Source organism: Selenomonas sp. WCT3 (genome assembly GCA_900100835.1).
GTDB lineage: Bacteria > Bacillota > Negativicutes > Selenomonadales > Selenomonadaceae > Selenomonas_A > Selenomonas_A ruminantium_E.
The window spans coordinates 1-57,671 of sequence record FNCM01000004.1 but is presented as its reverse complement, the minus strand read 5'-3'; the positions used below and the strand labels follow the sequence as shown (position 1 = coordinate 57,671).

Here is a 57,671-nt window from a genome sequence, read left to right as displayed (position 1 = left end):
TCATCCTGCACCTTTTAATTGAACCGGCCAACCTCGAAACCGTAAAAGCAGCCCTAACTGACCTTACAGCGGGCCGCGCTGCTCTTACCACCGGAGACGAAAGCCTTATCGCCATCCCTGCCGATTCGTAAAAAAATGACCAGTCAAATCGCCAAAGATTTGACTGGTCATTTTGCGTTTCTGTGATTACAACATTTTGTCCTGGGCTGCCGCTTGAGCCTTGGATACCATGGCGCCATACATGGCACTGGCCTCCGGGCTGATGCTGACCGAGAAGGCTTCCCCAAAGACGTGCTCAGCCGCTACATCTTTGATTTTATCCTCTACCGTGCGCAGCTGCTCACTAAGATTACTGATTTTCTCCACATTAGCTTCCCCGCCCATGCGATTAAGCTCAGCAATCTGAGAGCGATAATTGAATTTCTGCGCCCGCAGCGTTTCAATAGCCCCATCATCCCCTGATGGATTTGCAACACCTGCTTTGCCCATGAGATAGGGCGATATCCGATCCGTGGGATTATAGAGCACATTGGGAATCGATACGATTTCCATACATACTCACCTCATTCCTTATTGGTTTCACTTTTATTATACCGAAAAATAAACCAGCAGGAAATAGGGCTTTCATCCCCCAAATCAAATAATTGTTTCGCCGTGATAAAGTTCCCCGCCGATGTCCGGTTTGACGCCATAGCCAATGGCCCATTCGCATTTGTATTTGATAGCCTGGGCGTGGATACTCTCCATGCGGTCCTGGGTTCGCACCACTTTTCCCGGCACCCCCACCACCAGCGAATTTGGCGGAATTACTTCATTTTCACGGACCAGCGCCCCAGCGGCAATGATTGACCCGCGGCCAATTTTCGCCCCGGTCAGCACCGTGGCATTCATGCCAATGAGTACATGGTCCTCTATTTCGCAGCCATGAACCACAGCCCCATGACCGATGGTCACGTAATCCCCAATCAGGCAGGGATGGTCATCGGCCACGTGGAGGCAGGCAAGATCCTGTACATTGGAACATTCCCCCACCGAGATGTAGTTCACATCCCCGCGGGCCACCACCCCAGGCCAAAGGCTGGCGTATTTTGCCACCCGCACATCCCCTGCCACAAATACCTGGGGCGCCACAAAGGCCTCCTGATGAATCTGCGGCGAGATTCCCTGAAATTCATTTCCTGCCAACGTATACATAAACATCGCTCCTTTGCGACCTCGCCCGGACAGCAAAATTGCATAGAAAAAGAGCCCCGCCCTCATCCACGAACCGCGAAGCCCTTATGCAAGGAATTTTTCACACCAAGCACAATCCTTGCTGTCGTACTTGCGAAAATTTTTCCTGAGTGGGATGCATCTCATTTGTCTGCCTATCCCTTGGCTAATATAATAGCACTTCAAAATTTCAAAAGCAAGCCTTTTTCGCCCCATTCTGGCGCCTTTTGCTTTATTTTTTTATCCTGGCAGAAAAAGGAGGATTTCGCGATTTTGTTGCGAATATTAGTTAGTGATTTTGTCAATTATAGGGCGTCTCCGCTGACAACTGGAGACGCCCTTTTTGGTTTTTTCGCCGTTAAAAAATCCTGCCCCGGACATTTCCCGTAAACAGTTCGATCTCATGCATGAACTCTTTCCAAGCCTCGGGCATGTCTTCACCTCGCATCGTATAGCTGCCACTGTCTTCAGTGCCATCGTGCCAGACCAGCTTCCACTCTACCTGCGGCAGGAAATCATCCGCAATCGTATCCGACTGAATGCCGAACCTAGCCGCTTGAGCTGCAATTCGTTCCAACAACAGCGGCACATTGCGCGCCGAATCAAAAGCATGGCGCTCTGTCCCCACGCCCTGTTTATGACGCGTGAATACCAAAATATGCTTGCCACGGTTGATGATGAGTTTCTCCGTAAGGGCCAGCTGCTTTTGCTTCGGCAAATAGATATTGCCGCCCTGATTTTCCATCGTATCCTGAAGGATCAACGATACCTGCTCCAGCTGTTTTACCCGATGGAGTTCTACCCCGGGAATGTCGTTCATCAAATCGATAAAAGCTGCCCAGCTTCCCGGATAGGCCTGATCCCCCACAATGCGGCGCATACCAACTTTCGAATCTTTAAATGCCAACCGCCAAAGGTGATGCACTTCCGGTGGCGTCTCCGGCTGATAGCTTGCCCGCCAGGAAGGCAGATGAAGCTTTTCCAGTCGGCGCAGCCAACGGCGGCCGCCTTCCAGCACCTGCATCGGTGCTTTTTCCTCTTCACTGCCCTTGCTCACGCGATAATACAGCTGACGATCTTTGAACACCAGTTCAACCTTCAGCGAGTATTCCTCCATCAAAAAAGTCAGTTTCTCCAGCAATCTTTCGCTTGCCTCCTATCACAATACAGACCGGTTCAATCAATCCATATGAATTCTCCTACTACATCATACGCACCCAAACTCAAATCGTCAAGCAACTGACGGCAAATGACAAAAACTGCCTGCCCTTGACTAGTCAAATTGACCGGTCAAGGGCAGGCAGACCATTTCTGCGGCAAAATCATAAACGGTTCATCGAAAAACAGGACTCGTCCCATTCATCGGCTTTGCTATTCATTTCCTCTTGAAAAAGCGCTTCTTCTTCCTGCAACGACTCGACTTCTTCTCTGAGCTGAACCAGTTTCGCATAAAGTAATGCATAACTTGACAACAAATCTTGTTCCATAAAGCAGCCCCGCTTTCGGATTGTTTGCGATTGCTAATTCTTAATTCCAATCATATTATAATATAGCTGCTGTCCCTAAATCAAGAATCTATTGCTTAGTTTCCTTTTCCCCACCAAATTTTTTTCCCGGACGCGGATGGAATAGATGCCAATCGTAGCGAAGAGCCCCTGCCCGCAAAAGGATAACGAGGACAAAACACAGCCACGACATGCCTAGGATTCCGATATAAGGATAAAGCAAGCACGACACCAAAGCCCCTGCCAAAGACGCTGTGGCATAAATATCCTTATACAGGACCACCGGCATGCGCCGCGCCATGACGTCCCGCAAAACACCACCGCCCACCGCGGTAATGACCCCCAGCAATACTGGCAGAACATAGGGATTGCCGTACTCACGGCCCAATCCAGTCAGCATGCCCGTAATCGTAAAGGACGCCAAACCGATGGTGTCACAAATATTGTAGAGCAGCAAAAACCGCTGCAAATTGCGATGGGATATGGGCCATCTGGTATAGCCCCAGGAAATAAACAGCGCCGTAATAATCGCCAGCATAAAATCCGTAATATCACATAAGGCCATCGGCGGCGTTATGCCAGCCAGCACGTCGCGAACCATGCCACCACCCACGGCGGTGAGCAGGGCCAATACGATTACGCCGAACACATCCATTCGCTTGTCAATGGCTACCATCGCCCCCGATACAGCAAAGGCGACGGTGCCCATAATATCAAAAACCACCCAGGTCAAACTATCCATAGCAAAAACTCCTTTATCCCTCTGTCCCTATCGTACAATAGCCAGAAAAAACCGTCAACCACAAACAAATCTTATATTGTCCACGTTAAAAATATTGACTTCATCAACTATTATGCTATAATCGGACGTAGAAAATGCTTTTTATCCAAAAGGAGTGACTCCTATGATTCCCAAAAATTTTTCCAGCCAAAACAAACAGGCCGCCTTGGCCCTTGCCACCTGCCTGCTCGCTTCTGGCAGCTTTCTGACCAGTGCCCATGCCCAGAAAACTGCACCAGCCGTCGGCATGCCAAATCCCATGGTGGAATACGCCACCGTCCAGGAGGCAGCCAAAGCCGCTGGTTTTACCCCACTGTACCTGCCCGAAATCTCCGGCTATCATGTCACCAATGCTTTTGTTATCAGCAAAAATACAGTGGATATCCGCTATGCCCGTGACGGGGAAACGAACAAAACACTGACCCTGCGTACCTCGCCGGCCAAGCGCCAGCAAACCAAGGACATCAGCGGTATCTACGGCGTAAAATGGATACAGCGGAATATCGACGACACGACGGTATTCTTGGCGAAAGTTCCGGCCGAATCGGCAGCTTACCACGAAGGTTATGCCGCCTATTGGCAACAGGACGGCATGCTGTTCTCCGCCTACGCCCAAAATATTTCTGAACCGGAATTTACCCATCTGCTCAAAGACGGGCTGCTTGACCTGTCCCATATTTATTTTTAACCGGTCAAAATCCCCCCGCCATATCCAATGACTGGAATAATACACAAAGAGGGGACTGTTGCATGCAACAGTCCCCTCTTTGTGTCCTCAACCGCTATCAGCCCCGGAAGACATACAGGAACACGCCTAATAAAATCAGGCCTAATCCCAGCGATATCCCGCAGAGTTTCACCTCAACGGGCGAAAGATCCGTCCATTCTGCATTCTGCTGGATAAGTTCCGGATGCTCTTCATAACCGCGGACTTCCAAATCTGCAGCCCTGTTTTTGATGGCAAGATCACTCATGATATTTCATCCTTTCTATTTACGAAGCAACCACCGGCGGCAGGATGCCATGGTAGAACAGATACGAAATGCCAAGGCCTACCCAGAGGATAAAGCCGAATAGCGCAAGGGCATAGACACCGACGATGCGGCCAAGTCCTTCGGCCCAAAGCTTGCGCACATTGGTAATGAGGCCAATGGAAAAGAAGCAAAGGCCAAAGAAGATACTGCGCAAGAGGTTTGCCTGTCCGGCACCAGCCCCAGCGGCTTTTACGATATCGGGATTCGTGATTCCCCAGAGGAACACACCACCAAATACCACGAGAAAACCAATCAGGAATTTCGGGAAACGGTCGCCAATCTCGCGGAAGGAAACCTGGTAGGATTTGCCTTCGCTGCGTTTGGTACCGATCTGATAGACAGACCAGACAACAGCCAGCACGAAGGCCCAAATACCGATAAACACATCGATGAACACCTTCGCCGTAGTGGCCGCCATCAGCGTCCAGCCCTCCTGATAGTTCACGCCATACTCAGCCAAGGCTTTAGCGCGGATCAGCGAATCGGTGATGGCCCCAGAGGCAATGGCACCGCCATCACTCTTGACGGCCAGGCCCATCCAGGCGCCAGCCACCAGCGGATCATCCGCAAAGAACGTGGTGGCAATCCACGGCAGGATCAATAGCTCCACCGCTACGAATACGATAATGACCGAGGAAAGCACCGTCGGCACGATTGCTCTGGCCCGAATGGCACTGCCCGTGGCAATCGCTGCGGCCACACCGCAGATGGAAATCCCCGAAGCCATCGGTGCCGCCCATTCCGGCGTAAACTTGAAGAACTTGCGGGCAATGATATAGACCACCGGCCAATAAATCAGATAAGCCTCCACCACCGCGCAGATGCCGCGGAAGATGACCGTGCTTGCCAGTCCCATTGCCCCGACGGTCTTGATGGCAATCGTCATACCCAGAATGACAATACCCGTTTTGATGTACCACTCCGGCTTGGCAGCCGTAGACAAAAAGGCCGCAGCCTTCGGAAAAAAATTTCCAATGATAAGCCCCAACACCAAGGCAATGACAAAGCCCAGCTCACCGAGCCCCAACGACCAGCCGATGCCAAACTTCTCCAGATTGTTCGGCGTAGCTGCCAGATACGCAAAGTTTCCCGCAGTATTAGCAGCCACTGTTACCCAGTAGAGAATCGTAAAACCGGCCACAAAGCGCTTGACCGAACTTCCCATGAAGTACGCTCCCGCCGTCGTGAGGATGAGCAGGAACAAATATGTCGCCAGCATCGAGCCAAAGCCCCCGAGGAAAGCAAAATCCTTGGAATTCGGGGCCACGGCCTTGCCGATATCCGACCAGACATTGTACTTGGCGACCCATCCCAAAAGGTCAACACCTGCGGCCTGTCCTGCCCCCAAGGCAACGATCAAAAGCCCCAGCCATACGGCCCACCAATCTTCACTCTGGAAAAAGCCCGGCTTCTGTACGAGCAGTTCATGTGGTTCTGCCGTCATACCAATCAGCTCCTTTCTTACCAATTAACCCTGACAAATAATAACGATAAGTGCGAATAGAAACAAAAAAGAGGTTCCAAGGACATAGCCAGCCCAAAGCTGTATGTCCTTGGAACCTCCAATTTTTTGGTCAGTTCCTATCGTTGTTGATACTATATCACATTATACATACATAGTCAATATGTATAATATGAATATTTTGTTCTCATTTATGTGAGAAGTTTGCGGATTCAAATTCGCGGCAACGCCTCGCCCCCACTCCCCAAAACTATAAACTCCGCTGGCCCCATACCGAGCCAGCGGAGTTGCTTTTCCTCTTAAATTACATAGAACCAAGCCGCATCGGGGTCTGCTTCTACTTCCTGTATCTCCCGGCGCCCCTGATTGTAGCGAAGCTCCTGATTCTTGACACTGACCTTCGTATCCGGTGCAATGGACTTCGTCAAAAATACATTGCCGCCGATAACCGAACCGCGGCCAATGACTGTATCGCCGCCGAGGATCGATGCTCCCGAGTAGATTGTCACATGATCCTCGATGGTCGGATGACGCTTCTTGTTGAACAGCTTGCGTCCCCCCGAAGTCGACAGCGCTCCCAGCGTCACCCCCTGGTAAACCTTGACGTGTTCGCCGATTTCCGTGGTCTCGCCGATGACGATGCCCGTGCCATGGTCGATCATGAAGTATTTGCCAATCTTTGCCCCTGGGTTGATATCGATGCCTGTCTTGCTGTGGGCCAGCTCCGTCATGATGCGCGGTATCACCGGCACGCCGAGCTCATAAAGCACATGGGCAAAACGGAAAATCGTGATGGCATAGAGCCCCGGATAGGCAAAGATGATTTCATCGGCACTTTCGGCCGCAGGATCGCCATCGAAGACCGCCTCCACATCAGTGGCCAGATATTCGCGGATTTCCGGGATGCGGCGCAGGAATGCCAGCGTGATTTTCTGGGCCTCCAGCCGCGTCGCCTCCAGTTTTTCCTCATCGGGATGTTCCCCATAGCGCAGGGCAATGGCAATCTGCTTGTTGAGGCGGAAAGCAATATCCTCGATGACCATCGAAAGGTTGTTGCGGATGTCGTAAATGCGGTAGCTCTTATCTTTCGTAAATCCGGGATAGGCCACCCGTACGAGTTCCTGGATCAGTTCATAGATAACCTTGGTATCGGGCTGGTTGAACACGTCCAGCTTGTCAATATGCCGCTTCTTATCATAGTCGGCAATGATTTCCCGGGTAATGTCATGTATCTCCGTTGAAATAAGTTCCTTCATATCAGTACCTCTTCTGGTAATATCGTTTTCTATACAAAAAAAGTTCCAAAACCTGACCAAAACAGGATTCGGAACCCTTTGATTTGTCCATGCATTGGATTCTTGTTTCATGGTAGCATACAGACGTATATCTGTCAATCAAAACCGTTTCACAGCCTCCTCATGACTCAGCCAGCTTCGCCAGCGCCTGCCCAAAATCCGCCAGCAGATCCTCCGCATCCTCCAGACCAACGCTTATGCGTACCAGGTCGCTGGTGACACCGGCATAGTCCTTTTCCGCCTCACTGGCATGGGCAAAAATCGTCGAAGCCGGATGGACGACCAGCGTGCGGGCATCGCCGATATTGGAGACATTGAGGGCATACTGCAGTGCGTTGATGAATCGATAGGCTCGTTCCTTGCTGCCAAGCCGCACCGTCAAAAGCGTGCCGAAATGACCGCCAAACTGCTTGGCCGCAATCTCATGCCAGGGACTATCGGCAAGGCCTGGATAATTGACCGTAAGCCCCTGTGCCTGCAAAAAGCTGGCCAGTTCCCGCGCATTCGTACAGGCTCTATCCAAGCGCAAAGCCAGCGTATCGAGGCCGATGCCCGTCAGATAGGCATTGAAGGGTGCCATGCAGCCGCCATAGTCGGTGACCATGCGCATGCGCAGCCGCACGCTGAAACTCATGGGGCCGAACTGGAACTGGCGGAACTTCGGAAACCGCGCCGGATCCCACTTGAAACGGCCGCCGCTGATGACAATGCCCCCCACGGAATTGCCATTGCCATTCAGGGCTTTCGAGGTCGAATGGATCACCACATCGGCGCCTAAGGAAAGCGGCTGGCAAAGATAGGGCGTCGTGACGGTGTTGTCCACAAACAGCGGAATATCATAGCTGTGTGCCAGCTTTGCCAGCGCCTCGATATCCACCACATTGAGTTTTGGATTGCCGATGGTCTCCACATAGAGGAGCCGCGTGCGCTCCGTGATAAGCTCCGCAAAATCTTCCGGCGCATCCCCCTTGGCATAGTGCACCCTAATACCAAATTCCGCAAGATCCCGGAAAATCGAACTCGTGCCGCCATAAAGGCCCCCCGAGGCCACAATCTCATCCCCCTGAGAAACGACATTGAGTACTGCCTGAGAAACCGCCGCCATACCCGAAGCACAGGCCACAGCGCCGACACCGCCCTCCAGGGAGCGGATGCGCATCTCAAAGCTGGCAATGGTCGGATTGCCCACCCGGGTGTAGACAAAACCGGGCTTACGCCCGGCAAAGATCTTTTCCATATCTTCGGCCGTTTCCTGATAAAAGGCCGTACTCTGGTAAAGGGGCTGCGTCACCGCTCCTGTGGCCTTATCGGGGCCAAAAGAATCGTGCAGCAGCCGGGTCGTGAATCTCATAACTCCCGCCCACCTTTTTGCACGACGAGGTCATAGGTGCCATCGGCGGCCTGGCTGACCGACAGGACCTTATGCCCTTCATCTTTCAGGCTGCGCGGCACGTTCTGGATGGGCTCGCCTTCATTGAGATGAACGCCCAGAATCTGCCCATCGTCCAAATCTTCGAGGGCCATCTTGACCTTCACGAACGTAATCGGACAAACGACATCGGTGATGTCAATCGTATCATCAATCTTCCATGCTTCACTCATAATACTTCCTCCACTGCCTGCTCAAACTTCTCCCAACCCACGCGGTCCAGGCAATTGGCAAACCGCTCACTGGGCTTCGCGTTGTCCTCAAAGAATTTCAAGGCGACATCGACAATCTCGTAGAGTTTCTCTTCATCAAAAATAATCGGCAGGAAATGACGGCCGACGGCAATGCGGTTGCCATAGAGCCCGCCAAACGAAACGACAAAGCCATTCTCGCCCGTCCAGGCATCGGTGGGGCAGCTCTTGATGCACTTGCCGCAGTAAACGCATTTCTCTAAAGCCAGCGTCAATTTCTTGCCCCCCTTATCCACTTCGATGGCTTTCTCGGGACACACAGCCCCACAAACACCACAGTAGATACAAGCATCCGATTTCCACTCAGGACGCACGCCGCCCTTGATGCCCATATCGTTTTCCTCGGCTTTCAAGCAGTTGTTGTGGCAGCCCGTGAAACCGAACTTAAATTTATGGGGCAGCTCGCGGCCGCCATAGCGCTTATCAAATTCATTGGCCAGCTTGACCGTATCGATGAGACCGGAGGGGCAGACAGCCGCTCCCTGGCAGGCCGTAATCGTGCGCACCCGCGGGCCGCAGACGCCTACCTCCACGCCGCCTGCTTTCAGGGCTTTCTTGACGTCATCAATATCCTGCACGTTGATGAAAGGGATTTCGATGCCCTGCCGGCTCGTCAGATGCACATAGCCCTGACCGAACTTCTCCGCCACCTGCTGCACGGTGGCCAGCTGGGCCGCCGTAAAGTGACCGCCCACGGACTTGAGGCGCATGGAAAAACAATCCTTCTGTCTCTGCCGCATGAAGCCGCCCTTTTTGAGCTCTTTATAATCCACTGCCATCGTAATTCCTCCTAAATATCACACATATCATCAGCGAATCCGCAAATCTTCCTTCGTCACCACTTTATCGCGGCTGACCTGGAAACTGTTGAGCACCGGCTCACCGCCATTTAGGGATAAAATAAAATAGCTTGCCTGGGTATCGAAGGCCAGCCGCTTGTCCTCCTCACTAGGGCGGGAGGGACTGGCCGGATGGCTGTGCCAATTGCCCAGGAGCACGAGGCCCTGCTCGCGCAGTTCCTTGACCGCCGCAAACTGCTCCTTGGGGTCCAGGGAAAAATGCTCCTCGCTTTGGTCGGTATTCGTCAGATAAAAGACCTTCTCCACTTTCTTGACATCGCCTTCAATCCGGCCGCCCAACAGCCCGCAATCCTCAATGGGAGCTGTGGCGCGGGCATGGCGCACCATTTCCAGATAATCTGTTAATTTCAGGTCAATCACCATCGCACTCCCTCCTTAATGATTGCGCAGGTCGCAGGCCGGCTGCTCATAATCCACCAGTTCCGTGATGGTCGGATGGTCACTGCAGACCGCGCAATCGTGGTTGCGGGGAATCTTGACCTTGCGGAAGGTCATGGTCAGCGCATCATAAGTCAGCAGATAACCATTGAGCAAATCGCCGACACCGAGGATATACTTGAGGGCCTCCGTTGCCTGCAAGGTGCCGATGATACCGCCCATGACGCCGAGCACGCCTGCCTGGCGGCAGGTGGGTACCGCGTCCTTCGGCGGCATCGTCGGGAATACGCAGCGGTAGCAAGGCCCCTGTCCCGGCACATAGGTCATAAGCTGTCCCTGGAACCGGATGATTCCCGCATGGGAGTAAGCCTTCTGTTCCATGACACAGGCATCGTTGATCAGGAACTTCGCCGGGAAATTATCCGTGCCATCGATGATGAAATCGTAATCCTGATCCCGGATGATGTCGCGGATATTGGCCGAAGTCACCAGTTCATTATAGGTATGGACCGTTACATCGGGATTCATCTCAGCGATGGTCTCCTTGCCCGACTGGATTTTGGGCTTGCCCACATCCTTCGTCTGATGGATGATCTGGCGCTGCAGATTGGAAAGGTCAACCACATCGAAATCCACCAGGCCAATCTGGCCAACGCCGGCGGCAGCCAGATACATGGCCGCCGGGGCACCAAGGCCGCCAGTGCCGATGACCAGCACCTTGCCCCCCAGCAGTTTTTCCTGGCCCTTGCCGCCCACCTGCTGCAGGATGATATGGCGGGAATAGCGCTCAATCTGTTCATTCGTCAAGCTGACACTCATCTTGCACCGCCTCCCATGAAGTACAGGAATTCCACCGTATCGCCATCTCCCACAAAGGTATTGTCAAAACCCGAATGGTCGACAAACTCGCCATTCAGCTGCACCGTTACATATTCCGGCTGGTCAGCCTTTGCCACCACCAGCAGTTCTCTTACATTGATGGATTTCTCGATTTCCAAAGCTTCGCCATTAACCGTCAGTTTCATTTTCTCTACCTCCACGTACTAGAAAAAGCCTATGAGAAACGCCGAGTTATCCATAAATACAACCTGTGAAAAGATTCCACCGTTATATTCCATGCCCTGAGCGTTTCCCATAGGCTTCCGTTTATCGAATGACCTACGGTGACACCGTTCAATCATATTAAACCGATATGTTTTTCAAATCGATAGTGATATCTTACAACAACGCCTACGAAATGTCAACTATTTTTTATTTTTTGTAAAGCCAGGTCTCGCCCTGCATCAATCCGCTCATCACACAAGCACCAGCTGCCCCGGCGGCCAGCACCGCCGCCAGCCTTGCCGGCGTGATGCCGCCGATGGCATAGACAGGAAGTGCTGACGCCTGGCAGGCCGCCTGCAAGAAATCCAAGCCCCGTCCCGGAAGGCCCTGCTTGCAGTCTGTTTCATAGATATGCCCCGCCACCAGATAGGAGCAGCCAAGGCGCTGGGCCTCCTCAACCTCATCTAGGGAATGGCAGGAAGTGCCAAGGACTTGCCAGCCTGACCGCACCTTAGCGGAGAGCTGCCGTAGCTTGGGAAGTGGCAGGTGCAGGCCGTCCGCCCGCAGCCTTGCAGCCACCTCCGCCTGGCCATGCAGGATTACTGGCACGCCGTACTGCCGGCCAATTCCCCTGACGTCACGAGCCAGCTGTTCATACTCGACCGCAGCCAAATCCTTTTCCCGCAGGACGATGGCCCTAGGGCCCTGGGCGGCAATCCACGCCAACCGCGCATAAAAATCCTCGGTACATAACTTACGGTTCGTAATGGCGATGACTTTTGACAAGTCAACATTTGACCGGTCAAATCCTGACTTGTCAATTATGGACTGGTCAATCTTTTGCTTAAACATAGAGATAGTCATTGAGCACCGGCTGCAAGCCCTCGGCGGCCATATCGGCATACATGGCCTCAAGACTGCGGGTATCGCAGATTTCAAACTGCTCATCACCGGTTCCCTCTTCATCCTTGCCTGTATATTTTTCCTCATGGTCCCCAATGCCCGTGGACACCCCCGCAGAAATCTTCGTCGCGCAGATCTTGGCAATGCCGTTGCGGAAGGCGGCACTCTCCCGGGAGGATACCGTTATGCCGGCAAAGGGCAGGAAGATGCGATAGGCGCAGAGGATCTGGCAGAGCTGCCGCTCGCCGACATCCAGCGGATTGATCTTATCGTTGTTGATGATGGGCCGCAGGCGCGGACAGGAAAGGGAAAACTCCGCCTGGGGATACTTGCGCTGCAGATAATAGACATGCAGTGCCGTAGCCAGTGCATCCTTGCGGAAATCCGACAGTCCCAAAAGCGCCGAAAAACCGACGCCGCGCATGCCGCCGCGCAAGGCGCGTTCCTGGGCCTCAAAGCGGTAAGGCCAGACGCGCTTATGGCCCAGAAGATGCAGCGTCTCATATTTCTTGAGGTCATAGGTCTCCTGAAACACCGTGACATAATCGGCCCCGCATTCGTGAAGGTATCTGTAATCCTCGGTGTTGACGGGATAGATTTCCAGGCCCACGTTCTTGAAATACTTGCGCGCCAGCTTGCAGGCCTCACCAATATAGGAAACATTGGATTTGGTCTTGCTCTCCCCAGTGAGCAGCAGGATTTCCTCCATGCCCGATGAAGCGATGACCTGCATCTCATGCTCGATCTGCCCTGCATCGAGCTGCAAGCGCTTGATGTCATTGTAGCAGTTGAAGCCGCAGTAGACGCAGTAATTCTCACAGTAGTTGGCGATGTAGAGCGGCGTGAACAGATAGACCGTGTTGCCGAAATGACGGCTTGTTTCCAGCCGTGCCCGCGCGGCCATCTCCTCGAGGAAGGGCTGCGCCGCTGGCGACAGCAAGGCCTTGAAATCCTCCACCGTGCAGCTGTCATGATTGAGCGCCCGCCGCACATCAGCGGCCGTATAGGAAGCGTAATCGTAGGCCTCCATCGCCGCGATGACCCGCGCCCTTACTGGCGAATCGATCTGCTCCATATCGGGGAAGTATTCCAGCGGGTCCTTACGGCTGGCTGGATCTTGTTCCAGCTGATGCTTCTTGGCCAGTGCCCCTTCGCTTAGTTTTTCCGAGTCGACAAAAAACTGATTTTCCATGACGCGCCTCCTCAGTCGTGCAAAAAGCCAGTAAGGGGGTCCGAGGCAGCAGCCCCGCGGGTCAGCACGCGGCCCAGGCCCGCCAGATATGCCTTGCGGCCAGCGGCGATGGCGTCCTTGAAGGCTGCGGCCATCAGCGGCAGATTGCCTGCCGTGGCCAGCGCCGTATTGGCCATGATAGCGGCCGCCCCCATCTCCATGGCTGCACAGGCCTCGGAGGGCTTGCCGATGCCGGCATCGACGATGATCGGCAAGTCGATCTCATCGATGAGGATCTGGATGAACTCTTTCGTGGCCAGCCCCTTATTGGAACCGATTGGCGCCGCCAGCGGCATCACGGCCGCCGCCCCTGCCTCCACCAGGTCCCGGGCCACATTGAGGTCCGGATACATATAGGGCATGACCACAAAGCCTTCTTTGGCCAGCCGTTCCGTCGCCTTTATAGTCTCGGCATTGTCGGGCAGCAGGTACTTCGAATCCCGCATGATCTCGATCTTGACGAAGTTCCCGCAGCCAAGCTCCCGGGCCAAATGCGCGATGCGCACGGCCTCATCGGCGTTGCGCGCCCCCGAGGTATTGGGCAAAAGGGTCACGCCTTTTGGGATATAGTCAAGGATATTTTCCTGCTCCTTCGTATTGGCCCGGCGCACGGCCAGTGTCACGATTTCCGCCCCGGCATCCCGCACGGCAGCCTCGATGAGCTGCAGCGAGTATTTGCCCGAGCCCAGGATGAAGCGGGAGTGGAACCTATGCCCGCCAATCACCAAACAATCTTCCTGTTTTTCCATCTGTCATTACTCCTCTCCAAGCGATTTCCGAACCGATAACAACTCAGCCACCACCCATAAAGCAGACGATTTCCACCACATCGCCATCCTGCAAGACCGTCCGTTCATAGTCCTGCTTCGGCAGGATGATCTCATTGTACTCCACGGCAATCGCCCGGCTGTCATAGCCCGCCTCCTGGAGGTAATCACAGAGGCTTTTGCCTGCTGCCGCTTTATCCTCACCATTTATCCTGACCATCTGCATCCTCCTGTAAAACCTGCACGAAAAAGGGAACCTGCCTGATTGGCAAGTTCCCTTCGGTTTACACGTATCATTCACCGCTCATCCCTACGTTGGCATTATCCAAATCAGGTTATGGGTCGGAGTCGTAACCTCCCTCTCAGCCTGCTGTGATGTTCCCATCGGCAAGCTCCCCTTGCTGTGCAATTGTCTTTGACTATTATACGTCAGCTTACGCAAAATTGCAAATTACTCAGATGACGTAGTCAAAATAGAACTGCAAGCGGCGGTATTGGTTCAGGAAGAAATAACGGTTAGCAAACGCAGCTTTTACGCGAGGTTCCACGTGGCTCGAGGCCAGTTCCCGATAGACCGACAGCATTTCCTTCAGCTCCTTGGCCTTATAGACCTTGATGCCAAAGCCGCGGCCATTGATCAGTGGCCGCCCCGAATACTCATAGTCCGCCAGCGGCAGGATAGATTCGATCCTGCCCTGCCGCACCGAAACCGCTACCTGGTCGCGCAGGATAAGGATGTCAAAATCGGCCGGATACTCGTAGCTGATGCCCCGGCGGGGAATCTCATCCCCCACCTGATAGGGCTTCTTGACGGCTGCGGCTACCTTCGTGACGTTGTAGCTTTCGATATCGTAGTAGAATTCATCGAAGACATCGCCCCGGGCGCGGATGCCGCCGTTCACAAAGGCGAAGCCTGCCCCCTCGTCGGCCTTTTCGGCGGCGACGACGATACCGCCGCCGGCCACATCATAGCCATCCACCAACACGAACCGGCCCGTTGCCTGATGCTCCTGGAACACATCAAAGGCAATGGCCTCCTTGAGGCTCAGGATGACTTCTGCCACATCGTTCAGCCGCAGTTCCTTGGCTCCCTCGCGGCTGTCGAGATTGGCCGCATCGATGGTCTTGACGATGTCAGCCACCTCGGCCTCCACCTCCTGGGTGGCAAGCTTTAATTTGTAGGTACTGCCCTTGCGCAGAGGATTGCGCCCCATCCAGAATATCGAGGCCCGCAGGCGGTTGGACACGTGGGGGGCCTTGGCCCCAGGCGTCGTGATGATCTCACCGCGCTGGTTGAAGAACTCATCCCGGACGATGATGCCCGTGGATTCCCCGGCCAAGGCGCGCTCCTTCTTGTCCCGCTCCTGCCAGTAGGCAATGGACTGGATGACCGTGCGGCGCCCCGATGGGTAGATGGCGATCTCATCGCCCACGGCGAGCTTGCCGGCTTCGATGCGCCCGGCAATGATGCGGCGGTCGTCGAATTTGAACACATCCTGTATGGGCAGGCGCAGATCCTTGTCGATAATTTCTTTGCTGGCCTCGAGCAAATCGAGAGAATCCAGCAGCACCGGGCCATCATACCAGGGCATATTGACCGACTTAGTAGCGATGTTGTCGCCCTGATAACCCGATACCGGCAAATAGCGCAGGGGCTTTACCCCCAGCGGTTCCAGGAACTCCTTCATATCGTCAGCAACCTTGTGAAATACTTCCTCGGAGTAGTCCACCAAATCCATCTTGTTGACAACCACATAGACCTTCTCGATGCCCAGCAGGGACAGCATATAGCCATGGCGCTTGGACTGCTCCTGCACCCCCTGTTTGGCATCAACAATCAAGAGAGCCGCATTGGCATTGGCTGCCCCCGAAATCATATTCTTGAGGAACTCCTTATGGCCCGGTGCGTCGATGATGACGTACTCGCGCTTTTTCGTCGCAAACTGGATCTGGGTCGTATCAATCGTGATGCCCTGTTTCTGCTCTTCCTCAAAGGCATCGAGGAGATAGGCATACTCAAAGGGCTTGCCCGTTTCCCTGGCGATGCGCTTGACCTTGTCCACTGCGCCCTGGGGCAGGGAATCCGTATCGTAGAGCAGACGGCCGATGACCGTCGATTTGCCATGATCCACATGACCGACTACCACGATATGCAGACCTTCTTGTTTCAATTTCTCATCCATTACATATACCCCTCTTTACGCAGTTTCTGCATCGCATAAGCATCTTCCTGGTCCTGCTTGCGCCCGGCACGCTCACCAGTCTTCGTATGTTTCAATTCTTCAATGATCTTGTCAAGGGTATCAGCCTCCGACTCAATCTGTCCTGTGCAGCAGGCACAGCCCAGGCTGCGGTAACGCTTGCCGTTCTTGGCAAAATACAGGTCGATGATGGGAATATTCTCCCGGCGGATGTATTCCCAGATGTCAAGCTCACTCCAAGCAAGAATCGGATGGACGCGGATGTGGTTGCCCTTGGGGAAATCCGTCTTGAACTGATTCCAAAGCTCCGGCGGCTGGTTGGTGTAGTCCCAGCCATCATCCTGGGTGCGCTCGGAGAAAACCCGCTCCTTGGAGCGGGAGCCCTCCTCGTCGCGGCGCACCCCGACGATAAGACCGTCAAAGCCGTGCTGCTTCACCACCTGACGGAGGCCTTCGGTCTTGAGGGCCTTGCAGCAGGCCAGGCGCCCCTTGTCGGGGCCAATGCCCGCATTTATGGCATCCCAATTCGTATGCACGATGAGGTCAAGGCCGAGTTCCTTGGCGACGCGGTCGCGGTAGGCAATCATCTCGGGAATCTTGTGTTTCGTATCCACATGGATGAAGGGAAAGGGGACATGGCCGTAAAAGGCTTTCTTAGCCAACCACAGCAGCACCGTCGAGTCCTTGCCGATTGACCAGAGCATGCCCAGCTTGCCCAGTTTCTTATACGCCTCCCGGAGGATGTAGATGCTCTCCGCCTCCAGTTGATCCAAATGATCCATTGCCATTGTTATCGTCTCCTAACCTCAATACGCATTTGCTTTATTCTTTGCTACGATGATCTCCTGCTCGCTGCCATCGGGAAGCCTTAGCTGCCAGGTAAGCGACACCGCCGTATCATGGGCATAAAGCCGGCCGCCGGCACCGCCGAGATCAGCACTCAGATAGTAGAAAATCGCATCCCGCGGGCACTCCTTGACGCAGGCCGTGCAGCCCCAGCAGTCCCGCACATCGCGAATGGCAGCTTTGCCTGCCTTCACCTGCAGCAGATTGCCAGGGCAGACTTCCGTGCAGAGACCGCAGCCGATGCACTTCTCCGGTTCAATGCTGATGCTCATACCATTCCCCCCGCTTGACTAAATCCCGATAGATAATCTTCACCTTGCCAGCCTCCAGCCGTGAATTGACATATTTTTCCAGTGCCGGATCTTTGCCCGGATAGTCAAGATTCTCGGCAAAGGAGTGCCAGCGCGTCTCCCGGCGGGCCTTCAGATGCTCGATGAGCACGCGGCAGATGAGCAGCCGCTCCTGCAGTTCAAAGAGCTGCACCAGCTCATAGCCATCCGCCGCCCGCAAATCCTCACTGAGCCTTGTCAGCCGTCCGATGTGTTTGGCCGCCAGGTCCAACTGCCTTTCCGTATAGCGATAGCCAGTGGTAATGCCCCCTGCATACTCATCCATGACCTGCTGCATAGCCTCCTCAAGCCCCGCCGCCGTAAACAGCGGACTAGCTGCTGGTGGCTTCAGCAGTGCCGAGACCCGCGCCATAATCCTCTGGCGGACTGCCGGGGGAAGTGCTGGCTGCCTCTGCCCTTTCGCATAGGCGGCGGCACTTTCCGCGGCAATCTTTCCCTCCACAAAGGCCCCGGTCACATATTTCTGCGGGCAGCCGCCAGCCACGTCACCAGCTGCGAACAGCCCCGGCAGCGTCGTCGCCCGCGCCGCATCGATCCAATAGCCGCTAGCCGTATGGCCGCCCACCACATAGGGCTCGGAGCCCTCCACTTCCACATTGGCGCTGGCAGGGCCTAGCCCCGTCTCGCGCCACTTCATGGTCTGAGCCGGCGCCATGTTGAGGTAGGCCCGCTCCAGCGAAGCCTGCTGCTCCTCGGTGATGCCCTCGGTTTCCAGATAGCAAGGGCCGCGTCCGGCCAGATTCTCGCTGACCACGGCATACAAACGCTCAGATGTCGTATTGCCGTATCTATGCTGATAGCGCTCCCCCGCTGCATTGACCTGAGCCGCGCCAACGCCCTGGGCAAGGGTTCCCGTCGGCGCAATAGTATCCTTGCAACGCAGAGCGATAAACCGCATCTCAAAGGTCGTCATCTCCGCGCCAGCCCGCAGGCCCATGGCATAGCCAGCCCCGGTATTGAAGGGACTGTACCACATCTTGTGGCGGGAACTGCCCGGATGATTGGGCCGGTAGAGCCCGGCCGCACCGCCCGTGGCACAGATGACGGCCTTGGCTTGCAGGAAATACAACTTCTCCTGCCGCACGCCGACGCCCCAGGCGCCTGTCACCGAGCCATCATCAGCCTGCAGATAGTCGACGACACTTACCTGTTCCAGCACTTCTACATTTTGGCTCTTGCGCACCGCCGCCGCCAGCAGCAGCTTAATATTTTCGCCGTTTATCTTGAGATTGCGCCAGCCCCGGGAGACATACTGGCCCCGCTCATCCTTCAGGATGACCAGCCCCAGTTCTTCCATGCGGTGGGTCACCTCATTTAGCCCGCGCGACATCGTCAACAGCAAATCATCGCGCACAATGCCCGCTGCATCTTTCGCCGCGTAATCGGCGTAGTCCTCAGGACTATGCCCCGGCGTGATATAGGCATTCAGGGCATTGACCCCAGCGGCCAGACAGCCGCTGCGCTTGATACCGGCCTTATCCACCAACAGCACCCTGAGCTCCGGGTGCTCTGCTGCCAAGGTAATGGCCGCATAGCAGCCAGCGGCACCGCCGCCCACAATCAGCACATCGGCTGTCTTATCCAAAACTTCCATTCGTCTTTCACATCCTGTATCAAATAACCACCGACTCTTCCTGTTTCGCCCGGTTTTCAATGATCTGGGTCTTCCCGCCGGCGAAACTGTAGACGCGGTGAATCAAAACCAGCGCCCGGTCCCCCTCCTGCAAGGGTTTCTTTTCGAGGCTGCGCCAGCCATATAAGAGCTGGCCTTTGACCTCCACCACCACTTGCAGGCTGCTGCCCCGGAAATAGGTGGCCCTGACCGTGCCCTGTTCCGCCGCCAGGGGCATCAGGATTTCCTCCTCCTCGGCAGCAATCTCCAAGAATTCCGGCCGCAGGATGCCCTCATGGCTGCCTGCGCCATTCGTAAATCCCTTGAACACCGTATAGTCGGGAACATGCACCGACTCACCGATGAAATCCGCCACAAAGGGCGTCTCGGGATGCTGATAGATGGCAGCTGGCGAACCAGCCTGCTCCACATGGCCGTGATTCGTGATGATGATATCATCGGCCACCTCCACCGCCTCATCCTGGTCATGGGTGACAAAGATACTGGTGATGCCCAGCTGATGGATGGTGGCCCGCAGCCATTGTCTCAGTTCCTTGCGCACCTTCGCATCGATAGCCGCAAAAGGTTCATCCAATAACAGAAGCTCCGGCTCTGGGGCCAAGGCCCGTGCAAAGGCTACCCGCTGCCGCTGGCCCCCTGAAAGCTGCTGCGGATAACGGGTGGCAAATTCTTTAAGCCCAATAAGCTCCACAAGCTTATCCACCCGCGCGGCAATTTCCTTTGGCGGCACCTTCTGTACCTTGAGCCCAAAGGCGATATTTTCCCATACCGTCATATGGCGGAACAATGCGTAGTTCTGGAACACAAAACCAATGCCGCGCTTCCCCGCCGGCAGGTCGTTGACCCGCTTGCCCGCAATGAAGATATCCCCGCTGTCGGGATGCTCGAGGCCTGCAATCATGCGCAGGATGGTGGTCTTGCCACTGCCCGACGGTCCCAAGAGGCCGATAAGTTTTCCCTTTTCCACCGTCAGATTCACGTCATCTGAGGCCTTGAACGTGCCAAAATTCTTATGGATATGTTTAAGTTCTACTTCAATTGCCATTTCTTAGCCCCCGTTTCGCCCGCCATTCCACCAGATTCCGCAGGATCAGGATGATGACGGCCAGAATCACCAGAATCGATGCCACGGCAAAGGCCGCCGTGAAATTGTATTCGTTATAGAGGATTTCGATATGCAGCGGCAGGGTATTCGTCTTGCCCCGGATATGTCCCGAAACTACCGACACCGCACCGAATTCCCCCAGGGCCCTGGCGGTACAAAGTATCACGCCATAAAGCAACGCCCACTTGATATTCGGCAGGGTCACCCGCCGGAAAATCGTCCAGCCGCTGGCCCCCATCGTCGCCGCAGCCTCCTCCTCGCTGCGCCCCTGGGCCTCCATGACCGGCACCAGCTCCCGGGTGATGAACGGAAAGGTCACGAACACCGTGGCGAGGATGATGCCCGGCACCGCGAAGATGATCGCGATGTGCTCAGCCCGCAGGAAGGGATAGAGGGGACTCATGCGGCCAAACAGGATGACAAATAGCAAACCGGCCACCACCGGAGAAATGGCAAAAGGCAGATCCAGCAGCGAACTCCAAAAAGCCTTGCCGCGGAAATCGTATTTCGTGAGCAGCCAGGCCGAAGCCAGGCCAAATACCGTATTGCCAATCACCGCCGCCACCGTTGCCTCTAAGGTCAGATACAGCGCCTTGCGCGCAAAGGGCTCGTCGAGAGCGGCCAGATAAGCCTGCCAGCCCTTGGCCAACGCCTCGCTGGCCACCAGGACCAGCGGCAGCACCAGCATAACCAGCAGGAAGGCAGCAGCCAGTCCGATAAGCCCCCATTGACTGAATTTATGCGGTTTCACTGCCAACTTTCACACCCCCTGTTTCTGCACGCGATAGCGCTGATACCCATTGATGACCAATAAGATGGCAAAGGACAAGAGCAGCAGCACCAGCGCAATGGCCGCCGCTGCCTGATAGTCGAACTGCTCCAGCTTAGCCATGATCAAGAGCGGTGCGATTTCCGTCTCATAGGGAAGATTGCCCGCAATGAAAACCACGCTGCCGTACTCGCCGACCCCCCGGGCAAAGGCCAAAGAAAAACCCGTGAGCAGCGGCGATACCAGCTCAGGAAAAATTACACGGCGAAAGGTCAGCCAATCGCCTGCCCCCAGCAAGGAAGCCGCCTCCTCCACCTGTGGGTCGAGGTCCCGCAGCACCGGCTGGACGCTGCGGGCCACAAAGGGCAGGCCCACAAAGACCATCGCCAGCGTAATGCCCAGCGGCGAAAAGGCCGAGGGAATCCCCAGTGCATAAAAGTACTGGCCCAGCCAGCCGTTTTCGGCATAAAGCGTCGTAAGCGCAATACCCGCCACCGCCGTGGGCAGGGCAAAGGGCAAATCGATAAGGCCATCGAGAAGCCCCTTGCCGAAGAACTCATAGCGGACGAGCACCCAGGCCAACAGCAGCCCAAAGACACCATTTATCACCGCCGCCGCCAGTGCCGTCAGCAAGCTGATATAATATGCATGGAAAACGCGGTAATCCAGTACCACTGCCAAGAACTTCTCCCAGCCCATGCCTGCGGTGTACAGGACAAAAGCTGCCAGCGGAATCAGTAAGATAAGCGATAGATAAAAGAATGTGATGCCGCAGGTAAAGCGATATCCTGGAATGACTTTCTTAGTGCTGAAACTGCTCACTTTCCTGCCTCCTTCACCTTGTCATTTTTTCTCATAAATCTGGTCAAACGTACCACCATCAGCGAAATGCTCCTTCTGGGCTTTAGTCCAGCCGCCAAAAGCCTCATCAATCGTCACGAGCTTGAGGGGCAGGAATACCTTGGCATACTTAGCGGCAACCTCTTTATCACGGGGACGGTAGAAATTCTTAGCGGCGATTTCCTGTCCCTCTTTGCTGTAGAGGAAGTTGATATAAGCCTCGGCCAGCTTGCGCGTGCCCTTGCGCTCCACCACTTCATCGACCACGGCCACCGACGGCTCCGCCAGGATGCTGATGGACGGCACTACGATCTCATAATCGTTCGGTGCATCCTTCACCGACAACAGGGCTTCATTTTCCCAGGCAATCAATACATCCCCCTGACCACGCTGTACAAAGGAAGTCGTTGCACCACGGGCACCAGAATCCAGTGCCACCACATGGCTGAACATTACCTTGAGGAACTCCTTTATCTTGGCCTCATCGCCATTGTTATGCTCCTTGGCATATTCCCAGGCTGCCAGATAGTTCCAGCGGGCACCGCCTGACGTCTTCGGATTCGGCGTCACGATCTGCACATCATCCCGCACCAGGTCGTTCCAGTCGTGGATATTCTTCGGATTGCCCTTGCGTACCAGAAAGACGATAGTCGAGGTATAGGGTGCCGAGTTATCGGGGAATTTCTTGATCCAATCCTTGTCAATGAGGCCTGCCTGGGCAATCTCATCTACATCGTAGGCCAAGGCCAGCGTGACCACATCCGCCTCGAGACCATCGCGGACCGACCGGGCCTGCTTGCCCGAACCGCCATGGGACTGGGAGAAGGTCACATCCTCACCGGATTCCTTTTTCCACTCCTCCTTGAACTTCTCATTGAACTCTGCGAAGAGCTCACGGGTCGGATCATAGGAGACATTGAGGAACTCCTTGCCCGCACTGCCATTATCAGCCGCTATATCTCCACCGCAGCCAGTCAACGCTCCAATCGTAAACAAAACTCCAGCTGCTAGTCCAAACCATTTTCTCGCCTTCATTGCCAACACTCCTTCTCCTTGTACTGCTTCTTGTTCAACAAAATATATAAAAAAGCCTATGGCCCCACGACAGATACAGCAATACTGACCTGCTATGCGGTTCCATAGGCTTTCGTTTTCGAATGACCTGCGGTAATCCGTTCAATCACATAGATTTATTTTAAATTCCTTCACCGTCTAATCCGGTAAAGCGTTGCTTTTCCGTTCGCTCCATCTGAACGATATCGCCTCGTTTTACTACGATGACCAGTCGTCCATATTGCAAGCGGCCAAATTCCTGCCGAACATGCTCGGAAATATGCTGCCGCTGCTTTTCAGACCAAGTTTGCAGTTGCGAAGGGATGCCAAAACTATCCATCCGCAGCTTTTCATTCCACTCCACTTGGACCAAAATTCCATCCTGCGCCACTAAAACAACTTCGCCATAACTGATAGTCTGTAAGATTCTCAGGATTTCAGCCATAACATCCTGGGGTACCTCGCCCCGCTTCAATTTTCTTCCTGCCATCCATTCACCCTCTTAAAATATACTTATCAGATATGTTTAATTTATAATGTATGATATACCTTTTCTTTCCATTCGTCAAGCATTTTTAGAAAAAATAATGTAATACTGTAAACAAAAAACTCTGTTTCATGGAACAGGTGGCGATCCACTGCCCCATAAAACAGAGTTTTGATTGGTTATGGTCAAATCTTAAACTTCTCTACCGATGCCTCCAAATCCTGGGCCATCTCCGTAAGCTTACGGCTCGAGCTGGCGATTTCATTCATCGTCGCCGTCTGTTCCTCCGTTGCCGCCGATACCGTCTCAGCTTCACCTGCAACACTACGGCTCATGGCACTAATCTTGCTGATAGCTCCGGATATCGTATTGGTACTGGTGGAAAGGGTCACAACAATTCGTTCCATTTCTCGCGTCTCTTCCACTACTTTCTCCACCATATCCGCAATATCCTTGAAGGTCATGCCGGCACCATTTACGGCACCAACGCCATTTTGTACCTGACTGACGCCATCCTGCATAACCGATACCGCACTTCTCGATTTCGACTGAATGGAACCGATAATGCCAGCAATCTCACGGGCTGACTCGCTTGACTGCTCAGCTAGCTTGCGGACTTCATCGGCAACTACCGCAAAGCCGCGGCCATGCTCACCAGCCCGGGCTGCCTCGATGGCGGCATTGAGCGCCAACAGATTCGTCTGCTCGGCAATCTCCGAAATCGCATCAACAATGGTGCCAATCTTATCCGATTCCCGCCCCAGTTCCTCAATAACCTGGGCCGATTCACTAACCGACTGCTCAATAAGTTCCATCTGCTGAACCGCACTGGCAACTTTCTTTTCCCCGGAATCCGCCTGGGATTTGGCCGAGCCAACTACCGTTCCAGCATGATCCAGCGCCTTTTCGAACTTCTCCATATTCATGGCCAGATTGTTGATATGCTCGCTGGCATTCTCGACCTCCGTGAACTGCTCACTGCAGGAACCGGCCACGTTGACAATCGAATCGGCTACCTGCCCGCTGACCTCAGCCGACTGCTCGGAGCTGTTCGTCAGCTGCTGCGATGAAGAGGCGACCTGCTTGCTGGACTCTGACACCTGACGCATCATATCATGGACCTGCTGCTGTAATTTCTGCAGAGCCTGGCTCATCTCACCAATCTCATCGCTGCGATGCATTACTTCCGTGAGGGATTCATCCTTGCGGAAATCGCCGGTCGCGAGAATTCCCAACCGATTGGTGACCAAATGAATAGGTCCAACCACTGTTCCAGCGGCATACATCCCCAGGCCAATAAAGACCGCCAGCAGCACGACGATGATACCACCGAGTTTCAAAAGGCTGGCCCAGAACGTCCCATCTGCCTCAGCCCGCTCCTCAGCCACCTTCGTATCGATGTAGTCAATCCAGACACCAGTACCAACCACCCACTGATACGGGGCAAAAGTTGCCGTATAGTTGCGTTTAGGCAGCGGCGTTGTCTCATTCGGTTTGGCAAACATCAAATCCGTGTAACCACCGCCATCTTTGCGGCCATTTTCAATCATTTCCTTGATGAAATGCCGCCCCGCCGGGTCTACCAAATCGATACGGGATTTTCCTTCGGTATCACGCCCCAGTAAAACCACATTGACACCATCATAAGTATCAATCCAGAAGTACCCCTTGCCATCATCATAACGCATCTGACGAATCAGGTTTGCGGCTTCTTTCTTGGCTTGTTCCTCTGTCAGCTCTCCTTTCTGCTGACGGTCATAAACCTGCTTGATGATAGAAATCGCCGATTCTGTTTCAATCTTGAGCTCCCGTTCCACATCCTGGGTCAGGGTCTGACGATACATTTCCACCTGCCGGTCCGTCTCACTGATGAGATTGGTTATGAACAGTGCACTGACCAGCACCGTCGTCAATATCGCCGTGCCGACGATCATGATGACAAAACGTCCCTTTAACGACATGATAATCTCCTCCTATATCCTTAATATCCCTTATAATTTCTGTTATATCAGTTCGACATCATCCCCTATAATCCTGCATTTAACAGAATTTTATAAATTTAAGCAATAAAAAAAGAAGGGCAGAGAATCATCACTAGGATGATTCCCTGCCCTTTGCAACAATTACTCCCTAAGAAAAAGCCGAATCAAGAAACGCGAAAAGCCTGTATCTCCTCACAATTCGGAATCGAGGTTTGTGCCCCGGGGCGCGTGACGGCAATAGCCGATGCCCGAGCCGCAAAATCGATGGCATCCGCATAATTTTCCCCATCAAAGGCACTCAGAAATGCCGCCAAGAAACAATCCCCGGCTGCTGTCGTATCAACTGCTTTGACTTTATACGCCGGGAAAGTCTGCAGCCGTTCATTCGTAACCAGCATCGTTCCATTGCCGCCCAGGGTTACCAGAACCGCGCCCACGCCCTTGGCCGTAAGACTTCGCGCCGCAGCAATTACCTGTTCTTCCGTATCGGTCGGCATTCCGGTCAAAACCGACAGTTCGGTTTCATTTGGTTTTGTGATATCAATCAGCGGATACAACTCCGCGGGAAAATCTGCTTTTGCTGGTGCTGGGTCTATAACGACCATCTTCCCGCATTCTCGTGCTAATTGAGCAGCTTCAATTACGGCCGGCAGGGGGATTTCCAGCTGCATAACTACCACATCAGCCGCTTCAAACAAATGACGGTTTTCGCGGATCAGCTTCCCATCCACCTCATAATTCGCACCAGCTATCACACTGATACTATTCTGGCCGTTATCCTCTACTTCGATAAAAGCCTTCCCCGTTTCTGAAGTCTCTGAGACCAGTATCCCAGCCGTATCCACACACACACTATGCAGATTTTCCAGCATTTGCTGGCCAAAAGAATCCTTTCCCACAGCGCCAACCATCGCCGTTTTTACACCCAGTTTTCCCAAAGCATACGCCTGATTGGCCCCTTTACCGCCCGGGACCAATTTAAGATTTTTGGCCATTACCGTTTCCCCCGGTAACGGGCGTCTTTCCATATACACATCGAAATCCATATTCAGGCTGCCAACCACTAACACATTCTTCATGATAATTTCTCTCCTCCGGCGGTTCCCGGTCAGACCGTTATGTTTTCTCCACGCAGTCCAATCCACGCCCCTTGTTTTTGCAGGCCGCTCTCTTCATGAGCCAGCAGCCATTTATTCTTATTCATCAGTAGCCGGTTTTCTCCACTGCCCGCTGCAGGTTCAGCCAATGTTTCATTTGTTCCGCGCGGCAGCGCTACCCCCATGCGAAATTCCGCATAGCCAACGCTGCCAGGAGCGAAATGGAGCGTCGTCGCATAAAGCTCCACCGCTGTTCCTGCCGGAATCCTGAAGCACTCCACTTTTGACGTATCATAAGTATACGTATCCCAATCAATGTCCTGCTGGCGCCCCAGCATCAGGACAAGGTCCGTAGCTGCTAAATCGATCTCTGACGAACGATGATATTCCAGTCCATTGAGTTTATGATTCCATCCGCTGCAATGCCCCAATTCTGTTGGAATCCCGCCAAACACTTCCTGTTGCAGCGTATGGAAAAGAGCCATTTTCTCTAAGTCCGGAACAGAAGCTTCGTAAATGACTTCTCCTTCTGGAACTGACTCCCTGGCTCTCATGCGAGCCACAAAATCACTCAAATCCAACGGCAGGATTCTGCCATACTGACGAAAATTTTCATGCGTTATGGTTTGCAACGACCAGCGCCTCCTCATCCTCTGTCTCCAGCTTATGCTCCTTGTGGAAATACCAGCCAATAAAAGCAAAGCAAAGAACGTTAATGATGAAAGATAACTGCATCGAACCCGTTACATCCGAAACATAACCTTGGATAGCCGGAACGAATGCACCACCGACAATGGACATGACAATAATAGCGCCAGCAGTCTCGGTGTATTTTTTCTCCACCGCATCCAAGGTACGCGCGTAAATTGTTGCCCAACACGGCCCGAACAGGAAACTTGCCAATACAGCGCCATAAAGGGCCGTCATACCCGGAACCAATGCCGTGTAAAGAATATCGACAATACCAATCAGCGCATAAATTTTCAATACGCGATTGGCCGAAAACTTCGTCATCAAGAAGTTGGCAACAAATTTCCCCACAAAGAAGAAAATAAAGCTTACCACCATATAATTTGCCGCCGTCCGTTCATTGATGGAAGGGTCCAAGTGAAGCGCCAAACGAATCGTAAAGGACCAAACGGCGACCTGCATACCAACATAAAGGAACTGCGCCACGATACCTCTTTGGAAACGGGTATTCTTCGCCAGATACGAAAGGGTACGGCCAATACTCGGGATCCCCTCAGTCGAAGCACTCTTAACCTTGCACTTCGGATAGGCCGTAACAGCAAACAAAGCAAAAATCGCCAGTAACACATAAATCATTGCATGATACGGTTCCAGTGTATGCTGCAACATTTCCATTTTATAGGCCGCTGCCTGTACAGCATCCATTCCAGCCAGCTGGGAAGCCATTGACTCGCCCTCTTGGAAAATAAGATACTTGCCCAGCAGGATGCCGCTGATAGAGCCGATAGGCTGAAACGTCTGGCTAATATTCAAGCGGAGCGTCGCCGTCTCCTGTGGACCTAACATCGTACTGTACGTATTGACCGAAGTTTCCAGGAAACCGAGACCAATCGCAATGGCAAAAATCGCAAACAGGAACATCGTATACGTAGCCATATGCGATGCCGGGAAAAACAGACAGCAACCCGCAATATAGAATCCCAGTCCGCAAAGGATAGCCGTCTTGTAAGTTGTTTTGCGAATGACCATCGAAGCCGGAATCGAAATCAGAAAGTAACCGCTATAAAAGGCACTTTGAACCAAAGCACTGGCAAAATCGCTCAAGGCAAAAACACTCTTAAACTGCGTAATAAGTACATCATTTAAGCTGGCTGCCGCCGCCCAAAGCGGCACCAGGCAGCTTAATAGGATAAACTGAAAAATAGGAATTTTGCTGATGTAACCATTGTCATATTGGACGATATCGTCACGATTTCCAAGAAGCATAACAAACTCCTCCTAATTTTAGCTCATTTTTCCAGTGGCGCGGTACTGCCGCGAACCACCAGCTGCGTATACATTTGCGTTCTGGTATGCACACACTGGGGCCTTCTAATCAGCCCCAACAATTTTTCTACAGCAAGCTCGCCCAGTTCCTTCGTATGCACTTTGATTGTTGTAAGTCCCGGCGCAAATACCCGGCTAAACTCAATATCGTCAAAGCCCACTACCGAAATATCTTCGGGAATCCTTACCTGATATTTCTGCAACGCCTGCATAACCCCCAGGGCAATCATATCGTTGTCAGCCAAAAATGCCGTCGGCAATTCCCGGCCTTCCTCCAGCAGCTTGCCAAAAGTCTCATAAGCACCAGTAATCGATACGGGTATCCCAGGGCAATATTTCTTTTCTACCGCTAATCCATGCTGGCGCATCGCTTGTTCGTAACCGGCAAATCGTTCCTGAAAATTCCGCGAGGTTACCTCACTGCGAAGATAACCAATCTTCTTGTGACCAAGCTCGATCAGGTAATTCACTGCTTGTTTCGTAGAATTCTCATTTTCCATTAATACCGAATGGAAGGGCAGATTATCGAAACTGCAATCCAGCAAAACCAGCGGCATTTTCGTCTCAGCAAAGGCTTTCGCGTCTTCCTCTGATAATTCAGTTCCCACCAGCAGGATAGCTGCGGATGTGTCCTGCAGCAGCAATTCTACTTGCTGGGCATAATCCGCCTCCCGCCGGTACAAGTTCACAACTTTCATATCCATGCCCTCGTCACGGCAAGAATTGGAAACGCTTTCAAGAAGATTATTAAAGAACGGTGCATCCGAAACAATTTTGCCACTGTCGTGATAAGACACCAGCTTTATGCATTTAATTTTATTCTCGGAAATATATCCATATTCTTTGGCAATGGCCAGGATCTGCATAGCTGTTTCATGGTTGACCCCTTTTTTATTATTCAGGGCATTGGATACCGTCGCCGGAGAAAAACCGGACAATTCACTAATCTTCTTGATGTTAACCTTCACCTTTATCACTCCTGCTTAAAAGACTACACCTGCCCGCAGGATAACATTGGGATATGGAGTAAATTCCCCTGTCCGGATGGCGAATCGCGCTCGTCCAGACAATTCCTTCAATGCTTCATGCGGCATATATTCATATTCTATCGATCCGAGTTTCTTTTGGATATAGTCATGAAGTTCCGGATTATTCTCACGGATTTCATCAGCCAGATAACACCCCTCAACAGCTGCTTCCTCCAGCACAGCATCCATAACCTGCCGAAATGTCGGCACCCCTTGGCATACCGCCAAATCCACCACTTCAACCCCCGGCGGTATCGGCATACCAGCATCACCTATCATGAACATATCTTTATGTCCCAGGGCAGCAATGCAGGCAGACAACTGTGCATTCAAAACTCCTCTTTTTTTCATTATCATGTACCCCCTTGCTTTCGTCAAGTTTCATACATAAATTTTCGGCCATCAATTTATATATTTTTTATTTACAAAACACATTATAATGTTTTATGTAAACAAAATCAATAGTATTTTGTATTTGTTTATCGATTTTTATCTAGATTATCCGAAAAATATTCATCAAACCACAGTATCTCACGACAAAACACTAAAAATACATATAAACATTTATCTAAAATTTTATATGTATTTTTAGTATAAAAAAGGCTGGAACAAAACTTTGACGTTTTGTTCCAGCCTTATCACTTATTTCTTTACTGCCAGCCCTGCAGCGTCCAATAATCCTCGATTCCCTTGACCACCGGGTAAAAGGCCTCTTCGATATTGGCAATATGGACTACCTGCCAGTGACCGTCTGACTGCTGCTCCAATTCCGCTGTTATCACCAACTGCGGAACCAATTTGCCATAGGAATCCTCACTGCCAGTTATATTAAAGACTGCAATGGCCTGCTTGTCCTTTTTCTGCACGGACTTCAACTCTGCCGAATAGCTATCCTCAAACTTTCCCATCTCGTCAGAAACCCACTTAGCCTGTCCATCGCTGCGGCTGATGGGCATCAGCTTTTGGTCCATGTAGAATTCCAACGACCGCTGGATAAAAACGATATCGTCACTCCGGCGCTCGGCAATATAATTCTTCATAAACGCCGTATCATGACGGAAGAACCAATCCTGGGGATAGGTTTCGTGAAGCGCCTGTATATTGTCGGCCAGAATCGTGGTGCTCTCATCGTAAGTGCTCGTGATGAGGCGGTCCACGTCGGCATATTTTTTGACCTTATCATAGTCCCGGGATTTGATACCATCCACCAACTGCTCCAAGGCATATTCCGGTGTGCGTTCTGCTTGATAGGTATAGCCGATGCCACCACCAGCTGCCAATAGCAGCAGCAATAGAATCAGCATGATATTTTTCATGGGCATGATACCATCCTCTCAATCACCACAATCTCTTTCCTACTTTATCATGCCTGCCTGTAGAAAAAATGAATTTGACCGGTCAATTCCGGCTCAATGCCCCATATACTGGGGAACTGGCTTTTTCGTCAGCGTATTGGTAATCCAAGGGAAATGCTGTTTCAGATACAGACCTACCTGCTCACCGATATACTTCTTGCCGAAATAATCCGGATGAAGGCCATCGGTCGTATAGCTGGCATTGAGCCAACCACTGCTGTCAGCTAACATCGAGGCGATATCCAAATGGTAAGGCTGCTGCATAACCCAATCGTTTACATAATCCTGATGGGTTTTCCAATCATAGGGCGGCTGCTCCGTATGGGCCCGTTTGACCATCAGCGGCGGATTGATTGGCGTCGGCGTCAAAAATACTGGAATGATTCCGTAGGCATCGCATTTCTCCTTAATCGCCTTGAGATTCTGTACGATATGCCAGCCGTTAGTGCCGGCGCGATAGTCATTGACGCCGCCCATGATGACCAGCACCCGCGGCGAAAACGGCAGTACATCCCGCTCAAAGCGTTCGAGCATATCCCCCGTCGTGTTGCCACTAAAGCCGATATTCTTTACCGGCACGCTGCAATATGTCTCCCAATCGTAGAGCAGATACCCCGGCGGCACGGACATAGCACCACCGCCATGGGTAATGCTGTCGCCCAAGGCCGCAATCGGCGTGGGGGCCGTGACCGTAAAATACTTCTTGCCGGACCACTCACTGATTCCATACCCGTATGCATCTACCGCCCGAACCCGCCAATAATATTTTCCCGGCGTCGTATAGCCGCCGTCTTCATAAACATCATAGGTGCCAGCCCGCAGGGTATGAACCAGTGTATCGCCATCGGGGGTTGAACGGTACACCTGAACTTCATGGTGTTTGGCCCCATCGGTGGGAATCCAAGAATACACGGGATAAACCGGTGCATAATCCATCTGCTCAAACTGGGTAGTCGGTTTGGGCGCGATAGGATTCAGCTCACTGCCCTCCAAGATGGGCTGGGGTTTAGAAAAATGACCGATAGGATTGCCATTATAATCCAAGGCGCAGACCTTCCAATAGAACTTGCCCGCTTCCTCCCCGAAGCGGCTCAAATCCAAATCCACGCCATTGGTAAAAATCTGTTCCTTCGTCAAGGCGATGTTGGCCTCCACATCCTGGGCGGAACGCAGCACCACCACCTGATACTGTACCGCACTTGGCCGCTCCGGCCAAATCAAACGGATTTTTCCGATTCTCATTGCCATAGGCTTCACCTGGTTTTCGTCCACTGTTTTTGCCGGTGCTGTCTTTTCCTCCGCTTTGCCAAAGGCGATAACCCTTGGTGACGATGAGGACTTTTGAATCACACGCCTCGTCACCGGATTCGTCACGGCAGCCGCTGCCGTCGTCTCCGTCACCAGACCAGCCGCCAGGCAAAAGGTTCCTATCAACAGCCATTTCTTGTTACTCAGCTCTATCTTCATGATATTGTCTAAAACTCCATCCTAACTATCTTCTTTCCAATTGACAACATCCATTATTATAACGCCATTGATCCTATTTTGCCAACGAGAAAAACTTTTCCTGCCGAAATACTTGCCCTATGTGACAAGACAGTTTATAATACAGAAGCATCAACTGTCTTGTCAGTAGTAAACTGACGATTTTTACGAAAAGAGGTTTTATCGCATGATACTTGAACGCTTGGAACAACTTCCTGTAGGTTCTTTCCAGTATAAGCTTCTATTCATCACTGGCCTCGGCTGGCTCTTTGACTCCATGGATACAGGGCTCATCGCCTTTGTCCTACCGGTACTGGCTAAAGAATGGAGCCTTACCCCAGCCCAGGTTGGCTGGATTGGTTCCATCGGACTCATCGGCATGGCCCTCGGGGCTGTGCTGGCAGGAACGCTGGCCGACCGCATCGGCCGCAAAAAAGTATTTACCATTACGGTACTGCTTTACAGCCTTTCCACCGGCATGTGTGCTCTTTCCTGGAGCTATGAGTCCCTGCTGTTCTTCCGCTTCCTGGTCGGCTTTGGCCTCGGCGGCGAACTGCCCGTAGCCGCAACGCTTATGAGCGAGTATGCTCCCTCTCATCTGCGCGGCCGCTTTATCGTCCTCCTCGAAAGCTTCTGGGGCATCGGCTGGCTCGTTGCCGCCTGCATCGCCTATCTGTTGATCCCGGCCTTCGGTTGGAAAATCGCCTTTGCCATCGGCACCCTTCCAGCCCTCTATGTCTTTTTGATTCGCCTGCACATGCCGGAATCCATCCGGTATCTAATTTCCCAAAACCGCATCGACGATGCCAAGCAGATTATCCTTGACCTGGAAGCAAAACTGCAGGTCAACAGCCAACCCTTTGCGGCAGAACTCAGCGATACGGAAAAGGGCAAGAATTCCGCTGCGGCACCGAAATTTGCCACCCTTTGGACCAAGCCCTTCCGCACCCGGACCGCAATGCTCTGGCTCGCCTGGTTCGGCATTGTCTTCAGCTACTATGGCATCTTCATGTGGCTGCCCTCCATCGTCTATGCCCAGGGCTTTGCCGTAGTCAAAACCTTCGAATACGTTCTGATTATGACGCTGGCACAGTTGCCGGGATACTATGCCGCCGCCTGGCTCGTTGATATCATCGGCCGCAAATACACGCTGTCGCTGTTCCTGCTGCTCTCAGGTATTTGCAGTTTCTTCTTCGGCAATGCATCTGACGCATCGTCGCTTCTCGCCTGGGGTGCAGCCATGAGTTTCTTTAACCTCGGAGCCTGGGGCGTCATCTACACCTACACGCCGGAACAATATCCCACCACCATCCGCGCTCTTGGTAGTGGCTGGGCCGCTGGTTTTGGCCGCATCGGCGGCATGATTGCCCCGATGCTGGTCGGCCTCATGCTCGGAAACGCCATGGGCATGAACACCATCTTCATGATGTTTGCCTCCGTCCTCATCATCGTATCAGCCATCGTCATCGGCCTTGGCAAGGAAAGCAAACAAAAGACTCTTGAAGAACTCGAAACCGTTCTGGAGTCCTGATATATTAAGCATAACAAAAGACCAACCCACCGGGTTGGTCTTTTGTTATGCCTTTATTCCTCCAGCTTCAAACCGCCAGCTACCTGCTGCATAAACGCTTTAGGCGTCGTGTGCAGGTATTTTTTAAACACGATGCAATAATTTTTATAGTCGCCAAAGCCTGTCTGTTCGGCCACCTCGTAAACCCGCCAGGTTCCCGCCGCCAAAAGTTCAAGACTCTTTTTGAGCCGGTACCGGGCCAGCAGACAGCCAAATGTCAGGCCAGTCTCTTCCTTGATTTTCCGCGAAAGATAACTCATCGACACTCCCTGCTCAGCCGCCAGCATCTCAATGCTCATTTTCCCCTGATAGCCACGCTTGATGGCCGCCAAAACATGCTTCACATAGGGATTGCCACTGTGATATTCGCGTATGAGTTCATCCGTCCAGTTTTTTCCATCCCCATCCACAGGGCCAGTTTCCTCTGGCAGCGGCTCCTCCTTGGCATTTTCCAGCCGTCTCAGCACTTGGGCCAGCACGTTTTCATCAATAGGCTTTAGCAGATAATCGGCAGCTTGCAGGCGTACCGCTTCCTGCGCATAGTCAAAATCAGCATAACTGGTCAGAAAAATGACTTTTGCGTGATTGTGCTCGGCCTGCAATTCCCGAGCCAGTGCCAGGCCGTCCATGCGGGGCATCTTGATATCCGTCAGCACGACATCGGGCTTGGTCTCACGGATTCCTGCGAGTGCCGTCCGGCCATCGGGCGCATCGCCTACCACTTTGACGCCGAGCCGCAGCCAATCCACCGTACAAATAAGGCCACGACGGATGATTTCCTCATCCTCAGCGATATAAAGTTTTAACATGATCCCCCTCCTGTCTCGGCAGCCGCATCTCCACCCGCATGCCGCCCGCTGGCGGCTGACTGAGTTTCACGCCATAATCCATGCCAAACATCAGCTGAATGCGGCGATGGACATTATAGACGCCCTTATGCACTGTGTTGTTCTCCCCCTCACGCAGGAGCTGCTGCAAATGGTCAAATACAGTTTTCGACATCCCCAGGCCTTTATCCTCCACAATGACCAGCAAATCCTCCTCCATCACCGTAACACTCAAACGCACTTCAATCCGCCCATCATCATCTTCGCCGTATTTGATGGCATTTTCTAACACCGGCTGAAACAACAGCTTGGGAATCAGACAATTCCTTACGGCTTCATCGATAAACTCACTATAGTGAAGCCGTTCACCAAAGCGATACTGCTGAATCTCCATATAGCTGTGAAGGTACTCGATGTCCTTGGCCAGTTTCACCCGGCGGGTTTCCTCATGAAGACTGTAGCGAAGCAGGGCGGAAAGGGCGTGAATCATCTTCATGGCAGCCTCACTGTCCATCTTTACCATGAACTTGATATTTTCCAGCGTATTGAACAAAAAATGAGGATTGAACTGGGATTCCAGCTGCCGCACCTCGGAAATAACCGAAGCCCGTGTCTCCTCTTCATTCTGGCGGATAAGCTTCTGCAGGCTTTCCGTCATACGGTTATATTCCTCCTCGATAATCGCCAGGTCACTGCCCGCATGAACCTCCAGCTGATTGTTCAGCCGCCCCTCTTTGACTGCCGCAAACGCATCCACCAGATCATTTACTGCCTGGGAACGAGCCAAACTCTCACGCCGGGCACTAACCAGGATGATGGGCACCATAATCAGCACGATTCCCAAAAGGATACCTGCACCGAGGGCATAACGCAGCAGCAAATCCGTTACCGGCGATATGGCATAGACCCGGTAGCCCTGTACCGATTCCACCGGCGGAACCGATTCGCTGGTCACATAGTATTCCCGATTCCGCACCTGCACCAAGCCATTTTCAGCCGAGACAAAAGGCTCCGTCACCTTCCCCATCCTTACGGCCCCAGCCGCGCCCGTCACAATCTGCGCATTGCCAAAGGAATCGGCCAAAATAAAGTCTGTATTGCCCGAGACGATGTTATTTTCCAGATAACCCCCTGGAATCAGAAAGAAAAACCAGCCCTCCAGCTGTCCTTGATACACCACAGCCTGTCCGATAAGCAAATCATGCCGTCCGGTATCCCCCCGGCTTACAAACTCCACTACCGGCTCACCTTTCCCCTCGCTCATGCGATGGAGGATTCCCCACTCCTGATGGAAGGGCTGCATCGCCATCGGCAGCGTCTCCTGACTCCCCAGCAGGATATTTCCCTGGGTATCCACCAGATAAAACTGCGTCCCATCGTGGGCAATATTTACCTCATGATAGAGATACTGATAGATTTCGGCCCGCTTCCCCGGATTTACCTGCCATTCTCTAAGGTCTGCTTCCGCCGACAATGTTGCCACTGCCTGCTCAGTCCGACGCCAATAATCGGAAAAAATGCCATGCATGACATCGGTTACCATCTCGCGCTGCTCGTGGTTCGCATCGGTTACATAATGCTTCCAACTCAACAGCATCAGCACCGATCCTACGACAGCTAGAACAAAGACCGGAACCAAAGCATATTTTACCAGTGCCCCTCTGACCTCATCTTGAAATCTATGCCGCATGTCGCCCTCCCATAGTTTCGTCTTTGTTCTTATTATATCGTATTGTCACCAGCAACGCTATCCTTAAAGTTATACCAAAACAACCTGCATAACTACACCATATAGCTGATGATTTTGCTGCATTCCAAGCATTTATGGAGCCAATCCATTTGTTTTACAAAGCTCATCTCTATCTTTTTTCGACTTTTTCGCAAAATCACCATATTTATGATAAGCAAATCCCCTTTCTTATGATTTGTTTTAACTTATATTTCTCTATTATTATCAGCCAAAATCGAAAGATGGTGTTTTCATATACAAAAACATGAAAACACCATCTTTTGATTTTTTTAATGTTACTGTACGCTAGTGAAGATATCTTTGAATTTATCCAGCCAGGATTTCTTGTTCTTGTTGACGACTTCCTCATTGTCCGTAATCGTGTTGATCTGCGATTTTTCCAGGAGGCCAACTGGTGCCGGGACGTCATCGCGGACACTGCGGCGATGCAGTTTCTGCGTAATCAGGGTCTGTGCATTCTTGCTCGTGATGAAATCGATAAACTTCTTAGCATTTTCCATGTGTTTGGCATTTTTTATGATGTAGATGCCGTCTGGTTTGGAGATAACGCCCTCTTTCATGTAAACGAGTTTTACATGAGCACCATCGGCGACATATTTTGCGCCACCTTCTTCGAAGGTGCAGCCTACAGCATATTCACCATCCGCTACGCCTTTGTAAACTGCCGAGGAACCGGAAAGGAGTTTGCCATCGAGGTTAGCACAGAATTTCTTGATGTAGTCCCAGCCGTTGTCCGGATTGCCTTTGCCCATTGCATAGAGCATGTTGATGAGATGCTCATAGGAGGACGAAGATTTTGACGGGTCAGCCATGGCAATTTTGCCCTTGAGAGCCGGATTCAGGAGGTCCTCATACCCCTCAACCTTGATGTCGCCGATGAGGTCGGTATTGACCATGATGACACTTGGGATATCCGTAAAACGGGTGATGGAACCCTCTTCGTTCTTGAATGCCTGCTGGATATGGTCTTCGTTGACCGATTTATACTGCTCAAAAAGGTCAGCTTTCGGTTTCATCGTCGAAAGGGAACCGCCCCAGAAGATATCGGCCAGCGGATTGGCTTTCTCAGATTCCACGCGTTTTAACAGCTCACCAGTACCGGCTGCCACAACTTCAACTTTGACGCCGCTTTCCTTTTCAAACTCTTCCACGAGCGGATTGATAAAGGACAGCGGATGCGGGCAGTAAATGACAATCTTGTTTTCGTCATCGCCACTTCCTGCCGAACCCTTGGCAGCCTGTTTGTCACCGCCACAGCCGGCAAAGCAGGTAGTCAGCATTGCTGCGCCCAAGAGCGTAGCAATAATCTTTTTGAGTTTCATGAATAATTCCTCCTTTGTTCCCTATAACCTCTTATACGGATTTATAACGTAACATCCCGGCGGCCGGATACCTTAAAGAAGATCACCATGGCCGTGATGGTCGTTAACGTCAGGATGGTCGACAGTGCCGCAGCGGTGCCGTAGCTAGCACGGATAACTTCCGTGTAGATGGCTACCGACATGGTCTTAGTAGCACCGGTAAACAGGATAACCGAAGAACTCAGTTCGTTGATGGCGGTAATCCAGGAGATGATGGCACCGCTCATAACACCGGGCAGCATCATGACCGCCGTGACCTTAAAGAAGGTCTTTACCGGCGATGCGCCAAGGCTTATGGACGCCTCCTCCAGGCTCGGACTCAGCTGATAGAGAATAGCTGAACTCGAACGCAGGGTATAGGGCAAACGGCGAATGACCAGAGAAATGATGATGATAAGCGCCGTACCCGAAAGCAGCATGGGTTCTTCGTTAAAGGCCAAAAGCAGCGTGATACCAAGGACAGACCCGGGGATAATGTAGGGGAACATCGTAAGGGTGTCGATGATATCTGTGAGCCAGCTCTTGCGGCGCGTGGTGAGATAGGCCACCGTCATGCCCAGGAATACGATTGCTGCCATAGCAGCCGTGCTGAAAATATACGTGTTGGAAATCGCCGTTCCCAGTTCATTGAAAATCCGGATGTAACTATCCAGCGAATACCCATCCACAAAAATCGAACCGTTTGTCTTGAGGAACGACGTGTAGATGACCACCAGCTGCGGAATCATCGAAAGCGCCACCAGCAGATAGATGCAGGCATGCATGACCAGATTTTTGACACCGTGAAGCTCCCCGGTCTGCATCGGCCGCAACGAACTCATGGTAAAGGATTTGCGATTCACGACGTATTTTTGCAACATAAAAATCGTCGAGGTGATAAGTACCATGATTGCTGCCATAGCCGCGGCAAAATTAGCCTGGTCGCCAACCTCATTGATGAACTCGGAATAAATCATTACCGGCATGACGTTGAAGCCTTCGCCAATGAGCATCGGCGTACCGAAATCTGCCATAGCATTCATGAATACCATCAAGGCTCCCGCCAAAATCGTCGGCGTAATCAGCGGCAGGATAATCGTTACCACCTTGCGGATCCCACTGCAGCCAAGGCTTTCAGCTGCCTCGATAAGCGCTGAATCGATATTCTTCATGGCACCGGCCACGTAGAGATAGATAAAGGGGTAAAGCTTCAGCGTAAGCACCAGCAGGATACCCGCAAAGCCGTAAATCGATGGAAAATCAATGCCGTAATCAGCCAGCCAGCGCGTCAGGATACCACTGCGTCCGCCAATCAAAATCCAGGAATAGGCGCCGATAAAGGGCGGCGACAACAGCGATATGATGATGCAGATTTCCACGACGCTCTTAAAGCGCACCCGATAAAGTGTCATGAAATAGGCCAGCGCCGTGCCGATTATCACCGCCAGTATCGTGACACTGGTCGTAACGGTGAAGCTGTTTATCATGGACTGGTAGTAATACTTGCGTTCAAAGAAGTGGACGAAATTCTGCATCGACCAGTTCCCCGTTGCCGCATCCTGAAAGGCGCTGACAAACAGGGAAAACAGCGGATAAATCAAAAACAGTCCAAAGACTACGATGGCTAGCAGGGTAATCCATGCCCAAAAATCCCATTGAAATCGTTTATTCATTTTCCACCACACCTTCCATCAAGCTGCGGCTGCCATCGGCTACGAATATATTGATTTTCATGGCATTCGGTTTCAGATAAACCATATCCCCTACTTCCAAGAGCTTTTCCGCATGGCCAAGATCCTGGCTGTATTCGATAGAGGGCTGATTGGGAACCAGCATCTCCTCAGGAAATTCCAGACTGTAATTGACATATTTGCCTAAAAATACTTTCGTGGCCACCTTGCAACGGACGCCTTCCCCCTCCCGGCAGATGGAAAATTCCTCCGGCCGCACCGAAATGACCACTTCCTGCCCATCGGCAGCTTCTTCGCTCAAAGTAGTCATCGTCATCTTATAACCATCGGCAAATACCACATTTTTTTCGCCGCCCGCGGCTTCGATATGGCCTTTGAACAGATTGGAATGGCCGATAAAGGTGGAGACAAATACGTTATAGGGCCGCGTGTAAATCGTATGCGGCGAAGCAGTTTGCTGGATGACACCTTTCTTCATGACCGCAATGCGGTCCGATATCGACAGGGCCTCTTCCTGGTCATGGGTAACATAGACCGTGGTGATTCCCACCTGCTTCTGTACCTCCCGGATTGCCGACCGCATTTCCACACGCAGCTTGGCATCGAGATTCGACAGAGGCTCATCCATCAGCAATACGCTGGGGTGGATGACAATGGCGCGAGCCAAGGCCACACGCTGCTGCTGGCCGCCCGACAGGCGCTCCGGCAGCCGGTCCTGATACTCAGTAATCTGCACCACATCAAGAATCTTGTCCACCTTTTTCTTCATCTCATCCCTTGGCATCTTGCGGAGCTTCAAACCATACTCGACATTTTCCCGTACCGTAAGATGGGGGAAGATGGCATAGCTCTGGAACACCATGCCGATGTTGCGCTTATGGGCAGGGATATCGTTGATGACCTGCTCGTTGAATTTGATTTCTCCGCCCTCGATGCTGTTAAATCCCGCAATCATGCGCAGAAGCGTCGTCTTGCCACAGCCCGACGGCCCGAGAAGCGTGAAGAACTCTCCATTTTTGATGTGCTCAGTAAGTCCGGGGATAATCGTCAAATCGCCGTACTTCTTGACCACATTGTCCACATTTATCGCTACACTCATATGGAATCCTCCGTTTCACCCATCGTGTATCTTATTGTTCCTTATCATATTTATATGATATCCGACTAACAAATAGCTAACAATCCAAAATAATGCATAATTATCAGAAAAAATGAACCTTATCCTAGAAAATGCAAAACGCCGACAGGTCATACCTGTCGGCGTTCTTATCAGTTGGATTAAATTTTGAATGAAGCGTTTTCCCTCAGCCAATCGTTATCGTATAGCTGATTATATTCTCCTCGCCCGGGGCCAGCGTCTCGCTGCCTTCTCTATCCTTGAAATCCCCCTGGAAGTCCACATAGTCGGCATGGCCATGCCATGGCTCGATGCAGAGGAATGGTGCACCACCACGGTCCGGAGTCCAGTAACCCCAGTAGGGGAATCCCTTAGCCTGAACCGTTACTTTTTTATCGCTCTTGGTGGAGCAGATGCTGACCGTATCGGATTGCTGAGCATCGTAGACCAAGGCGTCCTTTTTGAACATCTCATAGTTGAGAGGCAGTTTCGTCCCCTTGACTGCCTGGTCGCCATACTCATGCTGAATCTGCCCCTTGCTGTCGATGGGCAGATTTTTCATATCTTCACTGGCATTGAATTCGAGATAGCAATCTTCAAAGCTCTCCCCTGCCACAATGGGGCAGCGGAAAGCACCATGAGAACCAATGGAATAAACCATATGCTTGTCATCGAGATTCTGTATCTTCCAAATGACTTTGATCTGGTTGTCCTCCAGCTCATAGGCGATGTTCAACTGGAATTTCCAGGGATAGACCGCCAGCGTCTCCTGCGTCCATTTCAAAGCAAACTCGATGCGGGTCTCCTCCCGGGATACGAGCTCAAATTCCGAAATGCGTCCGAGTCCATGGCCCGGCAGTTTATATTCCTTGCCATCTACCGTGTATTTGCCATCCAACAGTTTTCCCACAATGGGGAAGAGTACCGGTGAGCTATATTTCCACCACTCGGGATTGCCATCCCAAAGATATTCCGTCTCATCTTCGCGTTCCTTGATGGAGCGCAGCTCTGCCCCCTGACTGCGTACCAGTACACAGAGCTTTTTGTTTTCCAGTGTATAAAGCATCCGAAAATACTCCCTTCGTTTTATGCTATCTCTATTCTACCATGAAAAAACCGTAACAGGTTTCCAATTTTTGATTGCCACTTCCAAAAAAATTTGACGGGACAAATTGCCCCGCCAAACCTTACACAAATTATTAAGCGATAACGCCATTGCCACGCAAAACTGCTTTTACGCTCTCAGCGCTCTTGCGAAGTGCTTCTTCTTCCTCAGCTGGCAGCGGCAGCGGCACGCGTTTGAGCACACCATCCTTGCCGATGACACTTGGCAGAGACAGGGATACATCCTCGATGCCATATTCCCCGGAAAAGGGCATTGATACCGGCAGCACCGCATGCTCATCGTAAAGCACGGCCTTGGCCAAACGGCAGGCCCCCATGGCAATACCCGTATTGGTCCAACCCTTAGAATTCAGCACGTCATACGCCGTGTTGACAACTTCCCCGCCAACTTTCTCGCGGTCGAAATTTTCGTCATGGTCGAAGAAATCATCGAGTTTATCCAGCCCCACACCTCCGATACTGACGGTGCTCCAGGCCGGGAAAGCTGAATTGCCATGCTCACCCAACATATACCCCTGCACATCCGTCGGATCCACATGGTAATGAGTACCGAGAATGCTCTTGAAGCGCAGCGTCTCCAGCGTCGTGCCCGTACCGAAAAGTTTCCCCGCCGGATAACCAAACTCCGTAGCTGCCACATGGGTCGTGACATCAAGGGGATTGGTAATCATGATGAAGATTGCCTCCCGGGTGTACTTCGTAACCTCCGTCATGATGCTGCGAATGACGGCAATGTTCTCCTTGGCCAGTGTCAAACGATCCATGACGCCCCCCGGCAAGATGCTCGGGCCAGCTGCACAGATGATGACATCTGCGTCTTTTACTTCCTCAAAACCACCGGAATATACATGAACATTTGGTGTCAATGCACAGGCAATGGAATGCGTCGCATCCACGGCTTCACCATGTGCCACCTTCGGCTTGATATCGATGCAGACAATCTCAGCAGCTAACTGGCAGGCAATCGCTCTTGCCAACACAGCCGAACCAACATGACCCAAACCAATGATTGCTAACTTATGCGCTTTTAACATGTTTACACATCTCCTTTAAAAACATTGTAGCACATATTCCTCTGTAAAGAAACATTTTACCAACATCTGTGAAAATTCTTTTTCGCTTACAACAAAAAAAGGCTGTGAAAGTCTGTGGCTTGTTAACCACCGGCTTTCACAGCCCCTTAAATAATCTTAGGCTTTTCTAGCAGACAGCAGAATCCAAAGGCTGACCGAGGCTGCCAGGAAGAAGGGATAAAAGAGATACGGAATAATGCTGAGGCTGGTGATCCCCGCCAAAGCCGAGGCAATCAACAGCTGCGCCCCATAGGGAATGATTCCCTGGGTGATGCAAGAAAAAGTATCGAGAATCGAAGCACTGTCCTTCGGGTCGATGCCGTATTCCTCACTGATGGTCTTGGCAATGGGGCCCGCCACCACAATGGCTACCGTATTATTGGCCGTGGCGATATCCATGAGCACTGTCAGAAGGCCAATGCCCAGGCGGCCGCCGCGAATGCCTTTGAAATTCTTGCGAATAAAGGACAAAATCGCCTCAAAACCACCGCCATCGCGCATGATGGCGCTGATGGATGCTGCGAGAATCGTGACAATCATAGTCTCAAACATGCCATTGGTACCAACCCCCATGGCCGAAAAAGCCTCGGAGAAATTCGTAGCTCCGGTGGCAATTCCCAGTACCAAAAACAGGAAGATTCCCGTCCCCAGCACGGTAAAGACATTCATTCCGGTAATGGCCAGCACCAATACGATGAAGTAGGGCATCGCCAGCAGCAGTGAATAATCAAAGGATCCCAGGTCCGCAACATTGCTGTTAACGGCCCCCACCACGAGCACCGCCAAGGTAACCAGCGCTGCGGGTAAAGCCACTTTCAGGTTGGCAAAAAATTTGTCCTGCATGCGGGTGCCCTGGGTCCGCGTTGCCGCAATGGTGGTATCGGATATGAAGGAAAGATTGTCGCCAAACATGGCCCCCCCCACCACGGTACCAACAATAAGGGGCAGGCTGAACCCAGCGCTCTCGGCCACGGAAGCGGCAATGGGCACCAGTACCGTAATCGTTCCCACGCTGGTTCCCATGGACATGGAAATCAGACAGGCAATGATAAAAAGCCCGGGAACTGCAAAGGCTGCCGGCACAAGGTTGAGCAGCAAATGCGCGGTGCTCTCCACACCACCGGCCGCTTTCGCGATGCCGCTGAAGGCTCCGGCCATCAAAAAGATAAAGAGCATAATCGTGATATTGACATCGCCGATACTCTTAGCGCAAAGCTGGATATTGCCGATAAACTGTTTTTTCCGATTCTGCAGGAAAGCCACGATAAGTGCTACGCCGAAGGCCACCACCACCGACATCACGTAGAATCCCATTTTTCCCTCAATGGGGGCGATATACTCATACCAAATACCAGCCCCCAAATAGAGCACAAGAAAAACGAGAATTGGCAGCAGCGCAATCCCACGTGCCTTGGGCTGGTTTGTGTTTTGTTCCATAGTTACATCTTCCTTTACCTCGTTATACTATACCGTTCAATATTATACGCAGGAAGATTCGCTCAGGCAAGACTATGCTAGAAAAAAACACCTGCACTGCTTATACGTGAATCACCTTGATATGCTTCCGATAGAACCGGTAGATGCCCACCAGCATCACTGCGGTAATCGTCCAACTGATTGGATAGCATAGCATAATGGTCTTAAAATCGTGATTCGCCACAAAAACCGTATAAATCCATAGGATGCGCACGCCACAAACTGTGGCCAGCATCAGCAATGCCGGCGGCAGGGAATACCCATAGCCGCGCATAGCCCCCGACAGACCCTCGATGAATACACAGACAAAATAAAATCCAACAATGTACCATACGCGGATGCGGCCGATTTCAATAACGGAAGCCGATGCATTGAACAAAGCCAAGAGTTCATCGGAAAACAGGCAGGCTATTCCCGACAAAAAGGCGATGACCACCATGGCTACCTGCATGCCCACCTTGGTAGCCTTCCGGCATCGGGGCAGATTGCCTGCACCGTAATTCTGGCTTACAAAAGTCGTAACGGTCTGACCGAAGGCAATCAAGAATACATAGATATTGATTTCGATGATAAAGGCCGAGGCCGAAGCTGCCATGACTTCAGAACCCAAACTATTAATTGCCGCCTGGATTACGAGGTTCGAAAGAGAAAACACCATTCCCTGGATTCCCGCCGGAACACCAATCCGCAGGATTTCCTTAGCATAGGAAGATATCATGCGAATGGCACCGGGTTCAATGCGGATGATTCCATGGGCATGACAGAGATTGTCGTAAAGCATCCAAGCACTGACATAACTGGAAATCGCCGTGGCGGCTGCCACCCCCGCAATGCCCCAATCCAGCAGCGTCACCGCTGCCAGATTCAGCACGATATTCAAGACGCTGGCCACCGCCAACGCCTTTAGCGGCGTCTGGGTATCGCCACGGCTCCGGAAAATCGCCGACTCAAAGTTATAGAGTCCCATGGCGGGCATGCCCAGCAGGTATACCCGCAGATACAACTCAGCCGACGGCATGACTTCCACGGGAACACCAAGTGCCTGTAGCATGGGAGCCGCCATTAGCTCCCCCAGCACGGCCATAGCCACCCCCAAAATCAACGCCAGCAAAAAGGAGGTATGCACCGCCTGCGTCGTTTCTTTTAAATTATGGGCGCCAATAAACCGGGCAATAACCACATTCGCTCCCAACGACACCCCCATGAAGAGGTTGACCAAAAGGCCGATAATCGGGGAGTTATTGCCCACCGCAGCTAACGCCGTAGTTCCCACGAACTGTCCCAACACCAGTACATCGGCAGTGTTGAATAACTGCTGCAAAATTCCCGTCAAGGCTAGAGGCAAGGCAAAAAGAACCATAGGTTTTGCTAAGGGCCCCTGAAGCATATTGATTGTATGTTTTTCTCTCATTTTCCTATTACAACTTACTCAAAATAAATTCAGCCTGGCCCACCAGGGAATAATCCCCAAGACCAGCCGGTAAAAATACCGTATCCCCTTTAGAAAGTTCTAGTTCCTGACCAGCTTTTACCACCCGCATATTTCCCTGCAGGACGGTAACACATTGGAACGAATCCCGTCCCACGGTCAGACTGCACAAATCCATCAAATTCCCATGATAAACGGTAAAATACTCGCACTCAGCCAAGAGTTCCATCTTGGCCCCGGGAATGATATCGATATGAGCCAGCGGCTTGGTTCCCCGGGTCGGTACCGCAAGTTTCGTCACGTCCAAGGCCTTGTCCACATGAAGCTCCCGCGGCTTACCATCGCTGCCCACCCGGCCGTAATCGTAAATGCGGTACGTCGAATTGGAACTCTGCTGAATCTCACAAATCAGAATCCCCTCACCAATGGCATGCAAAGTGCCCGAATCGATGAAGAACACATCTCCTTTATGAACGGGAACCCTATTACATACCTCCAGCAAGGTATTGTCCTCGATGCGCCGCTTGAACTCCTCTTTGGTAATCTCGCGATTGAACCCGTAAAGCAGACTTGCCCCCGGTTCACAGTCCACGATATACCACATTTCGGTTTTGCCGTATTCACCTTCTACCCGCATGGCGTATTCATTATCCGGATGAACTTGTACCGAAAGGCTTCCCTTGGCATCGATAAGTTTAATGAGCAACGGGAAATAGGGGAATTTTTCCGCTTTGCTGCCCAAGACCCCACTGCCCGCTTTTTTGAGCCAGGCCGTCAGGGTCTGACCAGCCGCTTCGCCATTTTTAATGATGCTTTCGCCATCTTTATGGCAGGAAAGCTCCCAGCTTTCCGCCACCTTGTCAAGCTTTGTTTCTTTTCCGTACTCGTCTTTAAGCCGCGTACCGCCCCAAAGATAATCTTTTAATGGTGCTTCCAACTTCATCGGATATAACATCAAAGAAGCCCTCCTTATCTTCTTACACATTCAAACAAGTATACATAATTATAACGCCATTATTCAGGGTTTACCAGAGAAAAATCCCCCTTGATGATAAATCGTGTTCCCTTTGACAGCTCGCTTTCACAGGTTATTTCCATCTCATGCCGGCTAGCGATTTCCCGGGCAATGGTAAGCCCCAGTCCCGTCCCCTGCTCATTGCGGTTTCGATTGGTTTTGAACCGGTCAAAGATATGGGGAAGTTCCGCAGATTCGATGCCACAGCCATGGTCTTCCACCATGACCTGCCAGTTTTCCCCCTGCCGCCTTCCCTGAATTAGGATTTCACCGCCGTCATGGGAAAACTTCACGGCATTATCCAAAAGAATCAACATAAGCTGGCGAAGCCGCCCATAATCGCCCTGAATGGGCAATGGTTCCACAAAATCAACCCGCAGCTGCAAATTTTTCTTAGCCGCCGCCGGCCGCATTTGTTCCACGGCATCTTCAAAGGCATCACAGAGGTTTAACGGTTCCTTTCCCACCGAAAAGCTCGTATTCCGCAGCCGTGTAAGCTCCAGCAAATCTCCCACCAACCGCTCTAAGGCCGACAGATTGCTCATGACTTGCTGGAGATACTTCTGCCGCTCTGCCTTTTGCGTTACCAAGCCGGAAAACAACAACTCCAAAGTGCCGCGAAGAACTGTCAGCGGCGTCCGCAATTCGTGAGAAACCGCCGCCAAAAATTCCTGACGCTGACGGGAAAGCTCTGCCCGCTCTTGCTCTGCTTGCGCTAGTTTCCCCCCCAACACATCAATATCCGCCGCCAACATGCCAATCTCGTCCTGTTGGCGAATGCCGGTTCGCTCACCATAATTCCCCTGGGCATAGGCCCAGGAAACATGCTGCATGCGATAAAGGGGGCGAATAAACCGACGGACCAGCAGCACCGCCAGAACTCCGGCCAAAACCATGGCCAACAGTACCGAGATAGCCAACAGGCGCAGACCGCCGTTAATGGTATTTTGCAAGTCCTCCAAGGGGCGGTGAATCAACACCGCACCGATTACCCTGTCATCCTTATCTTTGATTGGTGCCCCCACCGTAACGGACGGCGTATCCAGCAGGGCACCAAAGTCATGACTCACCGCCGTCTGCCCGGCCAGCACCTGCTGCAGCACTTCATTGACTGGTGCCGGCAATTGGCCGCGTTCTTCGCCAGTATTTTCGCCATAGGCCAAAATCGTGCGGCTCTTCTCCGCCACCAGCCAAACCTTGCCCTGAGCCAAAGAATCCAGCTGCTGCAAAAATTCGCCTGCCTGCTGATTCGCCTCCCTGCCCCCAGTGTCCTGGACACTATACTGCTGACGGCACCAATCCATTTCCCGCTGGGCGGTACCATTTCCCCGCTCACTTGAATGTACCATGCGTCCATGATGGCCATGGCGCATCCTGCCGCTGCTTTCTTCCACAGCCGGCTCATCCTCCGCTGCCGCTAAGAACTGCTGGCTGTCTTTCATGACCGGAATAGCTGCAGCCAGGGTCAGAGCCCGCTGCATGGTTTCTTCTTCATGAACATGCTGATTATAGTGGGTAAACAGCCAGGAAAACACACTGCCCATAATCAGGGCAAACAGAATCAGCGTCACTGAAAAATAAAGGAGCAATCGCTTGGTCAAACGCTTTTTTCTCATGGCTGAACCTCCAAACGATATCCCCGGCCCCAAACCGTGCCAATGGAACAGCCATTAAGCCCTGCCTGCTCCAGCTTTGCCCGCAAACGCCGTATATGGGTATCCACCGTACGAATGTCCCCTGTGTAATCAAAGCCCCAAACCGTATCCAATAATTTATCCCGGGAAAACAACTGCCCGGGATATTCGGCGAGGAGCCTGAGGAGGTCAAACTCCTTATGGGTCAGCCGGACACCTTTTCCCGCCACTTCGATGACACCGCGCTGCACGTCAAGTACCATATTCCCCAGCTTATGGCCGCTATCTATCGGCTCCTCTCGCTGTATCAGCTGCAGCCGCCGGAGCACCGCTTTGACCCGCGCCATAACCTCCGGGGCCGAAAAGGGTTTTACCACGTAGTCATCGGCGCCGATTTCCAGTCCCATAATCCGATCGTAATCCTCGCCCCGGGCCGTAATCATGATAATCGGCACATCCGACTGCTGCCGGATTTTTCGGCAAACTGCAAAGCCATCGAGCTTTGGCATCATTACATCCAGCAGGATAAGGTCAATCCCCCCCGCCTGCCATTTATCCAACACGTCTTGTCCATCCACCGCCAGAACGGTTTCATAGCCGGATCCCCGCGCAAAATTATCCAGTATATCACGAATTGCGTCGTTGTCGTCCGCAATCAAAAGCCGCATAGCATCGCCTCCTCACCTTGACCATTATAAGAGGTTTCTCTGAAAATAAAAAATAAATTTTTTCTGTAACAGATTTGTCACAACTACCGGTTATACTAAAGCCAGAAACGATAAATAATGAATTGTTCAGGAGGAATTTATGATGAAAAAGAAATTAGCAGCGCTTCTCACCGGCCTTATGGTTCTCACGGCAGTCCCGGCTTTTGCCGCTTCCAGCAACAAGGATGACAGTGACTATGGCCCAGGCTATTGCCGCCAGCACAACGGCTGCTACAATGCAGACGGGAATAACCATGGCCGCCACGGCCACGGATACTACCGCAACGACAAATAAACAGCTAAAGAGCCGTTGACGAAAACGTCAACGGCTCTTTTTTCGTGAGGGTTGTCTTCCCCATTATTAGCGTACTTCCGTTACCACACCATTTTTGGTATAAACGTAAAAATTCTTGCCATTATGATTGAACACGTACTGCTTGATTTCCCCATCGCTAGTCTTGCTGGAATTTACATGGTCAGGCTGTCCCATGGCCGCAGGAATCTTTTCCTCCGGATCACCGGGGCGAATATTGCCATACTGCCCTTCCTTCATGGACTGCTTATGGGAAGCTGCATTTTCCGCATCGAGCTTAGCTTGTTTCTTGGCTTCCTTTTCCATGCCGAGAATCAACCGCTTAAACGGAATAATCTTATCCTGCAAAACCCCATTGTAATTATCTGGGAATGAGGCGACGAGCTTTTGCAGCTCCGCATTCTCATTGACATTCATATTGGTCATATGCCCACCATAGGTGCTGACTTGTTTCATCGCCTTGGCATAGGTGATAAGTACATCGGCATTGGGACAGTCATCGGCCATCTTTTCGGCAATTTGCGCGCTATCAAAATCATGCAACAATTCCAGCGCTTTATCGATTTGCTCTGGGTCTGGCTTGGTAAAGGACAGCCCCTGCAAAATATTTACAGCCTGCTGGTATTTCTTCGCCAAGGCTGCCTTGTATTCCCCATCCAATTCCTGGCTGTACTCGTGCACGACCTGTGCCTTCATCTCATGAAATCCGTTGATACCGCCGATAACAGCAGCGGTCACTCCCAGCAGGACTGCCAGGACAGCTAGCGGATAACGACGGCGGCGCAGGAAAATGCCACCGACTGCAAAAACCAGCAATGGACAAGCCAAAAACAACATGATTGTTAATACAGACATAGTATCCCCCTTAGAATTGAACCACTCTTATTATTCTATCATTCACCATGGTTCGGGTAAATGGGACCTATGGCTTAAAATAATCAACTTTCCAGCTTTTGGCTCAATCGTTCAGCCAGTAATGTGTATCGCTTGCGCGTGCGGTCATTCTCCACTGCCGTCGACAGAGCGGCTTTGCTTCCCACCAGGATAACAAGACGTTTGGCCCTGGTCACCGCTGTATAGAGCAAATTGCGCTGCAGCATGATGTGATGCCCCGGCGTAAGCGGCAGGATGATGACCGGGTATTCACTTCCCTGGCTCTTATGTACACTCATGGCATAGGCCAGCATCAGCTCTCCCAGTTCACTTTTTTCGTAATCCGCACTGATCTCTTCACTGAATTTCACAGTGATATGACTTGGCTCCACAGCGGTGATAAAGCCAATGTCGCCATTGAATACCTGTTTCGTATAATTGTTTTTCGTCTGCATGACCTTGTCCCCATATCGGAAAGTCTGCACACTATTGACGAATTCTGCCTTACGGGGACTTTTGGGATTCAAAACATCCTGAAGCATCTTGTTGAGGTTCGCTACCCCGCATTCCTGCCGGTGCATCGGCGACAACACCTGCGCATCGGTCAAAGGGTTATATCCCATCGCCGGCAGCGTTTCCTGGCAAAGGCGGACGATTACTTCTGCCGTCTGCTGGGCATCCAGGCACTCGATAAATTGGAAATCTCCTGTCTGCCGGCACTGGGGCAGCCGGCCGGCATTTATGGCATGGGCATTGAGCACGATCGTACTTTCCTCGTCTTGACGGAACACCTCCGTCAAACGCACGCTAGGAATTGTTCCCGAGCGCAGGATGTCCTTTAATACAGACCCAGGCCCCACTGCCGGCAGCTGATCCACATCCCCTACCAGAATCACGTGACAGCCATCGGGAACGGCCTCCAAGAAATGCTGCATGAGCACAATATCCATCATCGACACTTCATCGAGAATGATGGCATCGGCTTCCAGCTGCTCATCCGAATCCTTGGCAAACATAGAACCGCCGTCCTCCTGCCGTCCGCCTTGGGCTTCCAGCATACGGTGGATGGTCATGGTCTTGCGTCCCGTCGCCTCAGCCAGACGCTTTGCCGCTCTTCCCGTTGGAGCTCCCAGCAGGATTTCCAATCCCGCCAATTCCAGCATGTCCAGCATACCGCGAACCACCGTAGTCTTACCGGTACCCGGACCGCCAGTCAACACAAAGATGCCATGGGTGAGTACCGCCGCCATAGCTTCCCGCTGCTCCCTGGCCAAATCCAGCCCGGTCATTGTTTCCCATTCCGTTACAAGCTTATCCGGGTCAGCCACCGACAGCGGATTGGCATATTTCTGCAGGTATAGAAGTTTTCTGGCCACTTTCTTTTCGGCCCGATAGAGATAAGGCGGATAAATCAAGGTGTCGGCTCCCACGTATTCCACGGAAAGCCGCTGCATATCCAGCTGTTTTTTCAGCACTTTGCGGACACTGTCCCTGTCTACTTGCAAAAGCTTTGCCGCCTTTTCCACCAAGGGACCCTCGGGAATACAACAATGGCCATTTAGCGAAATCTGCTGCAAGGCGTAATCAATGCCAGCAGCCACCCGGTCCTCATTATCCCTTGTCATTCCCAAGCTGGCCGCAATGGCATCCGCCGTGGCAAAACCAATGCCTTCGATTTCCTGAGCCAGCTGATAGGGATGACTCTCCAGCATATCCAGCGCAAAGGAACTGTATTTCTTATAAATACGCGCCGCAAAGGAACCTGAAACGCCATGGCTTTCGAGCCATACCATGATATCGCGAAGCTCTGACTGATCCATATACGAGGCCACAATCTTCTCGGCCGTCTTATGGCCGATGCCCTCCACCAATTCCAGCTGATGCGGCTTCTTCTCGATGATATCAAGGGTATCGGCACCGAACTTGGCTACAATGCGTTTTGCCATCGCTGGACCTACGCCTTCAATAACTCCTGACCCCAGGAACCGTTCGATTCCTTCCACGCTGGTCGGCGCTTCAAGACGCATGCTGCTGGCCTTGAACTGTTGGCCAAACCGCGGATGGGTAATCCAGTTTCCCTTGAGATGTATTTGCTGCCCCACCAGCGGCGGCTCAGATCCCACCGTCACATTGACACGGCTGTTTTGATGAGTCGGACGCAGGCGAAATACAGCAAATTGTCCATCATCACTGGCGAAAATTATACTGTCCACAAGACCTTCCAATTCTTCTTCGTCTTGCAGTCCCAGCGATATCTGCTGGTATTCCGAATTTGCCATAGCCTGCTACTCCTTTCATTACGCTTCGGTCAAACGTTCCCACTTCGCATAGCGTTGCTCGATTTCCTCTTCTTTGGCCGCATAGGCCTCGGCAATCTCCTGACTTTTCACCGGGTCGGCCTGAATCTCCGGGTCATTCATCTGATATTCCAAGCCCTTGAGTTCTGCCTCAGCCATGGCAATTTCCGCCTCAGCCCGCTGAATCATTTCCGTGCGCTTGGCATCACTCATGCTCTGGATGCGCCCCAATTCAGCCTTGGCCTTCTCCTCCGCCTTAGCTGTTTCTGCTGCGGAAGGAACCAGGGAAACGCCTTCCTTCTTCATTGCCTTAGCCCGCTTTTCCTTCTCCCGTGCTTCTTTGATTTTGGCTGCCTTTTCTGCCTCCAGGCGCTCTTCTTCCGCTTCTGCTTCAGCCAGCTCCTTTTTCATCAGGTAATAGCTGTAATTGCCCATATACTCCGTGATGGAACCCTCTTCCAGTTCCAGGGTGCAGTTGGCTACCTTGTCCAGGAAATAGCGGTCATGGGAAACGGCCAGGAACGTTCCTGGATAAGCCATAAGGGCTTCCTCCACCGCCTCGCGGGCCGGAATATCCAAATGGTTCGTCGGCTCATCGAGCACCAAAAAGTTTGCCCCCGTCAGCATGAGCTTCAAAAAGGCCACTCGGGATTGTTCGCCACCAGATAAATCCCCAATGCGGCGAAGGACTTCATCCCCATGGAACAGAAAAGCCCCCAAATATTTACGGGCCTGCTCTTCCCCAAGGCCGTACTCATACATGATTTCATCAAGTATGGTATTTTCCATATGGAGTCCTTCATGCTGCTGGGAGAAATAGCCAATCTTTACCCGGCTGCCAATTTTTACCCGGCCGGTGGGCGATTCCAATTCTCCCACCAGTACCCGCAGCAGCGTGGTCTTGCCAGCACCATTGGGACCCACCAGGGCCACACCATCTCCATTGCGAATCAACAGGGAAATGTGCTGAAAGATTTCACGCCCACCAAAGTTCATCGATACATCTTCCAGCTCCGCCACCCGCTGTGCACATTCTGGCGGCGTGTTAAGAGCAAAATAGTTAAAGGTAGCATCCTCTGGTGGCAGGACAATCCGTTCCAAACGATTGAGCTGGCTCTGGCGCCCGCGGGCCTGCTTAGACTTGATGCCCGCCTTGTATTTTCGGATGTACTCCTCCGTCTTCCGGATATGCTCCTGCTGTTTTTCATAGGCTGACTGCAGCGCCGCGCGGCGCTGGGTCTTGACCTTCATAAAATAGGTGTAGTTGCCTTCGTAGCTGGTAACCGTTTTATTCTCTAATTCAATAATACGGGTTGCCACTTTGTCTAGAAAATAGCGGTCATGGGAGATGAGCAACACACCGCCATTATAGCTCTTGAGAAAGCCTTCCAGCCATTCAATCATATGGATATCCAGGTGATTTGTCGGCTCGTCTAAGAACAGAAAGTCCGGTTCCCGCAGCAAAGCCTTTACCAGACAGATACGGGTTTTCTGTCCACCGGAAAAATGCTGAACATCCTTGGCAAAATCCTCTTCGGTAAATCCAAGGCCAAAGGCTATCCGACGAATTCGACTTTCGTAATCGTACCCCTCGAGGCGTTCGAACTGCTCCACCACTTTACTGTAGGCAGCCATGGTCTCTTCATCATGGTCCACTGCTATCTTCTTTTCCAAAGCGCGCTTGCGCTCTCCCAATTCGATAATGTCATCGAAGGCCCGGCGGAACTCATCATAAAGTGTACCCTCACCAAAATCAGACTGCTGTTCCACGTAGCCAATGGTATCGGCACTGTCGAATTGAATCTGGCCGCCATCGGCCTCCACCTGTCCCATGAGGATTTTCATCAAGGTACTTTTACCGGCACCATTGGCACCGACAAAGCCGACGCGCTCACCACGTCTCACCTCAAAGTTTACGTCATGGAATAATTCTTCCACGCCAAAGGCTTTGGCCAGCCCGTTGACTCTTAACATACCCAAAATCATTTCACCTCAAGAATATTTGTTCGTCATATATAGGATGACGGAGCCTAGCTCCGTCACCCTCTGCTTATTTTCGATAATCCACCCCAATATGGACTACCGCCTGATTCGAACTGCCGCCATCCATGATGACACACTTGAACGGCATGCCATAGAATACATCGGTATTGCGCGTAGACGTAGTGATAGTCGTCTGGGTGCGGGAACTGGTGATACCCGTTTCCACACCAGAAATGACAAATCCCTTGCGCTGCAGGATGCCGGCCACTTCTGCACCGGCCCCATTGATGCCACTGTCGTTGATGACCATAACCGAAATCTGGGACGGCTTCATGGGCTTTTTATCCTGCTCTTTTGTCACGGCTTCCTCTTGGATTTTTCCCGAGGAATTCTTGGACTGAGCCAAAATCTGCATATCCTTCGGCAACGACTTCATGTATTCGTCTTCATCTGCCTGGGCTTTAGCCTTGGCCTCATCCGATAACGCAAGACCTAGCTCCTCCATGATGAGTTGCCGTAAATCCGTAATGTCCGGAATCCAATAGCTGACATCCTGAAGATAAGCCGGCTGACCTGGTACCATCTGTGCCGTAAGTCCATTGTCATGAACACTCTTCATAAGCTTGGCAAAACGCAGCAGCTCCGCAAGCGACATATCCGTCGTAACCGCCGAATTGATTTCCTCAATCAATTTGGGAAGTCTTGGCAGCATCTGTGGCGAAATCATCTTGGCCAGACATGCCTTGACAAATTTCTGCTGACGACCTATGCGGCCGATATCGCCTTCACCATCGCGATAGCGCACATACTGGATTGCTTTCTTGCCATCCATGTGCTGCTCCCCAGGGTAAAGGTCGATAACCAAACCACCGTTATCATCCCAAGGGTCTTCGTAATGCATGCGCTTTTCCACATTGATATCCACCCCACCCAGTGCATCGATGATGCGCTCAAAGGCCGTGGTATTAATCAACACATAGTGGTCAATTTTTACGCCTAGCAAAGACTCAACAGATTTTTGCGTGAGCTCCTGACCACCATAGGCATAGGCATGATTGATTTTTTCGTAGCCATGTCCCTCAATCGGCACCCGCGTATCACGCGGCACCGACATCAGTGCGGCTTTTCCCTTATCCGTATCAACAGCGGTCACCATCATGGTATCACTGCGGCCGGTATCGCCTTGCCGGCTGTCGATGCCCAGAATCATCACATGGACAATCTCATCATCGGCTATCGCCGCATCAATTCCCGACTGGTTATGTTCTTTTACATGCTGTCCCCAGACAACTCCCATGACAGCCACCAGTATCACTAACAGCAGCATCAATACCATTTTGATACGCTTATAACTGCGTTTCTGTCTGCGTTTTTGCCGCATCCCATCGCGCTCCTTAGCTTTTATTTTAACCCCATTAGTATAACAAAAAAAGGCCCTCTCCGCAAACAGAAACGGCCTTTTCGAAAGATTCCATCAAACCAAATAAATGGATGGGTCAATATTGATTTCATGAATAAAATGACGCAGGTCATTGTCATTTATAACCATTTCGATTGCCTGATTGCCCGCAGGATCCTTTGACAAGTCAACCGGATGGGGAACACTGAGGATATTGGCAGCCTCATCGGCAAAGAGGACCACGGTCGGCGTCTCCGTCTTGCCGAAAGTGCATTCCTTGACAATGCCATACCCGTAAATCGTCTTGAGCACCGTGCCCGTCGGATAAAGAGAGATATTATTAAAGAACAACTTGAGCAAATCCTGATCAAACTGCCCTTGATTAACAGTTCTCATGATGTTATAAGCAATATTAGGCGTATAAGCCTTTTTATACGGACGCTCACTGGTCAATGCATCATACACATCGGCAATTGCAACGATTTTTGCATAGCGATGAATTTGTTTGTCCTTAAGCCCCCGCGGATAACCATGCCCATCGATATGTTCATGATGTTCCGATGCTATGGCTGCCAGAATCGCCGGCGACGGCAGACTCAGTTCCATATCTTTAATGCGCTTCGCACCATCCAAAGGGTGACGCTTGACAATGGAAAACTCCTCATCCGAAAGCCCCGTTGTCTTTGTCAGAATAGCTGCCGGGACATTGATTTTCCCTAAATCGTGCAAGAGAGCCCCTAAAGTCAACAACAACAAATCCTGTTTTGTATAGTGACAAAGCATCCCAAGCATTGCCGACAAAATTGCTACATTTACGCTGTGAGCAAAAGTATACGTATCATGAAGACGAATATCCGTCAGCTGAACGAGATTCTCACGGCGGTCAATGAGATCGAAAATAATATTTTCCGAAACTCCCTGCATAGCATCTATATCCAGCTGTCCCTTTTCCTCGACACTTTGGAAGGTATCATAAACCTTTTCGATTGCATTGATGCGTGTTTTTTCCTGAACAATGTCTTCAGGCGGCATCAAATGGAAATTAGGATTAGCAGAAGTAACTGCAACCGTTGGAATACCGATTTTCTCCAGCTGGCGGATATATTCATCGGTAATAGGCTGCCCCTTTACTAAATAGCAAGCACCATGCTGATTATAGATACTCTGTGCGATTATCATGCCTTGCTTGAGATTTTTCACCGAAAGGCGTAGCATTGTCTATCAATCCCTTCTCCCCAAAGATTCATAGTTACACTACTATTATGATAACGTATTTCGAACGAAATGAAAAGCAATACACAAAAAAAGCATCCACAATCGTGAATGCTTTGCTTTAACTGGCAACTCCCTATCCTCCCAGTCCGTCTCCAGACAAGTACTTTCGGCGTATATGTGCTTAACTACTGTGTTCGGTATGGGAACAGGTGGAACCACATAGCCAGCGTCACCAGATATTCTTTTGAATGAACTATGTCCACTCAAAACTATACAGAAGAAATCTTATCGAACATTTTAGATTAAAGTTAAGCCCTCGACTTATTAGTATTGGTCCGCTGCATGCCTTACGGCACTTCCACTCCCAACCTATCTACCTTGTCTTCTTCAAGGAGTCTTACTAGATTAACTCTATGAGATACTTCATCTCGAGACGGG

The 57,671-nt window shown here is 51.8% G+C and carries 56 protein-coding genes, 2 rRNA genes and 1 riboswitch (1 of these 59 running past the window's edge); of the genes, 4 read left to right on the top strand and 54 right to left on the bottom strand.

Annotated elements, in window-relative coordinates; translation table 11 throughout:
* A protein-coding gene (locus BLQ36_RS04745) for a YigZ family protein (protein WP_074514249.1) crosses the window boundary here: on the top strand, positions 1-131 show its 3' portion. 514 nt of this gene lie to the left of the window's left edge; 131 of the gene's 645 nt are visible here — the last part of the coding sequence; the start codon falls outside the window, past its left edge; its stop codon occupies positions 129-131.
* 55 nt (positions 132-186) lie between these two features.
* Here BLQ36_RS04745 and BLQ36_RS04740 read toward each other — a convergent pair whose 3' ends face one another.
* From BLQ36_RS04740 to BLQ36_RS04725, 5 genes are all read right to left on the bottom strand, one after another.
* A complete protein-coding gene (locus BLQ36_RS04740) occupies positions 187-552 on the bottom strand; it encodes a hypothetical protein (RefSeq protein ID WP_074514248.1) in 366 nt (121 codons plus the stop codon).
* Between the two features lie 84 nt (positions 553-636).
* On the bottom strand, positions 637-1,194 hold the full coding sequence (locus BLQ36_RS04735) for a gamma carbonic anhydrase family protein (protein WP_074514246.1): 558 nt from the start codon (positions 1,192-1,194) through the stop codon (positions 637-639).
* Positions 1,195-1,570: 376 nt separating this feature from the next.
* The gene (locus BLQ36_RS04730) at positions 1,571-2,353 is read right to left on the bottom strand and encodes a hypothetical protein (RefSeq protein WP_033170744.1); all 783 of its coding nucleotides are present in this window, start codon (positions 2,351-2,353) and stop codon (positions 1,571-1,573) included.
* Positions 2,354-2,534: 181 nt separating this feature from the next.
* A complete protein-coding gene (locus tag BLQ36_RS13390; RefSeq protein WP_156033512.1) occupies positions 2,535-2,699 on the bottom strand; it encodes a hypothetical protein in 165 nt (54 codons plus the stop codon).
* A gap of 88 nt (positions 2,700-2,787) precedes the next feature.
* Positions 2,788-3,459, bottom strand: a complete 672-nt coding sequence (locus tag BLQ36_RS04725; protein ID WP_074514244.1) for a trimeric intracellular cation channel family protein — start codon at positions 3,457-3,459, stop codon at positions 2,788-2,790.
* A gap of 163 nt (positions 3,460-3,622) precedes the next feature.
* On the opposite strand from BLQ36_RS04725, the gene BLQ36_RS04720 reads away from it, so the two are divergent.
* Positions 3,623-4,186: a hypothetical protein gene (locus BLQ36_RS04720; RefSeq protein WP_074514243.1), complete on the top strand. Its 564-nt coding sequence runs from the start codon at positions 3,623-3,625 to the stop codon at positions 4,184-4,186.
* A 97-nt stretch (positions 4,187-4,283) separates the two neighbouring features.
* On the opposite strand, the gene BLQ36_RS04715 is transcribed toward BLQ36_RS04720, so the two are convergent.
* The 30 genes from BLQ36_RS04715 to BLQ36_RS04570 form a co-directional block, all read right to left on the bottom strand.
* A complete protein-coding gene (locus tag BLQ36_RS04715; RefSeq protein ID WP_033170741.1) occupies positions 4,284-4,472 on the bottom strand; it encodes a hypothetical protein in 189 nt (62 codons plus the stop codon).
* Between the two features lie 19 nt (positions 4,473-4,491).
* Positions 4,492-5,976 (bottom strand): putative sulfate exporter family transporter, encoded by a 1,485-nt coding sequence (locus BLQ36_RS04710; protein WP_051635301.1) that lies wholly within the window; start codon positions 5,974-5,976, stop codon positions 4,492-4,494.
* 317 nt (positions 5,977-6,293) lie between these two features.
* On the bottom strand, positions 6,294-7,250 hold the full coding sequence (locus BLQ36_RS04705) for a serine O-acetyltransferase (protein WP_033170740.1): 957 nt from the start codon (positions 7,248-7,250) through the stop codon (positions 6,294-6,296).
* A gap of 160 nt (positions 7,251-7,410) precedes the next feature.
* On the bottom strand, positions 7,411-8,640 hold the full coding sequence (locus tag BLQ36_RS04700) for an O-acetylhomoserine aminocarboxypropyltransferase/cysteine synthase family protein (protein WP_074514241.1): 1,230 nt from the start codon (positions 8,638-8,640) through the stop codon (positions 7,411-7,413).
* Complete coding sequence (locus BLQ36_RS04695) at positions 8,637-8,891, bottom strand: sulfurtransferase TusA family protein (RefSeq protein WP_033170738.1); 255 nt, start codon at positions 8,889-8,891, stop codon at positions 8,637-8,639. Before BLQ36_RS04695 ends, BLQ36_RS04700 begins: the two co-directional genes overlap by 4 nt.
* On the bottom strand, positions 8,888-9,748 hold the full coding sequence (locus tag BLQ36_RS04690) for a 4Fe-4S binding protein (protein WP_074514240.1): 861 nt from the start codon (positions 9,746-9,748) through the stop codon (positions 8,888-8,890). The genes BLQ36_RS04695 and BLQ36_RS04690 overlap by 4 nt, the downstream gene beginning before the upstream one ends.
* A 30-nt stretch (positions 9,749-9,778) precedes the next feature.
* A complete protein-coding gene (locus tag BLQ36_RS04685) occupies positions 9,779-10,192 on the bottom strand; it encodes a M67 family metallopeptidase (protein ID WP_081342225.1) in 414 nt (137 codons plus the stop codon).
* Positions 10,193-10,204: 12 nt separating this feature from the next.
* The gene (locus BLQ36_RS04680; protein WP_074514238.1) at positions 10,205-11,026 is read right to left on the bottom strand and encodes a HesA/MoeB/ThiF family protein; all 822 of its coding nucleotides are present in this window, start codon (positions 11,024-11,026) and stop codon (positions 10,205-10,207) included.
* On the bottom strand, positions 11,023-11,232 hold the full coding sequence (gene thiS / locus BLQ36_RS04675; protein ID WP_033170735.1) for a sulfur carrier protein ThiS: 210 nt from the start codon (positions 11,230-11,232) through the stop codon (positions 11,023-11,025). The genes BLQ36_RS04680 and thiS (BLQ36_RS04675) overlap by 4 nt, the downstream gene beginning before the upstream one ends.
* 226 nt (positions 11,233-11,458) lie before the next feature.
* On the bottom strand, positions 11,459-12,103 hold the full coding sequence (locus tag BLQ36_RS04670) for a thiamine phosphate synthase (protein ID WP_081342224.1): 645 nt from the start codon (positions 12,101-12,103) through the stop codon (positions 11,459-11,461).
* Complete coding sequence (gene thiH, locus BLQ36_RS04665) at positions 12,096-13,346, bottom strand: 2-iminoacetate synthase ThiH (protein ID WP_074514236.1); 1,251 nt, start codon at positions 13,344-13,346, stop codon at positions 12,096-12,098. The genes BLQ36_RS04670 and thiH overlap by 8 nt, the downstream gene beginning before the upstream one ends.
* A gap of 11 nt (positions 13,347-13,357) precedes the next feature.
* Positions 13,358-14,134, bottom strand: coding sequence for a thiazole synthase (locus tag BLQ36_RS04660; protein WP_074514235.1), 777 nt, complete (start codon positions 14,132-14,134; stop codon positions 13,358-13,360).
* Between the two features lie 43 nt (positions 14,135-14,177).
* Complete coding sequence (thiS, locus tag BLQ36_RS04655) at positions 14,178-14,372, bottom strand: sulfur carrier protein ThiS (protein ID WP_074514233.1); 195 nt, start codon at positions 14,370-14,372, stop codon at positions 14,178-14,180.
* 68 nt (positions 14,373-14,440) lie between these two features.
* Positions 14,441-14,561: riboswitch (TPP riboswitch) on the bottom strand.
* A gap of 46 nt (positions 14,562-14,607) precedes the next feature.
* Positions 14,608-16,335 (bottom strand): sulfate adenylyltransferase subunit 1, encoded by a 1,728-nt coding sequence (locus tag BLQ36_RS04650; RefSeq protein ID WP_074514232.1) that lies wholly within the window; start codon positions 16,333-16,335, stop codon positions 14,608-14,610.
* Entirely contained in the window at positions 16,335-17,141 is an 807-nt protein-coding gene (gene cysD / locus BLQ36_RS04645; protein ID WP_255448770.1) for a sulfate adenylyltransferase subunit CysD, read from the bottom strand. Before cysD ends, BLQ36_RS04650 begins: the two co-directional genes overlap by 1 nt.
* Before the next feature lie 18 nt (positions 17,142-17,159).
* The gene (locus BLQ36_RS04640) at positions 17,160-17,471 is read right to left on the bottom strand and encodes an indolepyruvate ferredoxin oxidoreductase subunit alpha (RefSeq protein ID WP_074514231.1); all 312 of its coding nucleotides are present in this window, start codon (positions 17,469-17,471) and stop codon (positions 17,160-17,162) included.
* Complete coding sequence (locus tag BLQ36_RS04635; protein WP_074514229.1) at positions 17,455-19,143, bottom strand: adenylyl-sulfate reductase subunit alpha; 1,689 nt, start codon at positions 19,141-19,143, stop codon at positions 17,455-17,457. The genes BLQ36_RS04640 and BLQ36_RS04635 overlap by 17 nt, the downstream gene beginning before the upstream one ends.
* A gap of 19 nt (positions 19,144-19,162) precedes the next feature.
* On the bottom strand, positions 19,163-20,227 hold the full coding sequence (locus BLQ36_RS04630) for a sulfate/molybdate ABC transporter ATP-binding protein (RefSeq protein ID WP_197018703.1): 1,065 nt from the start codon (positions 20,225-20,227) through the stop codon (positions 19,163-19,165).
* Positions 20,217-21,038 carry a sulfate ABC transporter permease subunit CysW gene (cysW, locus tag BLQ36_RS04625; RefSeq protein WP_143558683.1) on the bottom strand — a complete coding sequence of 274 codons (822 nt, stop codon included), beginning with the start codon at positions 21,036-21,038 and terminating at the stop codon, positions 20,217-20,219. The genes BLQ36_RS04630 and cysW overlap by 11 nt, the downstream gene beginning before the upstream one ends.
* A gap of 9 nt (positions 21,039-21,047) precedes the next feature.
* A complete protein-coding gene (gene cysT, locus BLQ36_RS04620) occupies positions 21,048-21,878 on the bottom strand; it encodes a sulfate ABC transporter permease subunit CysT (protein WP_074514226.1) in 831 nt (276 codons plus the stop codon).
* 21 nt (positions 21,879-21,899) lie between these two features.
* Entirely contained in the window at positions 21,900-22,931 is a 1,032-nt protein-coding gene (locus BLQ36_RS04615) for a sulfate ABC transporter substrate-binding protein (RefSeq protein ID WP_074514225.1), read from the bottom strand.
* Between the two features lie 160 nt (positions 22,932-23,091).
* A complete protein-coding gene (locus tag BLQ36_RS04610; RefSeq protein ID WP_074514223.1) occupies positions 23,092-23,439 on the bottom strand; it encodes a YezD family protein in 348 nt (115 codons plus the stop codon).
* Positions 23,440-23,621: 182 nt separating this feature from the next.
* Complete coding sequence (locus BLQ36_RS04605; RefSeq protein WP_074514222.1) at positions 23,622-25,397, bottom strand: methyl-accepting chemotaxis protein; 1,776 nt, start codon at positions 25,395-25,397, stop codon at positions 23,622-23,624.
* A 185-nt stretch (positions 25,398-25,582) separates the two neighbouring features.
* Positions 25,583-26,497, bottom strand: coding sequence for a ribokinase (rbsK, locus tag BLQ36_RS04600; protein WP_074514220.1), 915 nt, complete (start codon positions 26,495-26,497; stop codon positions 25,583-25,585).
* A 29-nt stretch (positions 26,498-26,526) separates the two neighbouring features.
* Entirely contained in the window at positions 26,527-27,147 is a 621-nt protein-coding gene (locus tag BLQ36_RS04595; RefSeq protein ID WP_081342223.1) for a DUF4867 family protein, read from the bottom strand.
* The gene (gene fucP / locus BLQ36_RS04590) at positions 27,128-28,471 is read right to left on the bottom strand and encodes an L-fucose:H+ symporter permease (RefSeq protein ID WP_074514217.1); all 1,344 of its coding nucleotides are present in this window, start codon (positions 28,469-28,471) and stop codon (positions 27,128-27,130) included. Before fucP ends, BLQ36_RS04595 begins: the two co-directional genes overlap by 20 nt.
* A 23-nt stretch (positions 28,472-28,494) precedes the next feature.
* The gene (locus BLQ36_RS04585; protein WP_074514216.1) at positions 28,495-29,499 is read right to left on the bottom strand and encodes a LacI family DNA-binding transcriptional regulator; all 1,005 of its coding nucleotides are present in this window, start codon (positions 29,497-29,499) and stop codon (positions 28,495-28,497) included.
* A gap of 15 nt (positions 29,500-29,514) precedes the next feature.
* Positions 29,515-29,910, bottom strand: coding sequence for a D-ribose pyranase (gene rbsD / locus BLQ36_RS04580; protein ID WP_074514215.1), 396 nt, complete (start codon positions 29,908-29,910; stop codon positions 29,515-29,517).
* A gap of 299 nt (positions 29,911-30,209) precedes the next feature.
* The gene (locus BLQ36_RS04575; protein WP_074514213.1) at positions 30,210-30,881 is read right to left on the bottom strand and encodes a hypothetical protein; all 672 of its coding nucleotides are present in this window, start codon (positions 30,879-30,881) and stop codon (positions 30,210-30,212) included.
* Between the two features lie 87 nt (positions 30,882-30,968).
* The gene (locus BLQ36_RS04570) at positions 30,969-32,381 is read right to left on the bottom strand and encodes a GDSL-type esterase/lipase family protein (protein WP_074514212.1); all 1,413 of its coding nucleotides are present in this window, start codon (positions 32,379-32,381) and stop codon (positions 30,969-30,971) included.
* Positions 32,382-32,586: 205 nt separating this feature from the next.
* Between BLQ36_RS04570 and BLQ36_RS04565 the strand changes: the two genes are divergently transcribed.
* Positions 32,587-33,930 (top strand): MFS transporter, encoded by a 1,344-nt coding sequence (locus BLQ36_RS04565; protein ID WP_074514210.1) that lies wholly within the window; start codon positions 32,587-32,589, stop codon positions 33,928-33,930.
* A 53-nt stretch (positions 33,931-33,983) separates the two neighbouring features.
* Here the strand turns inward: BLQ36_RS04565 and BLQ36_RS04560 are convergent, their stop codons facing one another.
* The 12 genes from BLQ36_RS04560 to BLQ36_RS04505 form a co-directional block, all read right to left on the bottom strand.
* Positions 33,984-34,778 (bottom strand): response regulator transcription factor, encoded by a 795-nt coding sequence (locus BLQ36_RS04560; RefSeq protein ID WP_074514209.1) that lies wholly within the window; start codon positions 34,776-34,778, stop codon positions 33,984-33,986.
* Positions 34,756-36,486 (bottom strand): sensor histidine kinase, encoded by a 1,731-nt coding sequence (locus BLQ36_RS04555; protein ID WP_074514207.1) that lies wholly within the window; start codon positions 36,484-36,486, stop codon positions 34,756-34,758. Before BLQ36_RS04555 ends, BLQ36_RS04560 begins: the two co-directional genes overlap by 23 nt.
* 335 nt (positions 36,487-36,821) lie before the next feature.
* Positions 36,822-37,868: an ABC transporter substrate-binding protein gene (locus BLQ36_RS04550; protein WP_074514206.1), complete on the bottom strand. Its 1,047-nt coding sequence runs from the start codon at positions 37,866-37,868 to the stop codon at positions 36,822-36,824.
* A gap of 41 nt (positions 37,869-37,909) precedes the next feature.
* Positions 37,910-39,559 carry an ABC transporter permease gene (locus tag BLQ36_RS04545; protein ID WP_074514204.1) on the bottom strand — a complete coding sequence of 550 codons (1,650 nt, stop codon included), beginning with the start codon at positions 39,557-39,559 and terminating at the stop codon, positions 37,910-37,912.
* Positions 39,552-40,676 carry an ABC transporter ATP-binding protein gene (locus BLQ36_RS04540; protein WP_074514203.1) on the bottom strand — a complete coding sequence of 375 codons (1,125 nt, stop codon included), beginning with the start codon at positions 40,674-40,676 and terminating at the stop codon, positions 39,552-39,554. The genes BLQ36_RS04545 and BLQ36_RS04540 overlap by 8 nt, the downstream gene beginning before the upstream one ends.
* Before the next feature lie 205 nt (positions 40,677-40,881).
* On the bottom strand, positions 40,882-41,760 hold the full coding sequence (locus BLQ36_RS04535) for an aldose 1-epimerase family protein (RefSeq protein ID WP_074514201.1): 879 nt from the start codon (positions 41,758-41,760) through the stop codon (positions 40,882-40,884).
* Positions 41,761-41,893: 133 nt separating this feature from the next.
* Positions 41,894-42,853 (bottom strand): L-lactate dehydrogenase, encoded by a 960-nt coding sequence (locus BLQ36_RS04530; RefSeq protein ID WP_074514200.1) that lies wholly within the window; start codon positions 42,851-42,853, stop codon positions 41,894-41,896.
* Positions 42,854-43,009: 156 nt separating this feature from the next.
* On the bottom strand, positions 43,010-44,329 hold the full coding sequence (locus BLQ36_RS04525) for a Na+/H+ antiporter NhaC family protein (RefSeq protein ID WP_074514198.1): 1,320 nt from the start codon (positions 44,327-44,329) through the stop codon (positions 43,010-43,012).
* 100 nt (positions 44,330-44,429) lie between these two features.
* Entirely contained in the window at positions 44,430-45,779 is a 1,350-nt protein-coding gene (locus tag BLQ36_RS04520; protein ID WP_074514197.1) for an MATE family efflux transporter, read from the bottom strand.
* A gap of 7 nt (positions 45,780-45,786) precedes the next feature.
* On the bottom strand, positions 45,787-46,752 hold the full coding sequence (locus tag BLQ36_RS04515; protein ID WP_074514195.1) for a type I phosphomannose isomerase catalytic subunit: 966 nt from the start codon (positions 46,750-46,752) through the stop codon (positions 45,787-45,789).
* A gap of 59 nt (positions 46,753-46,811) precedes the next feature.
* A complete protein-coding gene (locus tag BLQ36_RS13570) occupies positions 46,812-48,428 on the bottom strand; it encodes a sensor histidine kinase (RefSeq protein WP_318260911.1) in 1,617 nt (538 codons plus the stop codon).
* Positions 48,425-49,114, bottom strand: a complete 690-nt coding sequence (locus BLQ36_RS04505; protein ID WP_074514194.1) for a response regulator transcription factor — start codon at positions 49,112-49,114, stop codon at positions 48,425-48,427. Before BLQ36_RS04505 ends, BLQ36_RS13570 begins: the two co-directional genes overlap by 4 nt.
* A gap of 142 nt (positions 49,115-49,256) precedes the next feature.
* Between BLQ36_RS04505 and BLQ36_RS04500 the strand changes: the two genes are divergently transcribed.
* A complete protein-coding gene (locus BLQ36_RS04500) occupies positions 49,257-49,448 on the top strand; it encodes a hypothetical protein (protein ID WP_074514192.1) in 192 nt (63 codons plus the stop codon).
* A gap of 66 nt (positions 49,449-49,514) precedes the next feature.
* Here the strand turns inward: BLQ36_RS04500 and BLQ36_RS04495 are convergent, their stop codons facing one another.
* The 7 genes from BLQ36_RS04495 to BLQ36_RS04465 all read right to left on the bottom strand — a co-directional run.
* Positions 49,515-50,321 (bottom strand): hypothetical protein, encoded by an 807-nt coding sequence (locus BLQ36_RS04495; RefSeq protein ID WP_143558672.1) that lies wholly within the window; start codon positions 50,319-50,321, stop codon positions 49,515-49,517.
* A gap of 83 nt (positions 50,322-50,404) precedes the next feature.
* Positions 50,405-52,618, bottom strand: coding sequence for an ATP-dependent RecD-like DNA helicase (locus BLQ36_RS04490; protein ID WP_074514189.1), 2,214 nt, complete (start codon positions 52,616-52,618; stop codon positions 50,405-50,407).
* Between the two features lie 18 nt (positions 52,619-52,636).
* Positions 52,637-54,616 carry an ABC-F family ATP-binding cassette domain-containing protein gene (locus tag BLQ36_RS04485; protein WP_074514497.1) on the bottom strand — a complete coding sequence of 660 codons (1,980 nt, stop codon included), beginning with the start codon at positions 54,614-54,616 and terminating at the stop codon, positions 52,637-52,639.
* 70 nt (positions 54,617-54,686) lie between these two features.
* Positions 54,687-56,000, bottom strand: a complete 1,314-nt coding sequence (locus BLQ36_RS04480; protein WP_074514187.1) for an LCP family protein — start codon at positions 55,998-56,000, stop codon at positions 54,687-54,689.
* Between the two features lie 93 nt (positions 56,001-56,093).
* Positions 56,094-57,233 (bottom strand): HD-GYP domain-containing protein, encoded by a 1,140-nt coding sequence (locus BLQ36_RS04475; RefSeq protein WP_074514185.1) that lies wholly within the window; start codon positions 57,231-57,233, stop codon positions 56,094-56,096.
* 120 nt (positions 57,234-57,353) lie between these two features.
* A 5S ribosomal RNA gene (rrf, locus tag BLQ36_RS04470) occupies positions 57,354-57,470 on the bottom strand.
* Positions 57,471-57,537: 67 nt separating this feature from the next.
* Positions 57,538-57,671, bottom strand: a 23S ribosomal RNA gene (locus BLQ36_RS04465); the annotation flags it as partial.

Excerpts from the sequence above, each read along its gene's own strand:
- fucP (WP_074514217.1), bottom strand. The coding sequence starts at position 28,471 with ATGCTTCTTGGAAATCGTGACGATATCGTCCAATATGACAATGGTTAC.
- BLQ36_RS04670 (WP_081342224.1), bottom strand. The coding sequence starts at position 12,103 with ATGTTTAAGCAAAAGATTGACCAGTCCATAATTGACAAGTCAGGATTT.
- BLQ36_RS04685 (WP_081342225.1), bottom strand. The coding sequence starts at position 10,192 with ATGGTGATTGACCTGAAATTAACAGATTATCTGGAAATGGTGCGCCAT.
- BLQ36_RS04525 (WP_074514198.1), bottom strand. The coding sequence starts at position 44,329 with ATGGAACAAAACACAAACCAGCCCAAGGCACGTGGGATTGCGCTGCTG.
- BLQ36_RS04535 (WP_074514201.1), bottom strand. The coding sequence starts at position 41,760 with ATGCTTTATACACTGGAAAACAAAAAGCTCTGTGTACTGGTACGCAGT.
- BLQ36_RS04495 (WP_143558672.1), bottom strand. The coding sequence starts at position 50,321 with ATGTCTGTATTAACAATCATGTTGTTTTTGGCTTGTCCATTGCTGGTT.
- BLQ36_RS04720 (WP_074514243.1), top strand. The coding sequence starts at position 3,623 with ATGATTCCCAAAAATTTTTCCAGCCAAAACAAACAGGCCGCCTTGGCC.
- BLQ36_RS04545 (WP_074514204.1), bottom strand. The coding sequence starts at position 39,559 with ATGAATAAACGATTTCAATGGGATTTTTGGGCATGGATTACCCTGCTA.
- BLQ36_RS04550 (WP_074514206.1), bottom strand. The coding sequence starts at position 37,868 with ATGAAACTCAAAAAGATTATTGCTACGCTCTTGGGCGCAGCAATGCTG.
- BLQ36_RS04710 (WP_051635301.1), bottom strand. The coding sequence starts at position 5,976 with ATGACGGCAGAACCACATGAACTGCTCGTACAGAAGCCGGGCTTTTTC.
- BLQ36_RS04610 (WP_074514223.1), bottom strand. The coding sequence starts at position 23,439 with ATGGCAGGAAGAAAATTGAAGCGGGGCGAGGTACCCCAGGATGTTATG.
- BLQ36_RS04715 (WP_033170741.1), bottom strand. The coding sequence starts at position 4,472 with ATGAGTGATCTTGCCATCAAAAACAGGGCTGCAGATTTGGAAGTCCGC.
- BLQ36_RS04560 (WP_074514209.1), bottom strand. The coding sequence starts at position 34,778 with ATGTTAAAACTTTATATCGCTGAGGATGAGGAAATCATCCGTCGTGGC.
- rbsK (WP_074514220.1), bottom strand. The coding sequence starts at position 26,497 with ATGAAGAATGTGTTAGTGGTTGGCAGCCTGAATATGGATTTCGATGTG.
- BLQ36_RS04700 (WP_074514241.1), bottom strand. The coding sequence starts at position 8,640 with ATGAGATTCACGACCCGGCTGCTGCACGATTCTTTTGGCCCCGATAAG.
- BLQ36_RS04565 (WP_074514210.1), top strand. The coding sequence starts at position 32,587 with ATGATACTTGAACGCTTGGAACAACTTCCTGTAGGTTCTTTCCAGTAT.
- thiS (WP_033170735.1), bottom strand. The coding sequence starts at position 11,232 with ATGAAACTGACGGTTAATGGCGAAGCTTTGGAAATCGAGAAATCCATC.
- BLQ36_RS04520 (WP_074514197.1), bottom strand. The coding sequence starts at position 45,779 with ATGAGAGAAAAACATACAATCAATATGCTTCAGGGGCCCTTAGCAAAA.
- BLQ36_RS04530 (WP_074514200.1), bottom strand. The coding sequence starts at position 42,853 with ATGTTAAAAGCGCATAAGTTAGCAATCATTGGTTTGGGTCATGTTGGT.
- BLQ36_RS04540 (WP_074514203.1), bottom strand. The coding sequence starts at position 40,676 with ATGAGTGTAGCGATAAATGTGGACAATGTGGTCAAGAAGTACGGCGAT.
- BLQ36_RS04480 (WP_074514187.1), bottom strand. The coding sequence starts at position 56,000 with ATGCGGCAAAAACGCAGACAGAAACGCAGTTATAAGCGTATCAAAATG.
- BLQ36_RS04635 (WP_074514229.1), bottom strand. The coding sequence starts at position 19,143 with ATGGAAGTTTTGGATAAGACAGCCGATGTGCTGATTGTGGGCGGCGGT.
- BLQ36_RS04650 (WP_074514232.1), bottom strand. The coding sequence starts at position 16,335 with ATGGATGAGAAATTGAAACAAGAAGGTCTGCATATCGTGGTAGTCGGT.
- BLQ36_RS04705 (WP_033170740.1), bottom strand. The coding sequence starts at position 7,250 with ATGAAGGAACTTATTTCAACGGAGATACATGACATTACCCGGGAAATC.
- BLQ36_RS04725 (WP_074514244.1), bottom strand. The coding sequence starts at position 3,459 with ATGGATAGTTTGACCTGGGTGGTTTTTGATATTATGGGCACCGTCGCC.
- BLQ36_RS04475 (WP_074514185.1), bottom strand. The coding sequence starts at position 57,233 with ATGCTACGCCTTTCGGTGAAAAATCTCAAGCAAGGCATGATAATCGCA.
- BLQ36_RS04515 (WP_074514195.1), bottom strand. The coding sequence starts at position 46,752 with ATGTTATATCCGATGAAGTTGGAAGCACCATTAAAAGATTATCTTTGG.
- thiS (WP_074514233.1), bottom strand. The coding sequence starts at position 14,372 with ATGGTCAGGATAAATGGTGAGGATAAAGCGGCAGCAGGCAAAAGCCTC.
- BLQ36_RS04690 (WP_074514240.1), bottom strand. The coding sequence starts at position 9,748 with ATGGCAGTGGATTATAAAGAGCTCAAAAAGGGCGGCTTCATGCGGCAG.
- BLQ36_RS04630 (WP_197018703.1), bottom strand. The coding sequence starts at position 20,227 with ATGGCAATTGAAGTAGAACTTAAACATATCCATAAGAATTTTGGCACG.
- BLQ36_RS04695 (WP_033170738.1), bottom strand. The coding sequence starts at position 8,891 with ATGAGTGAAGCATGGAAGATTGATGATACGATTGACATCACCGATGTC.
- BLQ36_RS04555 (WP_074514207.1), bottom strand. The coding sequence starts at position 36,486 with ATGCGGCATAGATTTCAAGATGAGGTCAGAGGGGCACTGGTAAAATAT.
- rbsD (WP_074514215.1), bottom strand. The coding sequence starts at position 29,910 with ATGAAAAAAAGAGGAGTTTTGAATGCACAGTTGTCTGCCTGCATTGCT.
- BLQ36_RS13570 (WP_318260911.1), bottom strand. The coding sequence starts at position 48,428 with ATGAGAAAAAAGCGTTTGACCAAGCGATTGCTCCTTTATTTTTCAGTG.
- cysD (WP_255448770.1), bottom strand. The coding sequence starts at position 17,141 with ATGGCAATGGATCATTTGGATCAACTGGAGGCGGAGAGCATCTACATC.
- BLQ36_RS04575 (WP_074514213.1), bottom strand. The coding sequence starts at position 30,881 with ATGCCCATGAAAAATATCATGCTGATTCTATTGCTGCTGCTATTGGCA.
- BLQ36_RS04505 (WP_074514194.1), bottom strand. The coding sequence starts at position 49,114 with ATGCGGCTTTTGATTGCGGACGACAACGACGCAATTCGTGATATACTG.
- BLQ36_RS04660 (WP_074514235.1), bottom strand. The coding sequence starts at position 14,134 with ATGGAAAAACAGGAAGATTGTTTGGTGATTGGCGGGCATAGGTTCCAC.
- BLQ36_RS04605 (WP_074514222.1), bottom strand. The coding sequence starts at position 25,397 with ATGTCGTTAAAGGGACGTTTTGTCATCATGATCGTCGGCACGGCGATA.
- BLQ36_RS04500 (WP_074514192.1), top strand. The coding sequence starts at position 49,257 with ATGAAAAAGAAATTAGCAGCGCTTCTCACCGGCCTTATGGTTCTCACG.
- BLQ36_RS04740 (WP_074514248.1), bottom strand. The coding sequence starts at position 552 with ATGGAAATCGTATCGATTCCCAATGTGCTCTATAATCCCACGGATCGG.
- BLQ36_RS04615 (WP_074514225.1), bottom strand. The coding sequence starts at position 22,931 with ATGAAGGCGAGAAAATGGTTTGGACTAGCAGCTGGAGTTTTGTTTACG.
- BLQ36_RS04570 (WP_074514212.1), bottom strand. The coding sequence starts at position 32,381 with ATGAAGATAGAGCTGAGTAACAAGAAATGGCTGTTGATAGGAACCTTT.
- BLQ36_RS04640 (WP_074514231.1), bottom strand. The coding sequence starts at position 17,471 with ATGAGCATCAGCATTGAACCGGAGAAGTGCATCGGCTGCGGTCTCTGC.
- thiH (WP_074514236.1), bottom strand. The coding sequence starts at position 13,346 with ATGGAAAATCAGTTTTTTGTCGACTCGGAAAAACTAAGCGAAGGGGCA.
- BLQ36_RS04735 (WP_074514246.1), bottom strand. The coding sequence starts at position 1,194 with ATGTATACGTTGGCAGGAAATGAATTTCAGGGAATCTCGCCGCAGATT.
- BLQ36_RS04680 (WP_074514238.1), bottom strand. The coding sequence starts at position 11,026 with ATGAGTGTCAGCTTGACGAATGAACAGATTGAGCGCTATTCCCGCCAT.
- BLQ36_RS04490 (WP_074514189.1), bottom strand. The coding sequence starts at position 52,618 with ATGGCAAATTCGGAATACCAGCAGATATCGCTGGGACTGCAAGACGAA.
- BLQ36_RS13390 (WP_156033512.1), bottom strand. The coding sequence starts at position 2,699 with ATGGAACAAGATTTGTTGTCAAGTTATGCATTACTTTATGCGAAACTG.